The sequence below is a fragment of the Fodinicola feengrottensis genome, assembly GCF_010993775.1.
Lineage (GTDB): Bacteria > Actinomycetota > Actinomycetes > Mycobacteriales > HKI-0501 > Fodinicola > Fodinicola feengrottensis.
Genome location: NZ_WOTO01000071.1, coordinates 1 through 46,896 on the forward strand (window position 1 = coordinate 1; position 46,896 = coordinate 46,896).

At 66.1% G+C, this 46,896-nt stretch carries 46 protein-coding genes and 10 pseudogenes; 36 read left to right on the forward strand and 20 right to left on the reverse strand.

From position 1 onward, the window contains the following. Positions 1–34: 34 nt before the first annotated feature. The gene (locus GNX96_RS41965; RefSeq protein WP_279582931.1) at positions 35–499 is read right to left on the reverse strand and encodes a hypothetical protein; all 465 of its coding nucleotides are present in this window, start codon (positions 497–499) and stop codon (positions 35–37) included. Between the two features lie 32 nt (positions 500–531). After that, the gene (locus GNX96_RS41970; RefSeq protein ID WP_163573141.1) at positions 532–1,680 is read right to left on the reverse strand and encodes a citrate/2-methylcitrate synthase; all 1,149 of its coding nucleotides are present in this window, start codon (positions 1,678–1,680) and stop codon (positions 532–534) included. An 85-nt stretch (positions 1,681–1,765) separates the two neighbouring features. Here GNX96_RS41970 and GNX96_RS59325 point away from each other — a divergent pair, with 85 nt between their 5' ends. Both GNX96_RS59325 and GNX96_RS59330 read left to right on the forward strand, forming a co-directional pair. Next, positions 1,766–2,311, forward strand: coding sequence for a citrate synthase (locus GNX96_RS59325; protein WP_279582932.1), 546 nt, complete (start codon positions 1,766–1,768; stop codon positions 2,309–2,311). A 49-nt stretch (positions 2,312–2,360) separates the two neighbouring features. After that, positions 2,361–2,957 (forward strand): annotated as a pseudogene (locus GNX96_RS59330) (citrate/2-methylcitrate synthase); the annotation flags it as partial. Positions 2,958–2,962: 5 nt separating this feature from the next. On the opposite strand, the gene GNX96_RS41980 reads toward GNX96_RS59330, so the two are convergent. The 3 genes from GNX96_RS41980 to GNX96_RS41990 form a co-directional block, all read right to left on the reverse strand. Continuing rightward, positions 2,963–3,778: a hypothetical protein gene (locus tag GNX96_RS41980; RefSeq protein WP_163573142.1), complete on the reverse strand. Its 816-nt coding sequence runs from the start codon at positions 3,776–3,778 to the stop codon at positions 2,963–2,965. 480 nt (positions 3,779–4,258) lie between these two features. Then, the gene (locus GNX96_RS59335; protein ID WP_279582933.1) at positions 4,259–4,843 is read right to left on the reverse strand and encodes a hypothetical protein; all 585 of its coding nucleotides are present in this window, start codon (positions 4,841–4,843) and stop codon (positions 4,259–4,261) included. A gap of 129 nt (positions 4,844–4,972) precedes the next feature. Next, positions 4,973–5,821 carry an RraA family protein gene (locus GNX96_RS41990; RefSeq protein ID WP_163573144.1) on the reverse strand — a complete coding sequence of 283 codons (849 nt, stop codon included), beginning with the start codon at positions 5,819–5,821 and terminating at the stop codon, positions 4,973–4,975. 77 nt (positions 5,822–5,898) lie between these two features. On the opposite strand from GNX96_RS41990, the gene GNX96_RS41995 reads away from it, so the two are divergent. From GNX96_RS41995 to GNX96_RS42005, 3 genes are all read left to right on the forward strand, one after another. Then, positions 5,899–6,468, forward strand: a complete 570-nt coding sequence (locus tag GNX96_RS41995; protein ID WP_163573145.1) for an amino acid adenylation domain-containing protein — start codon at positions 5,899–5,901, stop codon at positions 6,466–6,468. Further along, entirely contained in the window at positions 6,408–7,367 is a 960-nt protein-coding gene (locus GNX96_RS42000) for an alpha/beta fold hydrolase (RefSeq protein ID WP_163573146.1), read from the forward strand. The genes GNX96_RS41995 and GNX96_RS42000 overlap by 61 nt, the downstream gene beginning before the upstream one ends. Positions 7,368–7,573: 206 nt before the next feature. Next, a complete protein-coding gene (locus tag GNX96_RS42005; RefSeq protein WP_279582934.1) occupies positions 7,574–9,874 on the forward strand; it encodes a hypothetical protein in 2,301 nt (766 codons plus the stop codon). Positions 9,875–9,913: 39 nt separating this feature from the next. On the opposite strand, the gene GNX96_RS42010 is transcribed toward GNX96_RS42005, so the two are convergent. Beyond that, a complete protein-coding gene (locus GNX96_RS42010) occupies positions 9,914–10,366 on the reverse strand; it encodes a siderophore-interacting protein (protein WP_279582935.1) in 453 nt (150 codons plus the stop codon). Between the two features lie 50 nt (positions 10,367–10,416). Next, positions 10,417–10,806 (reverse strand): annotated as a pseudogene (locus GNX96_RS66350) (siderophore-interacting protein); the annotation flags it as partial. A 260-nt stretch (positions 10,807–11,066) separates the two neighbouring features. Between GNX96_RS66350 and GNX96_RS42020 the strand changes: the two are divergent. The 7 genes and pseudogenes from GNX96_RS42020 to GNX96_RS42040 all read left to right on the forward strand — a co-directional run bounded on the left by GNX96_RS42020 (position 11,067) and on the right by GNX96_RS42040 (position 14,335). Next, positions 11,067–11,270 carry a cold-shock protein gene (locus GNX96_RS42020; protein WP_163573150.1) on the forward strand — a complete coding sequence of 68 codons (204 nt, stop codon included), beginning with the start codon at positions 11,067–11,069 and terminating at the stop codon, positions 11,268–11,270. 263 nt (positions 11,271–11,533) lie between these two features. Beyond that, positions 11,534–11,881, forward strand: a pseudogene (locus GNX96_RS59345) (AMP-binding protein); the annotation flags it as partial. A 64-nt stretch (positions 11,882–11,945) separates the two neighbouring features. Next, positions 11,946–12,592: pseudogene (locus tag GNX96_RS59350) on the forward strand (AMP-binding protein); the annotation flags it as partial. Between the two features lie 172 nt (positions 12,593–12,764). Then, the gene (locus GNX96_RS59355) at positions 12,765–13,070 is read left to right on the forward strand and encodes an AMP-binding enzyme (protein ID WP_279582937.1); all 306 of its coding nucleotides are present in this window, start codon (positions 12,765–12,767) and stop codon (positions 13,068–13,070) included. Between the two features lie 269 nt (positions 13,071–13,339). Beyond that, entirely contained in the window at positions 13,340–13,531 is a 192-nt protein-coding gene (locus tag GNX96_RS42030) for a hypothetical protein (RefSeq protein ID WP_163573151.1), read from the forward strand. A gap of 4 nt (positions 13,532–13,535) precedes the next feature. Further along, the gene (locus GNX96_RS42035) at positions 13,536–13,940 is read left to right on the forward strand and encodes a phospholipase D-like domain-containing protein (protein WP_390624292.1); all 405 of its coding nucleotides are present in this window, start codon (positions 13,536–13,538) and stop codon (positions 13,938–13,940) included. Further along, positions 13,898–14,335, forward strand: a complete 438-nt coding sequence (locus GNX96_RS42040; RefSeq protein ID WP_163573153.1) for a phospholipase D-like domain-containing protein — start codon at positions 13,898–13,900, stop codon at positions 14,333–14,335. The genes GNX96_RS42035 and GNX96_RS42040 overlap by 43 nt, the downstream gene beginning before the upstream one ends. Before the next feature lie 99 nt (positions 14,336–14,434). On the opposite strand, the pseudogene GNX96_RS66355 reads toward GNX96_RS42040, so the two are convergent. Next, positions 14,435–14,905, reverse strand: a pseudogene (locus GNX96_RS66355) (CGNR zinc finger domain-containing protein); the annotation flags it as partial. 65 nt (positions 14,906–14,970) lie between these two features. Between GNX96_RS66355 and GNX96_RS42055 the strand changes: the two are divergent. Both GNX96_RS42055 and GNX96_RS66360 read left to right on the forward strand, forming a co-directional pair. Continuing rightward, the gene (locus GNX96_RS42055; RefSeq protein ID WP_163573154.1) at positions 14,971–15,636 is read left to right on the forward strand and encodes a DMT family transporter; all 666 of its coding nucleotides are present in this window, start codon (positions 14,971–14,973) and stop codon (positions 15,634–15,636) included. Further along, entirely contained in the window at positions 15,546–15,899 is a 354-nt protein-coding gene (locus GNX96_RS66360) for an EamA family transporter (protein WP_390624293.1), read from the forward strand. The genes GNX96_RS42055 and GNX96_RS66360 overlap by 91 nt, the downstream gene beginning before the upstream one ends. Before the next feature lie 98 nt (positions 15,900–15,997). Here GNX96_RS66360 and GNX96_RS42065 read toward each other — a convergent pair. The 3 genes and pseudogenes from GNX96_RS42065 to GNX96_RS59370 all read right to left on the reverse strand — a co-directional run. Continuing rightward, positions 15,998–16,984 (reverse strand): annotated as a pseudogene (locus GNX96_RS42065) (acyl-CoA dehydrogenase family protein); the annotation flags it as partial. Next, positions 16,969–17,484 (reverse strand): acyl-CoA dehydrogenase family protein, encoded by a 516-nt coding sequence (locus GNX96_RS59365; RefSeq protein WP_279582940.1) that lies wholly within the window; start codon positions 17,482–17,484, stop codon positions 16,969–16,971. The pseudogene GNX96_RS42065 and the gene GNX96_RS59365, both read right to left, overlap by 16 nt. A 74-nt stretch (positions 17,485–17,558) precedes the next feature. Continuing rightward, the gene (locus GNX96_RS59370) at positions 17,559–18,212 is read right to left on the reverse strand and encodes an acyl-CoA dehydrogenase family protein (RefSeq protein ID WP_279582941.1); all 654 of its coding nucleotides are present in this window, start codon (positions 18,210–18,212) and stop codon (positions 17,559–17,561) included. A 290-nt stretch (positions 18,213–18,502) separates the two neighbouring features. On the opposite strand from GNX96_RS59370, the pseudogene GNX96_RS42075 reads away from it, so the two are divergent. The 4 genes and pseudogenes from GNX96_RS42075 to GNX96_RS42095 all read left to right on the forward strand — a co-directional run bounded on the left by GNX96_RS42075 (position 18,503) and on the right by GNX96_RS42095 (position 22,257). Beyond that, positions 18,503–20,498: pseudogene (locus tag GNX96_RS42075) on the forward strand (MDR family MFS transporter). Between the two features lie 528 nt (positions 20,499–21,026). Continuing rightward, positions 21,027–21,800, forward strand: a complete 774-nt coding sequence (locus GNX96_RS42085; protein WP_163573157.1) for an SDR family oxidoreductase — start codon at positions 21,027–21,029, stop codon at positions 21,798–21,800. Further along, positions 21,797–22,030, forward strand: a complete 234-nt coding sequence (locus GNX96_RS42090; protein ID WP_163573158.1) for a hypothetical protein — start codon at positions 21,797–21,799, stop codon at positions 22,028–22,030. The genes GNX96_RS42085 and GNX96_RS42090 overlap by 4 nt, the downstream gene beginning before the upstream one ends. Beyond that, on the forward strand, positions 22,030–22,257 hold the full coding sequence (locus GNX96_RS42095) for a hypothetical protein (RefSeq protein WP_163573159.1): 228 nt from the start codon (positions 22,030–22,032) through the stop codon (positions 22,255–22,257). Before GNX96_RS42090 ends, GNX96_RS42095 begins: the two co-directional genes overlap by 1 nt. Here the strand turns inward: GNX96_RS42095 and GNX96_RS42100 are convergent. Next, positions 22,193–23,153: pseudogene (locus tag GNX96_RS42100) on the reverse strand (GlxA family transcriptional regulator). The gene GNX96_RS42095 and the pseudogene GNX96_RS42100 sit on opposite strands and share 65 nt — an antisense overlap. A gap of 84 nt (positions 23,154–23,237) precedes the next feature. Between GNX96_RS42100 and GNX96_RS42105 the strand changes: the two are divergent. From GNX96_RS42105 to GNX96_RS42120, 4 genes are all read left to right on the forward strand, one after another. Further along, positions 23,238–23,393, forward strand: a complete 156-nt coding sequence (locus tag GNX96_RS42105) for a hypothetical protein (RefSeq protein ID WP_163573160.1) — start codon at positions 23,238–23,240, stop codon at positions 23,391–23,393. 82 nt (positions 23,394–23,475) lie between these two features. Continuing rightward, positions 23,476–24,087 carry an RNA polymerase sigma factor gene (locus tag GNX96_RS42110; protein ID WP_163573161.1) on the forward strand — a complete coding sequence of 204 codons (612 nt, stop codon included), beginning with the start codon at positions 23,476–23,478 and terminating at the stop codon, positions 24,085–24,087. Beyond that, positions 24,084–24,617 (forward strand): hypothetical protein, encoded by a 534-nt coding sequence (locus tag GNX96_RS42115; protein WP_163573162.1) that lies wholly within the window; start codon positions 24,084–24,086, stop codon positions 24,615–24,617. Before GNX96_RS42110 ends, GNX96_RS42115 begins: the two co-directional genes overlap by 4 nt. After that, positions 24,560–25,156: a CU044_5270 family protein gene (locus GNX96_RS42120; protein WP_163573163.1), complete on the forward strand. Its 597-nt coding sequence runs from the start codon at positions 24,560–24,562 to the stop codon at positions 25,154–25,156. Before GNX96_RS42115 ends, GNX96_RS42120 begins: the two co-directional genes overlap by 58 nt. A 130-nt stretch (positions 25,157–25,286) precedes the next feature. On the opposite strand, the gene GNX96_RS42125 is transcribed toward GNX96_RS42120, so the two are convergent. After that, complete coding sequence (locus tag GNX96_RS42125; RefSeq protein WP_163573164.1) at positions 25,287–27,038, reverse strand: NHL domain-containing thioredoxin family protein; 1,752 nt, start codon at positions 27,036–27,038, stop codon at positions 25,287–25,289. Positions 27,039–27,726: 688 nt separating this feature from the next. Between GNX96_RS42125 and GNX96_RS59375 the strand changes: the two genes are divergently transcribed. The 12 genes and pseudogenes from GNX96_RS59375 (at position 27,727) to GNX96_RS42165 (ending at position 36,364) form a co-directional block, all read left to right on the forward strand. Continuing rightward, positions 27,727–27,930: an AMP-binding protein gene (locus GNX96_RS59375; RefSeq protein ID WP_279582942.1), complete on the forward strand. Its 204-nt coding sequence runs from the start codon at positions 27,727–27,729 to the stop codon at positions 27,928–27,930. Next, a pseudogene (locus tag GNX96_RS59380) lies at positions 27,839–28,858 on the forward strand (amino acid adenylation domain-containing protein); the annotation flags it as partial. The gene GNX96_RS59375 and the pseudogene GNX96_RS59380, both read left to right, overlap by 92 nt. 341 nt (positions 28,859–29,199) lie before the next feature. Further along, positions 29,200–29,352 (forward strand): annotated as a pseudogene (locus GNX96_RS59385) (acyl carrier protein); the annotation flags it as partial. Between the two features lie 84 nt (positions 29,353–29,436). Beyond that, on the forward strand, positions 29,437–30,069 hold the full coding sequence (locus GNX96_RS59390) for a hypothetical protein (protein ID WP_279582952.1): 633 nt from the start codon (positions 29,437–29,439) through the stop codon (positions 30,067–30,069). A 147-nt stretch (positions 30,070–30,216) separates the two neighbouring features. Further along, a complete protein-coding gene (locus GNX96_RS59395) occupies positions 30,217–31,116 on the forward strand; it encodes a hypothetical protein (RefSeq protein WP_279582943.1) in 900 nt (299 codons plus the stop codon). Next, the gene (locus tag GNX96_RS59400) at positions 31,041–31,673 is read left to right on the forward strand and encodes a hypothetical protein (protein ID WP_279582944.1); all 633 of its coding nucleotides are present in this window, start codon (positions 31,041–31,043) and stop codon (positions 31,671–31,673) included. The genes GNX96_RS59395 and GNX96_RS59400 overlap by 76 nt, the downstream gene beginning before the upstream one ends. Continuing rightward, positions 31,673–32,473 carry a dimethylarginine dimethylaminohydrolase family protein gene (locus GNX96_RS42135; RefSeq protein ID WP_163573165.1) on the forward strand — a complete coding sequence of 267 codons (801 nt, stop codon included), beginning with the start codon at positions 31,673–31,675 and terminating at the stop codon, positions 32,471–32,473. Before GNX96_RS59400 ends, GNX96_RS42135 begins: the two co-directional genes overlap by 1 nt. 9 nt (positions 32,474–32,482) lie before the next feature. Continuing rightward, positions 32,483–33,703, forward strand: coding sequence for a BPL-N domain-containing protein (locus tag GNX96_RS59405; protein ID WP_279582945.1), 1,221 nt, complete (start codon positions 32,483–32,485; stop codon positions 33,701–33,703). Further along, entirely contained in the window at positions 33,672–34,112 is a 441-nt protein-coding gene (locus GNX96_RS42150) for a hypothetical protein (RefSeq protein ID WP_163573167.1), read from the forward strand. The genes GNX96_RS59405 and GNX96_RS42150 overlap by 32 nt, the downstream gene beginning before the upstream one ends. After that, a complete protein-coding gene (locus GNX96_RS59410) occupies positions 34,070–35,563 on the forward strand; it encodes a BPL-N domain-containing protein (protein ID WP_279582946.1) in 1,494 nt (497 codons plus the stop codon). Before GNX96_RS42150 ends, GNX96_RS59410 begins: the two co-directional genes overlap by 43 nt. A 10-nt stretch (positions 35,564–35,573) precedes the next feature. After that, on the forward strand, positions 35,574–35,930 hold the full coding sequence (locus tag GNX96_RS42160; protein ID WP_163573168.1) for a hypothetical protein: 357 nt from the start codon (positions 35,574–35,576) through the stop codon (positions 35,928–35,930). Next, positions 35,927–36,364 carry a type II toxin-antitoxin system VapC family toxin gene (locus GNX96_RS42165; protein ID WP_163573169.1) on the forward strand — a complete coding sequence of 146 codons (438 nt, stop codon included), beginning with the start codon at positions 35,927–35,929 and terminating at the stop codon, positions 36,362–36,364. Before GNX96_RS42160 ends, GNX96_RS42165 begins: the two co-directional genes overlap by 4 nt. Here the strand turns inward: GNX96_RS42165 and GNX96_RS42170 are convergent. From GNX96_RS42170 to lepB, 7 genes are all read right to left on the reverse strand, one after another. Next, entirely contained in the window at positions 36,352–39,810 is a 3,459-nt protein-coding gene (locus tag GNX96_RS42170) for an alpha-amylase family glycosyl hydrolase (protein WP_163573170.1), read from the reverse strand. The two genes, GNX96_RS42165 and GNX96_RS42170, sit on opposite strands and share 13 nt — an antisense overlap. Before the next feature lie 283 nt (positions 39,811–40,093). After that, positions 40,094–40,765, reverse strand: coding sequence for an alpha/beta hydrolase family protein (locus GNX96_RS42175; protein WP_279582947.1), 672 nt, complete (start codon positions 40,763–40,765; stop codon positions 40,094–40,096). Between the two features lie 160 nt (positions 40,766–40,925). After that, positions 40,926–41,465 (reverse strand): ABC transporter ATP-binding protein, encoded by a 540-nt coding sequence (locus tag GNX96_RS59415; protein ID WP_279582948.1) that lies wholly within the window; start codon positions 41,463–41,465, stop codon positions 40,926–40,928. Next, the gene (locus GNX96_RS59420) at positions 41,398–42,351 is read right to left on the reverse strand and encodes an ABC transporter ATP-binding protein (protein ID WP_279582949.1); all 954 of its coding nucleotides are present in this window, start codon (positions 42,349–42,351) and stop codon (positions 41,398–41,400) included. Before GNX96_RS59420 ends, GNX96_RS59415 begins: the two co-directional genes overlap by 68 nt. Positions 42,352–42,365: 14 nt before the next feature. Beyond that, positions 42,366–42,764 carry a 6TM ABC transporter family protein gene (locus tag GNX96_RS59425; protein WP_279582950.1) on the reverse strand — a complete coding sequence of 133 codons (399 nt, stop codon included), beginning with the start codon at positions 42,762–42,764 and terminating at the stop codon, positions 42,366–42,368. Further along, the gene (locus GNX96_RS42185; RefSeq protein WP_163573171.1) at positions 42,761–43,261 is read right to left on the reverse strand and encodes a thioredoxin domain-containing protein; all 501 of its coding nucleotides are present in this window, start codon (positions 43,259–43,261) and stop codon (positions 42,761–42,763) included. Before GNX96_RS42185 ends, GNX96_RS59425 begins: the two co-directional genes overlap by 4 nt. A 448-nt stretch (positions 43,262–43,709) precedes the next feature. Further along, positions 43,710–44,162 (reverse strand): signal peptidase I, encoded by a 453-nt coding sequence (gene lepB, locus GNX96_RS42190; RefSeq protein ID WP_163573172.1) that lies wholly within the window; start codon positions 44,160–44,162, stop codon positions 43,710–43,712. A gap of 384 nt (positions 44,163–44,546) precedes the next feature. Between lepB and GNX96_RS42195 the strand changes: the two genes are divergently transcribed. Both GNX96_RS42195 and GNX96_RS42200 read left to right on the forward strand, forming a co-directional pair. After that, complete coding sequence (locus GNX96_RS42195) at positions 44,547–45,503, forward strand: hypothetical protein (protein ID WP_163573173.1); 957 nt, start codon at positions 44,547–44,549, stop codon at positions 45,501–45,503. Continuing rightward, a partial coding sequence (locus GNX96_RS42200) for a phage tail protein (RefSeq protein ID WP_452124505.1) occupies positions 45,500–46,896 on the forward strand: 1,397 nt, incomplete at its 3' end. The genes GNX96_RS42195 and GNX96_RS42200, both read left to right, overlap by 4 nt.

The following is a 46,896-nucleotide window of genomic DNA, read 5'->3' on the forward strand; positions in this document are numbered from 1 at the left end:
CCGACGCGTCCACTCGCCAGTGCTCCACCCGTGGTCAGGTGATTACCCTGCGAGTCGAGGTGGTCGGCAGCGCGTAGTCGCCGAGCCGAACCTGGGCCCCAGCAGCATCCCCACCAGGAATCCGCGCGACCCACTCGACCAGGGTGAAGCCCGCGGCCGTACGCCGGATCGCCTGCCAGCACTTACGCGGCAGGTCGCGGGCCTCCCCGAACCGGTCACGCAGCCGGTAGGCCAGGTAGCCGCCGAGCGCGAGCGCGGCGACCGCCCAGGCCACCACCATGGCCGTCCGGGTGAGCAGGTGTGGCACCGAGAACAGCGCGACGAAGGTGAAGATCAGGGCGGTGCCGAGCACGGCAACCCGGACCACCGCCTTCGCTCCGCACCATTTGTGCAGGCGCGCGACAAAAGCCGCCTCGACGGCCACTACGACGACGAGCAGCAGTGCAATCACATATATCCAGACGCGCGGACGGGCAGGTGAGGTCACCCGCAGGGCCAAAAATGCACCCTAGCCGATGAGGCGGCACGCGCTCAGAGGGGCTGCGGTGCCGGTGGTCCCACGTACCGTGCGATGGGTCGGATGATTTTGCTGTCAGCGGCCTGTTCCAGGATGTTCGCGCACCAACCAATCACCCGGCTGCTCGCGAAAGTGGGCGTGAACATTGACCGAGGCAGGCCACTTAGCTCCATCACCACGCCGGCGTAGAACTCCACGTTGACCGGCAGTTCGCGGCCCGGCTTGAGCTCCTTCAGCAGCGCCAGCACGCGGCGTTCGACAGCCACCGCGAAGTCGACCAGATCGCCGCCGAGGCGCTGGCCGATCTCCCGCAGCAGCATCCGCGCCCGCGGGTCCTCGGTGCGGTAGACCGCGTGCCCGAAGCCCATGATCCGGCGGCCGGCCAGCATCTCGGCCCGTACCCACTCGTCGATCCGGTCCGGCGTACCGATCGCGTCCAACGCTTCCAACGCGCGGTCCGGCGCGCCGCCGTGCAGTGGCCCGGAGAAGGCGCCGATCGCGGCCGCCACCGCCGAGGCCACGTCCGCGCCGGTCGAGGCCACCACGCGCGCGGTGAAAGTGGACGCGTTGAAGCCGTGGTCCACGGTCGACACCAGATACGACTCGATGGCCGCCACCTTGGCGGCTTCGGGCACCGCCCCGGTCACCATGTAGAGCCAGTTCGCCGCCGCGGACAGGTCAGCTCGCGGCTCGACCGGTTCCAGGCCCTCGCGGATCCGGTGCAGCGCCGCCAGTACGGTCGGCGTGACGGCACTTATGAGCAGCGCGTCCACGCGTCGCTGGGCTGGATTCTGGTCGTACACCGGCCGCAGCCCGCGGGCCGCGCCGATCAGCGACAACGCCGTACGCAGGCCGGCCAGCGGGTGGAAGGTGGCGCCGGCGAGCGCGATCGAGCGCAACACCGGGCGCACTTCGGCCGGCAGTGGGCGCAGTGGCGCCACCTCGGCCCGGAAGGCGGCCAGCTGTTCGGCGGTCGGGAGCCGCCCGTACGCGAACAGATACCAGACTTCTTCGAGGGTGCGTTTCTCGGCGAGCTCGATCGCCGAATACTGCCGGTAGTGGTAGAAACCGGCACTGCCCTGGACATCGCCGAGCTCGGTGTCGGTCACCACCACGTTCTTCAGTCCGCGCGGGACCTGGATCGGGTCTGTTGCCACTGACATGGATTCTCCTTGTGGGGTCGCCCTCTACTCTCGATACGTCCATCAAGTATTGTCAATATTGATTTAATCAATGTTCGGAGGCGAGATGGACGGTTACCTCAGCACTGAGCAGGTGGCCCGCCGGCTCGGAGTGAAGGCCGAAACGGTGTATGCGTACGTCAGCCGCGGCCTGCTGACCAGCCTGCGGACCAGCGGGCAGCGCGGCAGCCGGTTCGCCGCTGATGAAGTCGAACGGCTGGCCGAGCACGGTCGCGACGACGCACGCGCGGTCGGCGTGGTCGAGCGCATCCGTACGAGCCTGACGCTGCTTGACCGCGACACGCTCTACTACCGTGGCCTCCAGGTGACCGAGCTGGCCCGGGAGCACCCGGTGGAAGCCGTCGCGTCGTGGCTCTGGACGGCGGATTTCGCTGCTGCGGAACCGTTTCCAGTGGTCCCGGAGCAGGTGGCCGCGGCCGTACGAGCGACTGCGGGGTTACCGGCTGACGCCCGGTCCGTCGACCGGATCCGGCTGATCGTGGCGACTCTCGGCGCGCTCGACCCGCTGCGTTTCGACCTGTCCGCGACCGCGTCCGTACGCACCGCCCGCTCGCTGCTCGGGTCGGTCGTGGCCGCACTGCCCGCCCGCTGAGCCGCGGCCGGCGCACGACTTCGCGGCCGCGGTCTGGTCGCGGCTCACGCGGCACCCCGCGCATCCCGCGTGCGTGGCGATCCTGCGGGCCGCGCTCATCCTGCTCGCCGACCACGACCTCGCGGTGTCGACGCTGGCCGTCCGGGTGGCCGCGAGCGGCCGGGCGAACCTCTACGCGGCGCTGTCCGCCGGGTTGGGCGCGTTTGACGGGCAGCTCCATGGGACGGCGAGCACGCTCGCGTACAAGTTCCTGGCCGACGCGCTGACCGACCCGATGACCGCGCTTTCGGACCGCCTACGGCTCGGCGGTCCACTTCCGGGTTTCGGTCACCGCGTTTATGCGCACCGCGATCCGCGCGCGGAAATGCTGCTGGATATGCTGGCCGGCCTCCGACACCCGTCCGCCGTCGCGGTTTCCAGCGCGGTCAACGAAATCCGGACCGCTCAACCGGAGACCTTCGCGAATGTGGATCTCGCGCTTGCCGCGGTCATGCACGCCTTCGACATGTCCGCGGACGCCGGCGAGGCTATTTTCGCGCTGTCGCGGCTGATCGGGTGGACCGCGCACGCCATGGAGGAATACGCGGAGGAACCACTGCGCTTTCGCCCCTCCGGCATTTACGTCGGGCCGATGCCGCCAGCGTGAACGGGCTATTCGGAGGCGAGCGAAACCCCGGCGGACCACACCTTGAATCCACCGGTGACCGCGAAATAGCGGGTGCCGGCGGGCACGGTCGCCGCGTCCGGCAGCTTGGCGATCTTGCTGAGCTGTTTGCCCACCAGGTGCTCGCCCCATTCGAGCATGCGCGATTTTCCTCGCCACCCCACAGCTGTCCGGCGCCGTAGGCCGAGTGTGGCGGCAGATGCGGCAGAATCAACCCGGCCAGCTTGTTGATGTCTCCGCGTCCGTCCGAACCGGTGCCCTCGGTGATCATCCTGTTCCAGGTGATCCCACCAGCCGCGTGCTTGAGGTGGACAGCGAAACGCATGACGTCCACATTCCATGGAGCTGTGATCGTGACACTGCGCGGTGGCCCCGGCTTGGGCACCGCCTTGCTCGGCTTCTGAGCCGGTTCCACATAAGTGCCCCCCGTCGAAGACCTCCTGCGGGATCTTCGCGGCGTTGTCGCGCATCACGCCGAACTGGGCGTCGCTCATCTTGTCAATGTGCGCAGGTGACTCGGCGGTGTTGGCCAATTGGCTGTAAATCGCCTTGTTCAGCGTGATGTATTTCAGGGCAGCGTCGCCCCGCAGCACGACCTGGTGTTCGGTGTCGACCACCACCGCGGTGGTGCCTTCGACAGTGAATCCGACGTGGAGCAGCGCACTTTTCGCGGAGGCATCAGCCGAGAAGAAGGCATTCAGCACAGCCGCGCCTTGCCCGCCCTGGACACCGAAACCCCGCCCCACCGTCATGAGCTGCGAGTCGTACGAGTTGCCCGAACCCGCGCTCCCCTCGGTCAGCAACTCGTCCCACGCGGCGTTGTTCGCGGCCGTACGACTGTCGGAGCCCTCCGTTAATGACGCCGGTCGAGGCTCCGCGCCCGCTCGAAGCAGCTCTTTGCTCCGGGTGTACGAAATGCCCTGGTGGTAGGGCGCGACGGGCTTCGAGAAAGCCAGGCCAACCCCGGGGCGATTCGGAATATTCGCTCGGTTGGCAGCGATTTGTTGGCAGATCTGCGCCTTCGTGATGGGTGCTGCCAGGTGTCTCGGCCGGCGCCACCCTTGCCGTCTTGGACAACAAATTCGCCCAGTCCAGCACGGTTTCCTCTGGCACCCGGTCGGCGCCATCCAGGCTCGCCGTGACTTTGCTGTAGTCGCCGGAACCCGCCGCGGCCAATCCGCCGGGCAATCGGGGGCCTTCGGGGCGTACGCCCGTCAAGATCCTGTTCTTGAGATCGGCCAGGCCCTCCAGAACGGCGGGCAGATGGGACGCGGCATCGGCCGTCACATTGGTCGCGAGTCCCTCGAACTGCAGCGCGCGAGCCAGCATCTCGACATCGGACGGGACATTGTCCAGCCCGGGGCCGACCGGTGCGCCGATCTGGACGCCGAGCTGCCACTGCGCCACGCCTGGGTTGATGCTGCCCTCTGCGTTGCGTACGAGCGCGGCGACCAGCGGCGCCAGCGACGCGACATCGACCGGCTTCTTCCTGGCCGCGGCCTGCTCGGCTTTGGGCAGCGCGGCGACCTCCGCGCGTCGTGCTGGCGCAACACCTCGGCAATCGCGTCGTAGCCAGGCATGGTGATGCTGTTGAGATGCATGAGCCGCTCGATCGCCAACCGCACATCGGCGGCGTCGTTCACCTGCGGCCCGGGGATGTCCCCGACCATCCCGCTTTTCGACACGACCGCGTTGGCGCGCTGCACCGGAACTCGGCGTGTCGCGAGCGTGGTGACCGCCTTGTTGCCCGCTGTACGCTGCAGATCCAGCAGTGCTCGCGCGACCGGCGCCATGCCGTGGCCCTCGTTCCGAGCTGGCGCGGTGGTGACCGGGTGTCGTCGAGCACCTGCTGGGGAACGATCGGACACCGCTCCGGTAGGCGTCAATTCCACGCGTCCTCCCACAGACCAAGGCACAGTTCTTCGGTGATCCATATCGTACGAAGTCCCGCGCCTCGCGTCGTCTTCCCCCTGCTCAAAGGCTTGCGCGATCAGCCCTCATCGTCTCCCCTTGTGGCGATACCTCTTATGCATGGCGGCCAGCCAAGTCTGGAAGTCGGCCTCAATCGCCGGCTCCCAGTCGGCCACATCGATCTGGGCGCTGGTGTACGTCCGGTCGGCCAGCCGGAGTTTGCCGAAAACGTCCCGCACCCGAATGTCATCGGCGGCCTCGGCGACCGTGTCGGCCAACTGCGCTGGGATCGTCATGATGCCGCTGGGCGTACCAAGAATCACGTCGCCGGGCAGCACGGTGGCCTCGCCGAGCCGGACCGGCACGTTGATGCCGGCCAGTGTCACGTCCGCGATCGCGGTCGGATCGTTGTCCCGAAAGAAGAAGTTCACTCCGTCCAATGAGGACAGTCCGGTCATGTCCCGGATCCCGCCATCGATGACCGCGCCCACGCCGGTCCGGGACGCGATCGCCGAACCGAGGTTGTCGCCGATCACCGTACCGTTGCGAACCTTGCCGAAAATGTCGCACACCATCACGTCACCGGTTTGCAGTGTCTCGATAATCCACGAATTCTGCCGGTCGTCGCCGGCCAGCCGACCCTCGCGCGCGCCGGCGGCCACCACGGCGGCGTCATAATCGGGGCGGTGCGGCAGAAACTGGGCCGTCACCGCACGGCCGACCAGGATGGCGCCCGGGTGCGTCTGGCGCCAACCGCCAGCGAACTGGCGGTGATATCCGTGCAGTCGCAGCACATCCCAGGCCTGCTCGGTGGTGGCACCGGCCAGCTTCTGCAAGGTCGCGTCGCACACCCGCGGCCGGCCGTCGGCGGACCTCTCACCCGTCCAGGCCGCGGTCAGCTCGGTCAGGTCGTCAACGCTCGGGGCAATCCGCATGTCTCATCCCTATCACACGTCTCACCAGCACATACGAGCCCCGCCGATGGCGAATTAGGGACCTGCTCGACAACAGAATGCGGTACGAGTTAGGGTCACCTAAGTTCGTCGCCGACCCGTTCGCCCGCGAGCCAGGTGCCCGCCTCTATGCGAGCGGCGACATCGTCCGCTACCGGGTCGACGGCGCGATCGAGTTCCTCGGCCGGGCCGACAACCAGGTCAAAATCCGCGGCATGCGGGTGGAACTGGAAGAGATCGAGGCGGTGCTGGCTCAACACCCGGCCATCCGCCAGGCCGTTGTTCTCGCGAAGAAGTCCCGGCTCTATGCGTACACGGTGGCCGAAAGTGACACGCGGGACGTGAGCACTGAACAACTCCGGCAGTGGTCGACCACCCACCTCCCCGACCGCATGGTCCCGGCCGAATATGTGTTGTTGCCGACTTTCCCCTTGCTGTCCTCGGGAAAAGTCGATCGCAAGGCGCTGCTGGCACGTTCGGCGCCAACCCGACCCGACGGCTCGTACGTGCCGCCAGCCACCGACGCGGAAAAAAGCTGGTCGCGCAGGTCTGGGAGGAGGTCTTTGGAGTGGACCGGATCGGCGCCACGGATCATTTCTTCGATCTCGGCGGACATTCCTTGCTGCTAGCCAAAGTGCAGGCCATCCTGCGCCGACGGATGTCGGGGGACATCATCCCGGTGATGGATCTGTTCACGCACCCGACCGTCCGGGAGATGGCTGGCCTGCTGGAATCGGAGCGTACGGCCACCGAGACCGCCGCGTTGGGCGTCCTCCTACCGATTCGTACGGAAGGATCCCAGCTACCGCTTTTCTGCGTCCATGGCGCCACCGGGCTGAGTTGGCAGTATGCCGGCCTGCGCAAATACCTCAGCGCCGACATTCCGCTGTATGCCCTGCAGGCCCGCGGGTTCGACCGCCGCCGCGACCTCGCCGGCAGCCTCGCCGAGATGACCGGCGAATACCTCGACCACATCCGGACGATCCAGCCGCACGGCCCGTGCCGACTGATCGGGCTGTCGTTTGGCGGGGTGCTCGTCCAGCAAATGGCCGTCCGGCTGCGAAACCTGGGCGAGCCGGTCACCTTGTTGTCCATTTTGGACGCCTACCCGAAATATCTATGGGAGTCATTCTCGGTGGACTACGAACAAAAGGCGCTCCGCTCGCTGCTCTACATGGCTGGCTATGACCTCAGCGCGCTCGACGACGAGCCGCCGCGGCACGAGCGGGTCACCCGGATCATCCGCGAGCAGGACGGGATTCTCGCCAAGCTGGAAGACTTTCACGCTCTCCGCGGTTGTCGACAACTTCATCAACGCGGCCGTTCTGCAGCAAAGTGCGACCTTCGAGAAATTCGACGGAGACCTGTTGTTCTTCCGGTCGATGGTGGACCGGATCTCGGACACACTGGTGCCAGCGAAGTGGACGCCCTACATCGGCGGCAGCATCGAGAGCCACGACGTACATGCCCGCCACGACGACCTCCTGTCGGCCGCAGCGCTGACCGAAATCGGCCCAGTCCTGGCTAACGCCTTACAGAGGATCCAGAGAACATCCAGAGCCATCCCGGAAGCTGTCCGCCGAGACCGACGTTTTCGGTCAGTGACGCGGGAGGATCTATGGCACAGCAGCGAGAAGATGAAGAACGTTCCCGGTCCGGCGCGGTGAGCCGGCGGGCCGCGCGCTGGGATGGGCTGGTGCGGTCGCGGTCGCCGCGACCGTCGGAGTGCCCAGGATGGCCTTCGCCGATCCGCCGCCGACACTGGTGATTCCGACGCTGGTGGGGCCGGTGTCAGAACTGTGCACCACAGTACGGGTGCAGGGCGCGCTGAAGGGCGCCCATGTCACCGTGGAGTCCATTGGCGCGAAGCCACGGGTGGTCGCCCAGCAAATCGCGAAGTTCGGCGGGGACGAGCGGCTGACCACTCTCTCGCCGCTACGATCCGACGATTTACTGGTCGCGTACCAGGAAGTGGGCGCGGACAAGAGCTCGATGACGCCCACCGACATGGCGATGGGAGTACAGCCGGCACCGGTGAGCCTCGACGAGATTGGCTATCTGGGCGCGCTGACCCACCTTTTCCAATGTGGACGGTACGTCTGGATCACTGGCGCGATTCCCGGCGCCACCATCGAAGTTTCGTTCAGTGGTGTCGTACAAGCGCAAGGAACCGCGTACGAGGGCGAGGCTCGGCTGACGCTGGCCGCCCCGATTTCGGCTGGCTCGCCGGTGAGTCTGCGGCAGATCACCCCGATCGGTCCGGGTCCCACGGTCCCGATCATGCCTGATCAGCTGCCAGCGACGCTGTCCGCGCCCACCGTCCAAGCACCGCTGGTGAGCTGCCAAACGGCCGTCCTGGTGACAGATGTGCTCGACGGCGCCCAAGTGACCCTCACCCACAAATCCGGCGTCACCCAGACCGCCGGATTCGACCGCTCGGCATTGTGGATGGGTGTGCAACCGCTGGTCGAGGGCGACACCATCGCCGCTACTCAAGTGTTTCCCCAACCTTGCAACAAAACGAGCCCGACCAACCCGTCGGTGCGGGTGGTGGCGCCGGACAAGGTCGACCCACCGTCGATCATCGGCCCGTTGTGTGCGGGCTCCAACAAGGTACGGGTCGCCAATTACGCCCCCGGGGCGACCATCAGCCTGCAAATCGATTCGACGGTCTTCGCGGCATGCCGCCGGCCGCTGGTTCGTACGACTTCCAGGTCGACCCACTGCCGGCCGGCGCGAATGTCCAGGTCCGTCAGGAGATCTGCGGTGTCATCGGGAAATTGTCGGAGCCACCGCTGGGGGTGGACAGCCACCAGGATGTCACCAAGGCCGCGACGATCCATCCCAAACTGCATGCCTGCGGCCGTGGTATCTGGATCGCCGATTTCCACCCAGAACTCGCTGGTGCAGGCCTGGGCCCAGCACGGGACGTCGTTCGCGCCCATTTCCGAAGTCATCGTGGCGCGAGAGCCCGCCCAGCAGTTCATTCCCGTCACGCCCTACCTTCGACAGGGCGACCAGGTGGTGGTCCGAGAATGGGCTTGTTCCACCCAGAAACTGGACTCCGCCGCGCTCACAGTACTCGGACCGGACAGTCCTGGGCCGCCGCAGATCCCGCCGACGCCGACGGCCGAAAGCACCGTGGTCACAGTCATCAACGTCGTGTCCGGTGCGCTTGTTGTTGAGGTATTTCTCCAGGAAAGCGCGAATGCCCCATGGCAGTTCATCGGATCCGCGGTGGGGATGGACGAGGACGCCAACTGGTTGCTGGGCGTACCAGTCAACGTACGGCTTCCCTTGGACGGTCTGGTCAAGGCCAGGCAAGCCGTCTGCGGAATGCAGACCGAGTTCGGAGCAGCCGTCAAGATCATCCGCGGGAAGCCTGGTATTCCGGTGCTGGACACACCGGTCAATATCGGCAACCAGCCACTGCGTCCCAGTTTTCGTTGGCATGACCCGTACGCCGGCGACTCGCGGCGAGCTAGCAGCTTCATCATCACGGCTGCGGTGAACGGTGGGGCAGCCGCTTTCAGCAAGGAGGTTACCAGCACCTCGTACAGTCCGGACACGGACCTCCTGGAAAAGACCACCTACTGGTGGACCGTAAAAGGGAAAAAAAAAAACTCCAGCGGCGACGGTGTCACGTCCCAACAGGCCCTGTTCGACACCGGGCCAAAACCCACGCCACCGCCCCCGCCGCCGCCGGTGCTCACGGGGTACGACGTGAACACCCTGACACTGAAGGGCACCGGATTCAAACCGAGCGGCACCGTCTACGTCTTCGTGGCGATTGCCGGCTGGATCCCTGGCAACAGTCTTTACGATCTGCGATACAGCAGTCCTTTGGTGCAATGCACAGCGGATGCGACGGGGAACCTCAGCGCCCGCGTCGACCCGAAAACGGCCGTCCCGCCGATTTATGTCGAAAGCTATGGCACCTATCTCTACGGTGCCTGGCCCGGCGAAAAAGTCAGCTTCACCGCCCATGACGCGAATGCGAACGTAGAGAGCAACACGTTCACTGTCACGGCATAGCGTCCACAGTGGGCACTAACCGCGGCGGCCCGGTGGCGCTCAATCCTCGTTCTCGCTCTTGCCCCGGCGCCAGTAGCCGGAGAAGTAGACGTCCTCCCGGTCGAACCGCCGGTCCTGGACCAGGTGCGCCCGTACGGCCCGGGCCATCGACTGCTCGCCGGCGATCCAGGCGTAGCACCGGGGGGCGTCGGCCGGAATGTCCACACTGGACACCGCCGCGAGCACCGCGTCTTCGGAGCCGTCTCGATGCAGCCAGGTCACCCGCACGTCCCCGGCCGTCGCCCACCGCTGCTCGTCAGCCGCGTCGGAGACCTCGACAATGACCTCCGCTCGTACGCCCGCCGGCAACGCCTCGACGATCGCCCCGATCGCCGGCAGCGCGGTCTCATCGCCCACCAGCAGCTGCCAGCGGCACCCCGGCGCCGGCTGGTAGGCGCTGACCGGTCCCCAGAGCGCCAGCGCGTCCCCCATCGCCGCGGTGGCCGCCCCCACCGCGATGCCGGCCCGCCGTCCTCGTGCAGCACGAAGTCGATGTCGACCTGCCGCTCAGCCGGCCGGTGCCGGCGTACGGTGTAAGTCCGCATCACCGGCCGTACGTCCTCCGGCAGGCCGAGGATGCCTCGCGGGGTCATGTCGTCGTCCACCGCTGGCTCTGCCTGTCCGGGCTGCGGCAGCAGCACCTTTACTCTCTGGTCCGGCCCCTCGCTGACGAAGTGCCGCAGGTCGTCACCGGCCAGGCTGATCGTCACCAGGTGCGGGCTGAGGGCGGCTCGGCCGGCGACCCTGACGCGGTACAACCGCATGGCCCGCCCGGAGCGGGAGGTCAGGCCTCGGACGGCGGTCACCTCAGACATACGCGCTCCTCTCACGGCTAGGTAAGCCTTACCTACTCGCCAAGGTGCTGGCGAGGCATCGTGAGAATTCACCGCCATCGGCGCGATCGTACGGCCGAACCAGGGGCCGTAATGGGGCAATCCGGTGGGGCCCCGACGCTAGCGCTGGACGCTGGACTGTGGTTCACTCTTGGACGGTCGCGAGGTTTTGTGTTCGTGTTGTTCACGCACGCAATACGATGTTGCGGGCGTTGGTTTTTCCCCCAGGTTGCGGTCGGAAAAGTCCCCGTCTGACGACTGATAGACCCGGCCGCCGCAAACCGCGGTGGCCGTCAGCTCCTGGGAAGGAAAGCAAGGAAATGGCTGAAGGCACTGTCAAGTGGTTCAACGCTGACAAGGGCTTCGGGTTCATCACGCCGGACGGCGGCGGCTCGGACGTGTTTGTGCACTTCTCGGAGATTCAGGCCAGCGGTTTCCGCAGCCTGGAGGAGAACCAGCGGGTCAGCTTCGAGATCGGCCAGGGCGCCAAGGGCCCGCAGGCCACTGGCGTTAACGTTCTCTAAGAACTACTAGTGTGACGCGCATCACATTTTTGTGATGACAGAAGGCCCGGGATTGCCCACGCGGCGAACCCGGGCCTTCGCGCTTTCATTGAATACCGTATAAACGCCAGCCTTGACACGCGATCGCTGATGACAAATGATCGATCGATCGGTTGTCTGTGCCGTTCCTGGCTGGAGTGGCGCTGAGCAGCGCAAACACCGGGCTTCCAGGAGTGCTGCAGATGACGTCTCCCGACCTCAGCGCGGTGAACGCCGGCCGCCGGATGTCCTTCGCCGCCCAACTGTCCAGGGCCGCGCGACTGTACGGGGATCGGGTGGCGTTCAGCTTCGCCGGCCGGGACCTGACCTTCGGCGCACTCGACGAGCGAGTCACCCAACTGGCCTCGGCGTTGGCCGAGCAAGGCGTTGGCCGCGGCGACCGGGTAGCGATCCTGATGCGCAACAGACTGGAATTCCCGGAGACCCTGCTGGCTCCGCTGAGGCTCGGCGCGATCGCCGTTCCGGTCAACTTCCGCTTGGTAGCTGGGGAAATCTCGTACATCCTGGCCGACTCAGGGGCCTGCGCACTGGTGGTCGACGGCGGCCTCGCCAGCACCGCGGCGGCCGCGTCGTCCACAGTGGACAGCCTGAAGGTCGTGCTGGTGACCGACGGCGGGGAAGCCGACTTCGGGCCGGATGCACTGGCGTACGAACAAACCGTGGTCACCGGTTCCACCGACCCGCTGGACATCGACGTCGGAGTCCGAAGCGGCGTTCATCATCTACACGTCCGGCACCACCGGCCGACCCAAAGGCGCGGTGCTGACGCATTTCAACCTGCTGATGGCGCATCTCATCCAGGGCCTGGCCACCGGCGGGGTGGCCCGCGAGCCAGCCACCAGCCTGCTGGCGGTGCCGATGTTCCACATCGCCGGCCTTTCGCTGTCGTTGAGCTCGATGATCACCGGCAGCCGGGTGGTGCTCTATTCGTCACCGACCTTCGTTCCGGCCCAGATCGTCGACCTCTTCGAAACCGAGCGGGTCACCAGCTGCTTTTTCGTGCCCAGCCAGTGGGCGATGATCTGTGCCGTACCGGGGATCAAAGACCGAGACCTGACGCTCGACAAGATCTCGTGGGGCGCAGCGGTGGCGGCACCGTCCGTACTGGCCGCGATGGCCGAGGTGTTTCCCCAAGCGCCGGCGTATTGCGCCTTCGGTCAGACCGAAATGAGCCCAACCACCTGCGTTTTGCGCGCGAGGACGCGGTCACGAAAATGGGCTCGGTTGGTACGCCGCTGCCGGGCATCGAGGTCCGGATCGTCGATGAGTTCATGAAAGACGTGGCGCCCGGCGACGTCGGCGAAATCGTGTATCGCGGGCCAACCACCATGCGCGAATACTGGAACAAGCCGGAGGCGACCGCGGAAGCGTTCGCCGGCGGCTGGTTCCATTCCGGCGATCTCGTACGAATGGACGAAGACGGCTTCATCTGGGTGGTGGACCGAAAAAAAGGACATGATCATCTCCGGCGGAGAGAATATATACTGCGCCGAGGTAGAGGCCGCGATCGACAGCCACCCAGGCGTCGCCGACGTTTCGGTGGTCGGTCGCGCCGACTCGCACTGGGGTCAGGTGCCAGTCGCCTTCGTGGTGGCCGCCGACCCGGCTTCCCCACCCACGTTGGAAAACGTGCTCGAACACCTGCGTGAGCGACTCGCGTCGTACAAGCGGCCGAAAGAGGTCGTCGTCGTCGAGGCGCTCCCCCGCAACGCCTCCGGCAAAGTCCAGAAGTTCGTGCTGCGCGAGCAGGCTAACGCCTGATTGGCCCTTCCTTTGCTCACCTCCGGGCTGGAAACGGTGAATCGCTGGGGAAAGTGCCGGATTTGCCGGTAATGCACGGACGCTCGGTCATGAATTCCGCCGTAATGGTTAAAATTTCCACTTTATGGCAGGAAAATACAACCTTGCCAATTGTTCCGGTTGTATGTTTTGGTGTCTTCGTCCGTTAGTACGCAAGACCTTTCACCGAAACGCACGCGTGATGTGCTGACCGCGCCCTGCCCGCCGCTGTCCCGTCTCGGGAGTTCGTCATGCCATTTTTCGCCCCACGCCGTGGATTCCGCACCGGCCTGGCGGTCACCGCCGTGCTCGCCAGTGCCCTGGTCGCGAGCCCCGCCACCGCCGCGACCACGTACACGCTGGTGACCCAGCCCGCCGGCGGCCACACCGCGCTCTTCACCCTGATCACCAGCGCGAAGACCAGCATCGACCTCACCATGTGACGAGCTGACCGACACCACCGCCGAGCAGGACCTGGCCGCCGCCGCGGCGCGCGGGGTCACCGTGCGGGTGATCCTGGACGGCCGGCAAAGCTCGACCAACGCCAGCGCCTACAGCTATCTTGGCGGCCACGGCGTCGGTGTCGTCTACTCGAATTCGAAATATTACTACACACACGAAAAATCGATGGTGGTGGACGGTACGACCGCGGCGATCATGACGGAAAACTGGACGCCCGCCTACTACTCCGCCGACCGCAACTTCGATCTGATCGAGAACGACACCGCCGACGCCAGCGCGTACGAAAAAAAGTTTTCGCCGCCGACTACAAAAAAAAAGCGGTCACCCCCACCGACGGCGACGACCTGGTGTGGAGCCCGACGGACTCGCAGTCCCGACTCCTCACGCTGATCAACGGCGCCACCACCAGTCTCACCCTCTATTCGCTGGAAATGGGTTCCAGCCAAATCGTCGACGCCTTGGTCAGTGCCAGAAGCCGCGGCGTGACGGTAAACATCGTCGCCGAATACAGCTCTTCGTACGCTTCCAACTACGACAAGCTCGCCAGCGCCGGCGCGACCGTGGTCAGCTACGCCGCCAGCGACAGCCTTTACATCCACGCCAAGGCAATCGTCGCGGACGTGAACACCAGCAAAGCCAAGGTGTTCCTCGGCTCGGAGAATTTCACCCCCACCTCGTTGAATTCCAACCGCGAGCTCGGCCTCATCATCACCAACCCGGCCGTCATCTCGCAGGTGAACTCGACGCTGAAGCTGGACCTGGCCGACGGAACACCCTGGAGCTAGTCGACCGACAGCCCAGACCTCACGGCGAGACGTGGCGTTCGCGGTAGGCGCGCGCACGCGGTGCCGGACGCCGCAGGCTTGGGCGAGGCACCACTTCCGCCGGCCAGTGGGGTCCAGGAAAAGCATTCCGCAGTCGGGATCGCCGCATTGGCCCAGGTCAGCGGCCATCGGGCCGCCGAGGTGCTCGGCGGCCTGCCGGGCTATCCGGGCCAGCGCTTCTCGGGCGGTGGCGGGCGCTCGTACCGCCGCGCCTTCCAGGACGAGCGGGTGATCGTCGGCGAGTGCCCGGTTGAGCAGGGCGAGGTCGGCGGCCGGCCAGGACTGTGAGTGGAAGGTGGCCAGGGCCAGGCTACGCAGGGCTTCTCGCAGGTCGCGGGCCCATCTCAGGTCCGCTTCGGTCGGATCGGCGACGGGCGACAGACCCTCGCGGGCGAACCACTTTCCGAGTAGCTCGGCGGTCCCGAGCCGGTCGTGCGGCGTGGGCCCGTACGCCCGCCGGACCGTGATCAGCAGGTCCAGCCACAGGCCGCCGCTCTCGCACTCCAGCCAGTGCCCGCCCTCCAGCTCCACAACCCCACGATACGCCTTGAGGTGTTACGGTGCTTGTAACGGGCCAGGCTGTTACAGGAGGAATCGTGACTCAGGTGGAGTCCGCGCCATTGGTACGGAACGGCAGCCAGGGGTGGCTCGCGGCCGTCGGCCTGTCGGTGTTGTTCGTGCTCATCTGGAGCGGCGGCTACCTGGTCGGCACGATCGGCGCGCACAGCGGCCCACCGCTGGCCCTCGCGGCGTGGCGATTCCTTGCTGCCTTCGTGGTCATCGGGGTGGTCGCCCTGGTGACGCGGGCACCGTGGCCGACGGATCCGCGGGTGTACGCACACCTGCTGCTCACCGGCGCGTTGCTGCAGACCGGGCAGCTCGGCGGCATTTACGTCGGTCTGGGGAACGGCGTTCCGGCCGGACTGTCCTCGCTCGTGCTCAGCGCCTCACCGCTCGTCGTCGCCGCTGCCGCTGTTCCCATCTTCGGCGAAAAACTGGCTGGCCAGCAGTGGCTAGGTCTCGGCATCGGACTGCTCGGAGTCGGCATCTCGCTGGCTGGAAAACTCAGCAACAGCGGGAACGTCATCGGATACGTGTCGACCGGCCTCGCGGTCCTCGCGCTTTCGCCGCCGGCACGCTCTATCAGAAGAAGTTCGGCCAGACCGTCGACCTGCGGACCGGGACGACGATCCAACTGCTCGGCGCCACGGTCACCTGCTTTCCCCTGGCGGCCGCGTACGGCGGACTCCACCTGCCGTTGACGCTGCCGGCTCTGGGATCGCTGGCCTGGCTGGCGATCGTGAACTCGATCGGTGCGCTAATGCTGTTGTTCGTCCTGTTGCGCCGAAGTTCGGGCGGAGCGGCGACCAGCCTGCTCTATCTCGTCCCGCCGGTGACGGCCCTGCTCGCGGTCCCGTTGCTCGGGCAGCCCGTGACGACGAGCATTTTCCTGGGCATGGCGGTTTCCGCGGTCGGCGTGACTCTGGTTCTGGTGAAGAGAAAGGTCAGACGCCCAGCGCGCTGACAAGTGCGGATCGGTGCGAGGCCGTGCCGCCCAGCAGATGTTGCGATGATTTCGCTCGCTTGTAGTAGAAATGCAGGTCGTGCTCCCAGGAAGCCAATGCCGCCGTGAATTTCAATGGAGGTCTCGGCGACTCGGAAATACGCCGGGCCAACCAGCGACGCGGTGAAAGCGGCCGCCGCCGGCAGCTCAGCCGGGCTCTCGTCGGCCACCCAACTGGCATGGCGTACGGCCGCGTTCGCCAGCTCCCAGTCGACATAACAGTCCACACAGAGATGTTTCACCGCTTGGTACGAGCCAATCACCCGACCGAACTGAACCCGCAGTTTCGCGTAGTCAACGGCCATCCGCATCGCCTGCCGCAGCCCGCCGAGCTGCTCGGCGGCCAGCGCGGTCACCACCCGATCGGCGATCGCGGCCAGCTTTTCGGTGACGTCGGCGCCAATGCGGACGGCCGGACAGTCGGTAAACGACAACCGCGCCATCCGCCGGGTCGGGTCGAAGGTCCGCAGCGCCACTCGTTCGAGCCCAGCGGCACTGGCGTCGACCTCGAAGAATCCGGGCCCGTCCGAAGTCTGTGCGTACACCAGGAAAAAGTCGGCGGCCATCCCATCGACGACGAGAGTTTTCCCGCCAGTGAGCGCCCATCCGCCGTCCCGCTCAATGGCCGAGGTCTGTACGGGTGTGCCCCAACCGCCGTCCGACTCGCTGATCGCCACCGTCGCGATCCGTTCGCCAGCGGCGATACCCGGCAGCAACCGGCCGCACGCCGCTTCGTCCCCGACACCCAGCAAAACCTCCGCGGCCAGCACAGCCGAGGCGAAAAACGGTGACGGTACGAGCGTGGCGCCGGCTTCTTCGAGGACGACCGACCGCTCGACCACGCCATAGCCGGCGCCACCGTACTGCTCCGGGATCGCCAAACCCGCGAGCCCCAACTCGCCGGTCATTCGCTTCCACAGCGCCGGATCGAAGCCCAGGTCACCGTCGATCACCTCACGGATCCGCCGCATTGGCGAGTTTTCCGCGAAGAAGCGGGAAACCGTGGCGCGCAGCTCATCCTGCTCGCCGGTCAACGACAGCCGCATGTCCAGACGCTCCCCTGCGTGCCGATTTTGAGCTGGTTGAAGGGAATATTCCGATCAACCTGGGTTTCCTTGGGCAGCCCCAGCACTCGCTCGCCAATGATGTTCCGCTGGATCTGGCTGGTGCCACCGGCGATCGCGCTGGCCGGCGCGGAATTCACGTAGCGGGCCAACTCGGTGGCCTCGGTGTCGTCTCCCTCCCAGGCGATCGCGGAAGGACCGGCGATCTCGGCGGCCACATCGGCGGCGAAAGCGGCCGCCTGCGCACCGACCAGCTTGCTGATCGAGCCGCGGGCGCCCGGCGGGTGCCCACTGTCGGCCTGTTCGCGCATCAGCGCGTTCAACAGCCGAAGGGACTGCTGGCGCAGGTAAACCTCGGCCAACGCATCCCGTACGGCCGGATCGTCGGCTCGGTCCTCTCTCGCGCGCGACCCGCGCCAGCGAGTCGAAATCCAGCGGGCTGGAACGCGGCCCCACCCGGCCGCCGATGAAAACCCGCTCATGGCCGAGCATCGTCACCGCGGCCGCCCACCCCGCGTCCACCTCGCCGATCACCGCATCCGCTGAAATCCTTACGTCATCGAAGAAAAACCTCGTTGAAACGGGCGCCGCCGCTCATGTCGACCAACGGGCGTACGGTGACACCGGGATCATGCATGTCCACCACGAACATGGTGATCCCGCCGTGTTTTGGCTTGGTCGGGTCGGTTCTGGCCAGCAGGGCTCCGAAGTTCGCGGACGCGGCCACCGAGGTCCAGACTTTCTGGCCGTTCACCACCCATTCGCCGCCGTCGAGCACGGCCCTGGTCTGCAGGCTGGCCACATCGGAGCCGGCGCCCGGCTCGGAGAAGAGCTGGCACCAGATTTCCTCGCCGCGCAACAGCGGCTTCAGATACCGCTGTTTCAGTTCGTCCGAGCCAAGATCGGCAACGGTCGGGCCGCACATCCCGATACCGATGATGAACGCGCCGGTCGGGGTGTCGAAATCCTTCACCACGTCGTTCCACGCCTGCTGGTATTGCTCCGGCAACCCCTGCCCGCCGACCTCGACCGGCCAGGTGATGCCGACGAAACCCGCGTCGTAAAGCGCCGCCTGGAACCGCTTCTGCTCCGCCAGGTCGACGCCGGCCGGATCCTGCCCCGCGGCTGTCGAACCGCCGCTGACCTGGACCTGCTCGGCCAGCCAGGACCGTGCCCGGGCCGCGAACTGCTCGACCGTCTCGTTAGGCAATGCACCCTCCCCAGAGCTCAAAAGAACGATCGTTCAGCGCCCAGCGACTGTCAAGCGGGCCGGGTGTGGTTGAGCAGGGTCCATAAGACGCTGCTGGTAGCTGCGTTGCCAGCCGAAAAGTTGCCGCAAAGAGATCATCTCTGATCAAATCTGCACGATCAGCGCTCACGGTGAGAGGGCATACGCTCGGCTTACCCATCCATCCCGGAAGGTTGGGCCATGGCCACTACCGAAGCACCCGCCTCGGCGGCCCCCAGCGCCGCGCCGGCGCCCTTGACCCCCGGCGGCGCATCAACCTCGTTTTCGGGGCCGTGTTGCTGGGCATCCTGCTCTCCGCGCTGGATCAGACCATCGTGTCGACGGCACTGCCCACCATCGTCGGGGACCTCGGCGGCGGCAACCACCTGTCCTGGGTGGTCACCGCGTATCTGCTGGCCGAGACGATCTCGACGGCACTGGTCGGCAAGTTCGGCGACATGTTCGGCCGTAAGCAGATGTTCCTGATCAGCGTCATCGTCTTCCTGATCGGCTCGCTCGTTCTTCTGCGGCTTCGCGAACAGCATGACCTGGCTGATCGTCTCGCGGGCCTTTCAGGGCCTGGGCGCCGGCGGGCTGCTGGTCACCGCGACCGCGCTGATCGCGGACGTGATCCCGCTCCGCGACCGGGGCCGCTACCAGGGCCTGCTGGGTTCGGTTTTCGGCGTGGTCACGGTCGTCGGCCCGCTGCTGGGCGGCCTGTTCGTGGACCACCTGACCTGGCGATGGGCCTTCTACGTCAAATCCCCCGGTCGGCATCGTCGTGTTGTTGGTAGCGGTCCCGGCCATTCCGGCGATCAAGGCGGCCGCCCGGCCGCTGATCGACTACCTGGGCATCCTGCTGATCGCGCTGGCCGCCTCCGGCCTGACGCTGGTCACCAGCTGGGGCGGCACGACGTACGCGTGGAACTCCCCGACGATCATCTGGATGGCGATCGGATCGGTGGTCGCGCTCGGCCTCTTCGTCTTCGTCGAGCTGCGCGCGCGGCCGAGCCAGTGCTGCCGATGCGACTGTTCCGCAACCCGGTTTTCGCCGTCTCAGCGCCGATGAGCTTCATCGTCGGCTTCGCGATGCTCGGCGGAATCACCTTCCTGCCGACCTTTCAGCAGTACGTCAACGGTGTTTCGGCCACCGCGTCCGGAATCCGGCTGTTGCCGATGGTGGCCGGCCTACTTTTCGCTTCCATTCTGAGCGGAAACGTGGTCAGCAAAACCGGCAAGTACAAGATCTTCCCGATCGTGGGCTCCATTGGGATGGCCCTCGGGCTCTTTTTGTTGTCTCTGATGGACGAAAACACCAACTACTGGCTGTCCGCCGTCTACATGCTCGTATTGGGACTCGGCGTCGGCAGCTGCATGCAGGTGCTGACCATCGCCGTCCAGAACACCGCCGCCTACGCCGACCTCGGCGTGGCCACTTCCGGAGTGACTTTCCTTCGTACGATGGGAAGCTCCTTCGGGGTGGCCGTCTTCGGCACGGTCTATTCCAACCGACTGACCGAAAACCTCATGACCACCGCCAAAACCACGCCGCTGCCGGCCGGCGTGAACCCGAAAGTCCTGCAAAGCGTGACCGGGCTGCACAGTTTGCCAGCGGCGATCGCCAGACCGTTCGAGCACGCGTACGCGCAGTCGCTACAGGTGGTTTTCCTGTCCGCCATCCCGATCGCGATCGTGGCCTTCGTCCTCGCCCTGTTCCTCAAGCAGGTGCCGCTGCGGGACACCGTACGAGCGACCGCCACCGACATGGGCGACGGCTTCGCGATGCCGGATCACCGCGGCAAGGACAGCGGGGTCGAAAGCGCCATCGCCGGCATCCTGCGGGCCGGACCGCGGCGGATGAGCATCGAGGTACTGGCCCGTTCCCAGTCCACCCTCGGCATCGCCGACGCCTGGTGCGTCACCCGCGTCGCGCTCACCCGTCTACGGCACGGCACCGCCTCGCTCGCCCAGGTCACCACCGGCATCAACGCACCCGACGAGGTCCTCCAGCCGGCCTTCGAGCGCGCGATCGGCGCCGGTTTGCTGGCGACCTCGACCACCGGCTACGACCTCACCGCCCTCGGCGAGACCGAGTTCGAGAAGATCGCCACCGCCTGGCGCGGCTGGGTCACGGACCAGCTGTCCGACTGGGATCCGGACAACAAGGACGAACTCCAGGCGGCGCTGCGCCGAGTCGCCGAGCGGCTGTTGGGTGAGGAGCACGACCTCTACCACGCCCGCCATTCCCTCGTCGCCGCCGGCGTCTGAGCGAAGGTAACGACAGGGCTCGGTTTGCCCACCCTGGCGCTCCCCAACCGGAGTCGATGCCGTCGACCAAGCCCTCGTCAAAGTCCCAGCAGCACCAGATCCAGGTCTGCCTCGTACGACCCGTATCAGCGACCCCACCGGCCCCAAGCCTGACAAAGTGGCCACCTGTGGATAACTTCCGCGCGGTTGGTGCGACTCCCAGTAGCGTGGTCAGCAACGTTTTGACCAACGCGTCTGGGGGGGACGGCAATAAATGAGTGACCCGGTGATCAAGGACTTACGCCGACAGCTGGCACAACAGCAGACGGACATCAAGAGTCGGCTCGCGTTGGCCCGGACCAGGGGCGATCAGCGGGCCGTCGACTTCTTCTCGGGGCAGTTGCACGCGTTTCGCGCGTCATCCTGGACACTCTCGACCTCGCCGAGACCGAGGAACCACCGCGTCGGTGACATCACCCTAGAAAGCCGTCACATCCGCCAGCGGTGTCCCGTCCGAGGTGATGTGGACAGCACTTCTGGGGAGGACACGTGAGCAACCCGATTCTGGTGACCGGCGGCACCGGCGCACTCGGCCGGCAGGTGGTCAGCCAGCTGGTCGCGGCGGCCGGCCGGCCGGTACGAATCGCCAGCCGGCGGGAGCGCCCGGCCGGCGACACTGTGCCGTACGAATGGGCCACCGTTGACTACAAGACCGGCGCCGGGCTGGCGGCCGCGGTGAGCGGTGTATCGGCGATCGTGCACTGCGCCGGCAGCTACTTCGACACGTCCGTCGAGGATGCGCTGGTGCCGGTGGCGATCGCGGCCGACCGGCCGCACCTGATCTACATCTCCATCGTGGGGATCGACCGGATTCCCTTCGGCTACTACAAAGCCAAGCTCGCCGCCGAGCAGGTGGTGATCGGATCCGGGTTGCCGTGGACGATCCTGCGGACCACCCAGTTCCACGACCTGGTCTTTCGTGCCGGAGACGCGCTTTCCCGCTCGCCGATCGTGCCGCTGCCGGCCGGCGTACCAGTGCAGCCAATCGACAGCGCCGAGGTGGCTGACCGGCTGGTCGAGCTGGCGGCCGGCCCGCCCGCGGGCGCAGTGCCAGACATGGGCGGTCCACAGGTCCGCGACGCGACCGAGCTCGTACGCATCTACCTGCGGTCAAAAGGAAAACGCCGGCTGCTGCTACCGATCCGGTTACCTGGAAAGGCTTTCCGGGCCTTCAAGAACGGATATCACCTCAGCGAGGACCACGCGGTCGGCCGGATCACCTTCGAGCAGGCGTTGAGCACCCCCGTGGGAGGCAAGCGATGAAATGGTTGCGAATTGGCCTTTGGTTCCTGACCGTCACCCAGGTGCTGGTCGGTGGAGTGCAGCTGCTGCTGCCAAAGGTCTTCTACGAAGACTTCCCGTGGCCGAGCGATCCGTGGGTGTCGATGCTCCCGCCGTACAACGAACATCTGATGCGGGACGTGGGCGCGCTCAACCTGTCGTTGGCGATTTTTTCGTCGGCGCGGCGGCCATTTATCTGGAGCGCAGACTGATGATCGGGAGCCTGCTGGGCTATCTGGCTTTCGCGTTGCCACACGCGATTTTCCACGCCACCCACCTGGAACACTTCCAGACCGGTGACGCGATCGCCCAGACCATCCTGCTTTTCGGCGCGGTGCTGATCCCGCTCCTGCTGTTGATCCCAGCCCTACGGATCAGGCCGACCGCTGGGAAACCCGGAAAGTCTCCCGATACGCCTGCGGGGTCGTCCCCACTCTGATCCCGAAATGGTGGCGCAGCGCGGCGGCGTTGCCGAAACCGGCTCGTACCGAGATGGCGTCGACCGTCAGGTCACTGCCCTCCAGCAGCTGCCGGGCCAGCAACACCCGCTGCGCGGTCATCCAGTCGTGCGGGGTGGTGCCGGTCTCGGCCTGGAAGCGGCGTGCGAACGTACGCGCCGACATGTGCGCGCGCTCGGCGAGCAACGGCACGGTCATCTGCTGGTCGGGTGCCACCATCCAGGTCAGCAGCGGCTCCAGGGGGGGGCTGCCGCGCAGCGGAATGGGCGTCTCGATGTACTGCTTCTGCCCGCCGGAACGCTGCGGCGGCATCACCATCCGGCGGGCGATCGCGCGGGCCACCGCGGTGCCCTGCCGCTCCCGTACGAGGTGCAGGCACAGGTCGATGCCGGCGGCCGTACCGGCGCTGGTCCAGACCGGTCCGTCGCAGACATAGAGGACGTCGGGGTCGACGCGGGTCTTCGGATAAGCGCGCTGCAGATCGTCTGCATACATCCAGTGGGTCGTGCACGCACGTCCGTCCAGCAGCCCGGCCGCGCCGAGCGCGAACGCCCCCGAACACATGCTGATGACCAGCGCGCGCCACGCTCCCTCCCGCGCGCATCGCCACCAGCAGCTCCTCCGGATACTCGTGCCGAACCGTGCCCGCGGACATCGCGATGACGTCGGCGTCGTCCATCGCGTCGAAGCCGTATTTCGGTACGAGGTCAAAACCGGTCTTGGTCGGCAGTGGCTCGCCGGGCCGCATCCCGCAGACCCGGAAGTCGTACGTGGGCAGGCCCTGCTCGGATCGGTCGATCCCGAACACGTCACAGAGGACGCCGAGCTCGAACGGAGACACGCCTGGCAACACCGGCACCGCGATGGAGCGAATCATGGCACCAGCATACGGCAGGATATCGAGGGAAGGTGGCAATTCTGCCACTGTTGGGTTGGCCGATCCGCGAGGATCCTTTTACTCATGGGAATCCTCATCTTGCTCGCGATTTTCATCGGCACTGGCATCGCCGCTCTGCTCGGCTGGACTCCGGACAGCCGTACCGGCCGGGACTGGCAGCCGCGCGGCGGCTGGCAGCGCACCGAAGAACCCACCATCCGCCTCCGCCACCTGAGCTGACCTGCGGTCATGCCCCTGGCGACGCGGCCGGGGGCAGTCCGGGAACTGGCCATGTCGGCCCGGACAGTACAACCTTGTGGAGATGACTACGCGTGCCCGCGTACGAGACGGGGATCCAGACGCCTTCGGGGAGCTCTTCGATGAGTGCGCCCGGGCCGTCTACAACCATGCCTTCCGGCTGACCGGGAACTGGTCCACCGCCGAGGAAGCGGTCGCGCTGACCTTCCTGGAAGCCTGGCGGTTGCGCGGCAAGGTGGATCTGGAGGGCGGCCCGCTGCGGCCGTGGCTGCTGGGCATCGCGACCAACATGGTCCGGAATTTCACTCGCGCCTCCCGCCGTTATTCGGCCGCAGTGTCGCGCATTCCGCCGCCGGAGGCGATCCCGGATTTCGCCGACGAACTCGCCGGCCGCCTCGACGACACCGAGCAAGTGCGTTTCGCGCTTTCCTTGGTGAACAAACTTCGCCGCAACGAGCGGGAAATCTTCGCGTTGTGCGTGTGGTCCGGATTGGACAACATCGAAGCGGCCGAAGCATTGGGCATTCCGGTGGGTACGGTCAAATCCCGGCTTTCTCGAGCGAGGGCCAAGCTTCGAAAACTCGTCGAGGAATCCGGGGAACCGGATGTCGCCCGCGGACAGTCCATTGATAACCGCGAAAGCGCGGCCCGGCCCGACGGAGTGAGACAGTCATGAATTCCGATCTCGATCGCCTGCTCGCGGCGCCACCCGAGCGGGATCTCCCGAACGGTCGCCACCGGTTGTTCAGGGAGCAGTTAATGCGCGAAATCCGTACCGAGAAAAGGTCTGTTCGTACCCGCGTCGCGATCAGCGCGGCCATCGCCGGCACCACCGCGGTGCTGGTCGGCGGCGCTTTCGTTGCCACCCAGACGATCGGGGCGGCCCCCAGCAAGTCGTCAACAGCCGTCGACGCGCAGTTCCGCGCCGGCTCGGCGTCCAGTCTGCTGTTGCAGATGGCCGCCTACAGCGAAAAACTGCCGTCCACGCAGTCGGCTCACAACGGCCAGTGGGTGTACGTGAAATCCGAATCCCGCGACGCCACCCAGCCGCCGGCCCCAGGCAGCGTGTCTCGAACAGCGACCCTGGGCAGAAGACCCCGACAAAGGTCGATGGGACCCAGACCAGCCCGGTCGGGCCGCTCAGCGACATGCAGCAGCGGGAAGTCTGGTTGCCAGTCGACCCGCATTCGGCGATCCGTCCACTGATCCATGACCGAAATGGCTACACCGAGATCGACGGCAGCTCGAGCAACCCGATCACCCTGGCCGAACAAGGTAACTACCAGGCCATCGCGGCGCTGCCGACCGATCCGGACGCGCTGCTGAAGCTGATCACCGCCGAGCGCAAATCCGACAAGGGCAACCAGTCGCCCCAGGTGGTCTCCGAGATGGTGTTCCACGCGATCGAAAGCATCCTGGCGGAGTCGATCGTGCCGCCCAAGGTCGCGGCGGGCCTCTACCGCGCTGCTGCCAAGCTGCCCGGCATGACGGTGGTCCCGGATGTCACCGACGCGGCCGGCCGGCACGGCGTGGGTGTCGCGGTAGTCAGCGACGGCGTCGTCTACACCGGCTCGATCCGCGACACGATGATCTTCGACAAGAAGACCTTCAGCTACCTCGGCTCGACCTCGGTCATCGCCAAGACCGGCCCGAGCGGCACCGCCGGTACGTTCATCGGGATGACCGCCGTGCTCAGCCGGTCCATCGTCGACCAGCGCCCGACGGTGACGCTGACCACGAAGTAACTGTCTGCGAAGGACCCTTGCGTGCGCTCACACGCAAGGGTCCTTCGCGTTCGTACGACCCGATGTGACACTTCCAGCCCCCCTGGCGTTTTTTTCCAAACTCCAGGTGATTTTCGTCGAGTGCGGGACACTAGCCACGCAGGATCAGCGGGAGGTGGGTGGCCGAGCCGTGGGTCACCCGTATCGGCACTCCCCAGTCCTGCCGGATCAGGTGGCAGGCCGGGTGTTCCACGCCTTCGTCGCAAGCCGCGGCCTGCGCGGTGACGTGCAGGACGCCGTCTTTTATGTTGTCCGCCAACACAATCTCGCGATTGACAGTCAGTGTGTCGCCAGCGCCTTCGATCAGCAGCTCCGGTGGGGTCGAGCTCACTTGCAGACGAGTGGACGGGCCGTAACGCTCGTCAAGTTTCTGGCCCGGCGGCGGGCTGAAGACCACGTCGAGCGTGATCGCACCGGGCGCCAGATCGGTGACCGGCCGCTCGGTCCGCATCGCCGGTCCGTTGATTTTCCGCATCTTTCCGGGCGAAACCGGCCGGCTGAGCCGATGCGTGGCCGACTCGACCACCACCAGCTGGCCGTCCATCTCAACGGCGTCGGATGGCTCGGCGACGCCGGTGGCGAGCGTACTGACCTCGCGGGTCGTCGGGTCGTACCGCCGGACAGCGTTGTTGTACGTGTCCAGGACCGCCACCGAATGGTCGGCCAGCACCGCGACACCCAGCGGATGCTGGAAACGCGCCTTCGCGGCCGGCCCGTCGACATGCCCGAAGTCGAAAAGCCCCTCGCCAACAGCGGTGTGCAGCTCGCCATTTTCGGCGTACCGCAAGGCAGACGTCTCCGAGTCGGCGATCCACAGCCGGTCGCCGTCGGCGGCCAGCCCGGACGGCTGCGCCATCCAGGTGTCGGCCAGCGGCCCGTCTTTGAGGCCCTCGACCGTGGTTCCGGCCCACGGCAGGAACGAACCGTCGGTCGGATCGAAACGCCAGAGCTGGTGAATGCCCGCGGCGGCAACGATGACAGCGTTGTCATACCAGGCGAGGTCCCACGGCGAGAGCGGCACGCCGTCGGGAGCTTTCGCGACCGTACGTACGCGACCGTCGACCAGGTCGACCGTACGCAGGGCGTGATTGACGGTGTCGGCGACGAGTAGCTCTCCGGTTGGCAACACCAACACCCCTTGCGGCTCGGCGAACCGCGCGGTTTCCGCGCTGCCATCGGTGAATCCTCGTTCGCCGCTGCCGATCCGCCGCAGTACGGTCTCGCCGTCGGCGGCCAGCTCGACCAGCGAATGCTGCTGGGAGTCCGACACCAGGAACGTTTTGTCAGCGGTGACAGCGATCTTGCCGGGAAACCGCAGCACGGTCGGCGGTGCCGGCGGCGGCACGTACGGGCCGTCGCCGCGGTGCAGGGTGCCGCGCGCCTCGTGCTCGGCGACCACCTCACCGATCACCCGGTCCAGCCCCGCGACATGGCCCTCCCCCGCGGCCTGCGCCACCACATAACCCTCCGGGTCGACCAGCGCCAGCGTCGGCCAGGCTCGCACGGCGTACTGCTGCCAGGTCACCATCCGCGGATCGTCGAGCACCGGATGGTGTACGCCGTACCGCTCGACCGCGGCCAGCACGGCCAGGTGATCGCGCTCGTGCTCGAACTTGGGCGAGTGCACGCCAATCGTCACGAGCACGTCGCCGTACTTCGCTTCCAGCGGCCGCAACTCGTCGATCACATGCAGGCAGTTGACACAGCAGAAGGTCCAGAAATCCAGCAGCACGATCTTGCCGCGCAGATCCGCAAGAGTCAGCTCCCGGCCACCGGTGTTGATCCACCCGCCGGCGCCAACCAGCTCCGGTGCACGTACTCGCGCCACTCTCTCAGTCGCCACATCGGTATCCAACCAAGTCGACGGCCCGACTGTTCCATGGCCACCAATGGCTCACCGTGACGGGCCGGTCACCTGCGGCTTTTCCGTAGGACGGAACGGATTTTTAAGACTTCAGCCCCGCCGACACGGTACGCACACGCCTGTGTACTGTTGGCGCTCGAGAAGCTCGACCCTCGACTCGCCGTCGACGCGACCAGCACAACGGGTGACCACACTCACACCGCTATGGTTCGTTGAACGGATTTTGCCGCCGACTTTGTCCACGATGGACATTCACGGCGGGTTTTTGGCCGCACCTGGTGATATTTCCGCAGGTGCCACTTCTGGCGATGAACACAGTCGCCCCACAGCTCTTCGTAACCGACTGTTGAACGGTTCACCAACAAGAGCTTTCCGTTCTGTCTCAAACCGGTTTTCCTATCGGCACTCAGACAATCGGGGGATATTGCCGTGGGCGCGAACGTGATTACGTAACAACGCCGAAATATTTCACGTGGGCCACTGGACGGTCCGGGGGAGACTTATGCCAGTCAACATGGCCGGGGAAACAACGAGTTTTGCGGTCGATTCCTCAGCCAATTCACAGGATTGGGTCTCCGCTTCTCGGGTTAGACGCCTTCATCACGTTTTTGAGGCGAGCGCCGATCGCACCCCGCAGGCGATTGCCGTCGTTGTAGACAACCGGACCGTGACATACGCCGAGTTGGACGCATTGGCCAATCAGCTCGCGCACTACCTGCGGTCACAGGGTGCCGGCGGCTCGCGGGTGGCGATCCTGCTCCAGCGGTCCCTGCAGACGTATGTCTCCCTTTTGGCGGTGGGAAAAGCCGCGCGCGATCTTCGTTCCGATCGACCCAGGTTCACCGCCCGATCGGGTCGCGTACATCGTTGAAGATGCCAACGTCGACGTGATTCTGACCTCTACGGATCTGGCCGCGGCGGCCGTCGGACTGGAATGCAAGGTCGTCGAACTGGACGCGGCGGCCAGCCACCTGCGGACGCTGCCGGCTACCCGGCCGGATCTGCGCAGCGAAGACGCGTATAACAGCGACCCGGACGCGTACATCATCTATACCTCCGGGTCCAGTGGCCGCCCCAAAGGCGTGCTGGTCGCCCAATCGAGCATCTGCAACTTCCTCGACGTGGTCCCGACCGTGTACGACGTGCGGCCGAGCGACCGGGTCTATCAGGGCATGACGATCTCTTTCGACTTCTCCATCGAAGAGATCTGGCCCACCTTCGCGGTGGGCGCGACGCTGGTGGTCGGCCCGACCGACTCGCGCCGGCTCGGTGCCGAACTGGCCGACTTCCTGGATTCCGCTGGCGTCACGGTGATGTACTGCGTGCCGACGCTGCTCGCCACCATCCCGCGTGAATTGCCGGAGATTCGCAGCCTGTTGGTCGGCGGCGAGGCGTGCCCGGGGCAACTGGTCGAGCGGTGGAGCCGGCCGGGGCGGCGGATCCTGAACACGTACGGGCCGACCGAGGCGACCGTGACGGCGATTTGGTGCGAACTGCTGCCGGGCCGTCCGGTGGTGATCGGCAAGCCTTTGCCGACGTACACAGCGGTTCTGCTCGATGACGACCGCCACACCGTGCCGGACGGCGAGGTCGGCGAGATCTGTCTCGGTGGCGCTGGAGTGGCCCGCGGGTACGTCGGCCGGCCCGACCTGACCGCCGACAAGTTCATCGACCACGCCTTCGCGCCGGCCGGCAGCAAGCTTTATCGCACCGGCGATCTCGGGCGGCTCACCCAAGACGGCGACATCGAGTATTTGGGCCGCGCCGACGCCGAGGTGAAGATCCGCGGCCACCGGGTCGACCTGGGCGAGATCGAAAGCGTCCTGATGGAGGACGACGGCGTCGCCGAGGCGGTCGCCGCGATGATGGCCGCGGGGCAGGATCCGGACGCGGCAACGGAACTTTCCGCGTACGTGGTGCTGTTGCCCGGCACCAACGAAGACGAAGCGACGGTTGTCCGGCGGCTGCACGAAAAAAAATCCGCGACCGGGTGCCGTCGTACATGGTGCCGTCCTTTATGGACATCGTGCTGGCACTGCCGACGATGCCCAGCGGCAAGGTCGACCGCAAGCTGTTGCCGGCGCCGAGCGGTCGGCGGCTGGCGCTCAGCTCCGGTCCGGTCATCGCGGCCGGCACCGAGATGGAAACCCGACTGCGGGGCGCGTGGGCCCAGGCTTTTGGCTTGGACGCAGGGGAACTCTCGGTCGAGGCGAACTTCTTCACCGACCTCGGCGGCCATTCGCTGCTCGCCGCCACCGTCGTTTCGTTGCTCCGGGCCGAGAAGATCGGCACCAGCCCAGCCGTACGGGATCTTTACGCGAACCCGACGGTCCGTTCGATGGCCGGGTATCTGGATGCCGAGGAACAACGCGGCGCGATGCCGGCCGCACCGCGGGCGCCGGGCCTGCGGCACCGCCGCGGCCGGATCGCCCGAGCCGGTTTCGCCCAGGCAGTGGTGATCTACCTTCTGTTGCTGGTCATCACCCTGCCGGTTTCGTACGTCTACACGATCAACAACGGTGACGTTTCGGTGCAGGTGCTGCTCCAACTGCTCTGCGCCATCCTGGTCAGCTATCTCGGCGTACGCTGGGCCGTCCCGCTGGTGGTGGCGAGGCCACTGGCATGGGGAATCAAACCCGGCCGATATCCGTTATGGGGCATCACTTATCTGCGGCTGTGGGCGCTGGACATGGTGCTCGCGATCGGGCCGCTCCCGGTGGTCAGCGGATCGCCGCTGATGGCGATGTATCTGCGGGTCCTGGGTGCGCATATCGGCCGTCGTACGACTATTGAGACCAGCACGGTCTCGCTGCCCGGGATGGTCTACGTCGGACGGGACGCCTCGATTGGCTATGGCGCCACGATCCGGCCGTGGAAGGTCGAAGACGGTCTGGTGACGGTCGCGCCCATCATCACCATCGGGCCGGGCGCCTTCGTTGGCGCGCGAACACCGTTCTGGAGCCGGGCAGCACCATCGACGCGGGTGCCTGCCTGGCCCAGCAGTCAGTGATCGGCGAAGGCGAGCGGGTGCCGATCGGACAGCGCTGGTCCGGTTCACCAGCCAAGCCGGCGGCCGAACTCGACCTCGTGGTGGAAATGATGATGCGCGGCCAGACCCGAAACCCGTGGCTGGCGGCTTCATCACCTGATCGCCGCGGTGTTCGGGCTGGCTGGCCTGGAAGTCGGCGCGATCGCCACCATCGTGCCCGGCGTCGCACTGGTGTGGTGGGCGCTGCTCACCATGGGCGTGCTCGCCGGCGTGATCGCGACCATCCTGGCCGGCCCGGTTTTCGTCCTCACCGTGTGCGGTGTGGTCGCGGTCGGCAAGCGAATGGTGCTGCCAAACACCCCGGTCGGCATCTATCACTCCCGGTCCGGTTTGGGCGTACGCAAGTGGATCGCTGACAAACTGCTGGAATTCAGCCTGACCTTCACCAACTCGCTTTATGCGACGCTTTACACCGTGCCATGGCTGCGGATGCTCGGCGCCCAGGTCGGCCGGCGCGCCGAGGTCTCCACCGCCGCCCACCTGGACCCCGACCTGCTGGTGCTGGGCACCGAGAGCTTCGTGGCCGACATGGCCAGCGTGGGCGCCGCCACCTTCGCCAACGGCCGAGTGGCCTTCCTGCCCACGTCGGTGGGAAGCCGGGCATTTGTCGGCAACGCCGCCTTCGTACCGGCCGGCAGCACCCTTGGCAGCGGCTCGCTGGTCGGTGTCGGAACCGTGCCACCGGACGAAAACGTGCCGGAAGGCACCTCCTGGCTCGGCTCCCCGGCAATGCACCTGCCGCTGCGGCAGGACAGTGGCTCCTTCTCCGAGCAGCAGACCTTCCGGCCCAACCGCCGGCTGGTGTTGCAGCGCCTGGGTATCGAGTTCTTCCGGGCCACCCTGCCGGCTTCGGTGCTGGGCCTGAGAGTTTCTACGTCTTCCTGCTGGCACTTTCCACCTTCGCCCGTGGAAACGACCTCCCGCTGCCGGCCATGGTCTCGCCGCTGCTGGCGATCCTGGCCAGCCTCGCGGTCATCCTCTACTGCGTCGGGATCAAGCGAAACGTGATCGGCGCGTACGAGCCGCGGGTGGAACCGCTGTGGAGCCCGTGGGTGCGCCGCAGCGAGTTCGTCACCGGGCTGTTCGAGGCCGCCGCCGTGCCAGCCGGGCTGGCCGTGCTGGTCGGCACTCCGTTCCTGCCCCCGGTGTTGCGTTGGTTTGGCGCGAAAATCGGCCGCCGGACCTGGATCGGCACCACTTACCTGACCGAATTCGACCTGGTCGACATCGGCGACGATGCCACCATCGGCACCGATGTTTCGCTGCAGACGCACCTTTTCGAGGACCGGGTCATGAAAATGTCCACGGTCACCATCAAGAGCGGGGCGAGCGTCGGCACCCGGACGATCGTGCTCTACGACGCTGTCGTGGACAACGACGTGACGCTGGGATCGCTGTCGTTGCTGATGAAGGGCGAGCATCTCACGCCCGGCACCCGCTGGCACGGCATCCCGGCACAGGGCGCCACCGAGGCCTCCGCGCTGGACTTCGACGCCATCGCCGCGCAGCGGCGCGGCCGGCATCACCGCGACACCCCTGAAACCGCAACGAAAGCACTCCACTGATGAACAAGACTCTGCTGGTCAGCGATCCGCACTACTTCCGCATCGCGTACGAGATCAATCCCTACATGCACACGGGTGCGCAGCCGGACAAGTCGGCCGCCGTCGCCGAGCACCAGGCGATCGTGTCCGCGCATTTGGCCGCCGGCCGCAAAATCGAGTATGTGGCGTCCGAGCCGGACTGCCCGGACATGGTCTATACGGCCAATGCCGCCGTGGTCCGCGGCGACCAGGCTGTGCTGGCGAAGCTGCCGCCCCAGCGGCAGGGCGAAACGCCGTACCACCGGGCCTGGCTGAAAAGCCGTGGATTTCAGGTCCTCGACGCGCCTTACGATTTCAGTGGCCAGGGCGACGCATTGGCGTGCGGCGACTTTCTGTTGACCGGCTACGGGCAACGAACGGACCGGCGAATGCTGGCGGTGCTCGCCGATCACCTGGGATATCAGGTCATTGGGTTGCGTACGGTCAGCGCCCAGTGGTACGACCTCGACCTTGCCTTGGCTGTCATCGAAAGTCCACACACCCTCGCGTACTGCCCCGAAGCATTTGACGAGCTCAGCAGGCAAACCCTGGAGGGACTCGGGCTGGACCTGATCGAGGTTTCACTGGACGAGGCACGCGGTTTCGCGTTGAATCTGATCAGTGACGGCAGCACGGTGACGATGACCGCCGGCGCGCCGCGGCTGGCCGGTGAGCTACGCGACCGTGGCCTCACCGTGGTCGAGTTGGACACGACCGAGCTGAGAAAAGGTGGTGGCGGGATCCGCTGCACCGCGCTGACTCTCGATAATCCCCAGTTGTAGGTTGTGATGATGTCCGCGCAGCCGTTCGACGCCGCCCGTCGAGCTCTCAGCAACCTTTTCGGCTCTTCCTCCGACGAGTCGAGGGAACAGCCGGTCGCGCTCGTCTACCGGGGCCCGGCCAGCCTGCCGGGCTGCCCGGAAGCAGTTCATTCACTGCTGGCATCCTGCCCGTACCAGTTCCGGATCCGTTATGTCGGGCCGAAGGACCACGAGTTGACCGCGGATGCCCTGTCCGGTGCGCGGCTGTACGCCCAGCCCGGCGGCGGCACGTTGAAACGCGCGTACAAACATCTGCGCGAACATCGTTCGCACATCCGCGACTTCGTCCGCGGCGGTGGCGGCTACCTCGGGTTCTGCCTCGGTGGTTATCTCGCCGGCGCGACCCCTGGCTTCGACCTGCTGCCCGGCGACACCGACCAGTACATCGAGACCGACGACGCCACGATCGACTTCGACGGCAACACGGTCGTCGATGTTTTGTGGCGCAACGAGAAAAGCGCTGTTCTTTCAGGACGGCCCGCATTTCGACATCAAGCGACGGTCGGCGACTGTCCTTGCCACGTACCAGAACGGCACGGTCGCCGCGTCCGTGACGCCGTTCGGCGCCGGTCGCGTCGGAGTTGTCGGACCACATCCGGAGGCCACTCGCGACTGGTTCACCGACGCGGGCCTGCGGGTCCCCCGGCCACTCGGCCTGGACCTCGGGCAGGACCTGGTTTCCACGGTGATGAGCCAATGACCGCTTCGGTACGCACCAAAAGCCGGCTGCTCGGGGTGGACGCTGCCCGAGGTATCGCGCTGCTGGGCATGATGGCCGTCCATTCGCTCTACGAGTCCAATGCCGACGGTTCGCCCACCGCGTCCTTCGCGATCTTCGGTGGCCGGGCGGCCGCGACTTTCGCCGTACTGGCCGGCGTCGGCATCGCTTTCATGACCGGCCGCAGGCGAGTCCAATTCCGCTCTGGGCTGCCGGTTATCACCGGCCTTGCCGTACGAGCCTTGGCCATCGGCGCGATCGGGCTCTTCATGGGATACGCCGACGCGAAACTCGCGGCGGTCATCCTTCCGTACTATGCTGTGCTTTTTTCTCCTCGCGATCCCACTGGTTTTCCTGCCCGGCTGGCTGATCGCCGCGATAGGTGTGGCGGTCGCCGCCGGCGTCCCCATCCTCACGCATCTATGGCTGCCGCATCTTCCGGTGCCTACCCTGGACAACCCCGAATTCATTGACATCATCCAGAACCCCATCGGGGTCCTCGGCGAGCTGACGATCACCGGTGAGTATCCGGCGCTGTCGTGGTTGGCGTACGCTTGCGCCGGCATCGCTATCGGGCGGCTCACCCTCAGCCGGCTGCGGGTGGCGATTTCGTTGCTGGGAACCGGAATCGTGCTAGCCGGTGGGGCCGCGTACGCGTCGTGGCTGCTGCTCAACCACTACGGCGGGCTCGCGCAGATCTGGATCGCACAGCCCAGCAGCATCCTGACCGCGCCAGAAACCTCGGAACTGCTCACCCTCGGCGGCGACGGGACCGTACCAACTTCCACCTGGTGGTGGCTCGCTGTCGACGCCCCACACACACCGGCACCACCCCGGACATGGTCGGAACCACCGGTTCGGCCATCGCCCTGCTGGGCCTGATGTTGTTGTTAGGCCACATAAGTTGGCGCTATCTGCGGCCAGTGATCACCACCTTGCAGGCACCGCTGGCCGCTGCCGGTGGGATGACACTGACGCTCTACTGCGCGCACATCTGGTTCCTGAACTCCGACTACGACATCTATTCGGCCGAGGTCGGCTACACCCTGCAGGTCATCGCGGTGCTGCTGATTGGTCTCGCTTGGAAGGCCACGGCTGGAAAAGGCCCGCTGGAGACCCTCGTCGCCGGAGTCTCCGGTCGATCCCGGTCCTGGGTGGCGACCAAGACCCGGCACAAACCCAAACCGCTGCCCGTCGCCCCGGTCAGCCCGGCCATCCCACGCCCCGCCGAGCCGGTGGACACAACGCGGACCCCATTGCGGTCAGTCCGGCCAGGCCGGCACCGCAGATCGTCCGCCGAGTTCCGGCCCAAGTGGCCGCGACGGACGATCCGACGATGGAGTTTTCGCTCCCGTACTCGGTTCCCCCGGCGGAAACCACCATGGAGCTGCCGGCGTTGCGGTTCACCACCGCGATCACGACGGCCGAGGAAACAACCATGGAATTCCCGGCTATCACCTCAGACTGGCTGCTCGACATCTTCACCCAAGAAGACGAGAATGCGAAATAGGGCGGCTTGTTTTCGCCTGTTTGCGGCCACCCTGCTCGTTTTCGCACTGGCCGCTTGTTCCACTCCGCCACCGCCGCCACCGCGCCCGCTGGCCCTGGTCTATCGCGGGCCGGCCGCTTGCTCGGGTTGCGCGGAGTCGGTGGCGACCCTGTTGCAGAACTCCCCCAGCCATTTCCGGACCAAGTTCGTCGGTCCGGACGGTGACGAAACACTTTCGGCCGCGACCTTGGCCACCGCGGTGGTCTACGCTCAACCCGGCGGCGGCAGCCTCGACCCGGCCTGGCGAAAAATGCGGAAATACGCCGCCATCATCCAGGACTGGGTGCGCGGCGGTGGCACGTACCTGGGCTTCTGCCTCGGCGGCTACCTCGCCGGCGCCACTCCTGGTTTTGCCTTGATTCCCGGCGACACCAACTCGTATACCGACACTGCCCAGGCCACCGTCAAAACCACCGACGACACGATTGTCACGGTCCGCTGGCGCGGCCAGAGCAGGCACATGTATTTCCAGGACGGCCCGGTCTTTCAACTGAGAACCGGCGCCTCGGCTACAGTTTTGGCCACCTACCCCAACAACACCACAGCCGCCCTCGCCACCACGTACGGCCGTGGCCGGGTGGGCGTGGTCGGCCCGCACCCCGAAGCCGACCAGTCCTGGTATTCCGACGCCGACATCACCAACCCCGACGGCATCCGCCCGGACCTCGGCTACGACCTCATCGAAACCACCCTTATCTCCCCGTCTCCGCCCCGAGCCCCACCCCCAGTCGGACAAGATAGGCACCTGCCCGACATCTTCGGTAAGTGTCGGGCGCCGTGCTAAAGTGTGGGGCATGACCGTTCCAGCCCACTCCGCGGACCCGACCCAGGGCGCCAGCCAACACCGGCGGATGCCCGCCGAGGAGCACCGCGAGATCGCCGCACTCACGATGCGTGAGCTGGGAAAACTCACGGCTGACCAGGTGGAGCGCCTCGAGCACCCGGTGCCGGTCACCAGCAACGGACTGCCGGTCGCCTGGCTGGTGCCACTGACGCCCAGTGAACGTCGCCGGGCCGAGATGATCGCCGCCGGCAAGCTTCGTCCCGGCCAGCCTCGGGGGCTCGGCCGGTGGTCACCGCTGCCGGCGACCGGCAGCGGGCCGACACTGTCCGAGCTGCTGTTGGACCTGCGCGAGCAGGAGCGGACGTGATCTATGTCGACTCCTGCGCGCTGGTGAAACTCGTGATCACGGAGGAGAAGGAGACGGCGGCACTTCAGGCTTACCTGGCAGATCGGCAGGACGAGGTGGTCACGTCGGATCTCGCGGTGACCGAGGTGATCCGGGTCGTCCGGCGATCCTGCTACGACACCCAGCGCAACCTCCGGGTCGATCCGGAGGTTCTGGACGAGCGGCTGGCCGCCGCGGCTGACCTTCTCGACCATATCGACCGAGTCACCGTCGACACGGACACCTTTATCAGCGCCGGGATGTATGCGGACGATCCATATGTCGGCTCGCTCGACGCGATTCACCTTGTCTGCGCCCAAGAAATCGGACCAGCGCTGACTTCCTTCGTCACGTATGACAGAACATTGGCGCAAGCGGCACGCCGGAGCGGATTTCCGGTGGATCAGCCGGGCTGATCGGCCCAGCTGGTGACGCTGCCGCCGGCGCCAGCGTCGGACGGCGGGCCGGTGTTGTCGATCAGGAGCGACTGGCCGCCTGGGGAAGCGGTGACAGTGGCCGTACGGTTGTTGGCGCGGACCTCGACGGTGTTCCAGTTCCCGCGGGTGTATTTCCACTGAATGCCAGCGTGATCGGGGATCTGTACGGTCAGCTCCCAGATTCCGGGTGAACTCTCGTGCATCCGGGTGGTGGCGTTTCCACCGCACCAGAGGCAAAGTGGGTCCGAAGCACCAGCCGGCAAGCTAGTGGTGGCACCGGCGAGGTAGACAGTCGAGCCGGACGGCACCTTGACTCGAAAGGTGGTCGTCACGATTTTTGGCTCCACACGGTGACTAACCCGCGCCGACAACGCGGAGCCATGGAGGTGGCTGTCAAACGCCCGCACCTGGTACGAATAAGTCTTGCCGGGCGACACGAGCGGATCCACATAAGACGACGCCGAACCCGGCAAGGTGGCGACCGGATCGGGACGATCGCTGCGATAGACCCGATATTCGGCGGCATCCGGGTCGCTCGGCCACTGCAGGCTCAGCGTCGAGGCGGACCAGTCCATCGTGACGGCCGGCGCCGCCGGTGGTGTCGTGCCGGTGCTCGGTTTCGCCACCAGTGTGCCGCGAGCCGTGTACGTCCAATGATGGCCGCCATCGCTGGAAAAACGGGCCTGGAAGTCGTACGAGCCGGCACTCTCAGGGCGGAGGCCACCACTGAAGTGCAGCCCAGCCGCCCCGCTCATCGGCCTCCAGTCGTACGATCCGCCAGCCGTCGCCAGGCCGACCTCGGCTCTGATCGCGGTTGGATCACCAATCGACGGTGCTGTCACGTCGGCGGTGACCGTCGTGGGGTCGACACCGACCTCGCGGTCGACCTGGGTCGCCGAGGTCAAGGTCGCCGCGGTGATCGGCCTCGACGGTGTGACGGCTGTTTCCGCAGACTGGGCCCCGATATTGCCCGCTGCGTCGACCGCGCGAACAACGTAATGGGCCCGGGAATCCGGAGTGTCCACAAAGGACGGACCGGCAACGACTCCGACCCGTTCGTAGCCGCCACCAGAAAGCGGACTGCGCCACACCTCGTACCGGCTCGCACCTGTTACGGTCGACCACCGCAGCGAAACCCGGCCGGCCGCGGCCGGGCTGCCACTCACCCGCTGCGGCGCTGGCGGAGGCGTCAGGTCCTGACCTGGCGTGGCGACCAGAACTTGCGCGGTCATCGGTGGCACGGACGCGGTCACCACGCCAGCGGCGCTGGTCACCGCCTGCGCACCGGCGCCGAAGGCGGGCGCTAGGGCGATACCGTCACGCGCCACAGATCCCAGTGGTACGCGCAAAGTCCGCATACTGGAGCTGCGGTTGACCAGCACCAATGCGAGATCGTCTGGGCTACGCATGGCATAGCCGAGGGTCTGCGCGGTGTCGTCGGTCAACAGGAAATGCGCGTCGCCGTCACGAAGGACCGGATGGGTTTTCCGCAACGAGGCGAGATGCGTATAGAACGACAGGAGATCGCGGTCGCCGCCGGCACAGTACGAGGTGGCCGCCGAGCAGTTGCTCGTACCAGTCCAGGGAAAGGTTCGTCGGTTGTCGGGGTCGTCGGAGCCGGTCACGCCGACCTCGTCACCGTAGTAGACGCTCGGCATCCCGGGCACCGTGAACTGGATCGTGGCGGCCACCTTTTCGGCGGCGAGGCCGGCCGCGACATGGGCCGGATTCGCCTCGCGATCGGCGCTGTTGTACTTGCCGGGAGTCAGCATCCAGCGGATCCGCGCGGTGTCATGCGAGTCGAGAAGGTTCATGAAAGTCCGGTAGGTGGCGTCCGGATAGTCCTGCCGAATGGACTGCATGGCGGCGGCGAACTGCGACACCGGTACGGTTGGATTGTCGTCGCCTGGGAATGACTTGTCGTCGCCGACCGCGCCCATCAGCGACAACACCGCGGCCCGGAACCGATAGCCCATCGGGGTGTCAGCCTGGTCGCCGTTGGTGAGTTTCATGTTGTCCGCGAAGTGCCAGCCCTCAGCGACCAGCGGCGCACCCGGCTTGGCGTCTTTCACCACCGTACGGAACTGTTGCCAATACGCGGTGGGGAAAGACTCATCCTGCATCGAGTCCAGCCGGAAACCGTCCGCGCCGAAGTCCAGCCAGCGCCGCGCGATGGACTGCGGGCCGTTGTAGAAGTAGTCAGCGACCGGTGCGAAAACGGCGGCCGGGTTGCCAGGATCGTGCTTGCGGAACAGCGGCAACGCCTCGGCTACATTGCCCCATTCCTCGTACGAGGCGAAAAGGCCCGGCTTGCTGCCGGCACAAGGTCCGGTCTCGCCGACCGGCAGGTCGGTGAAAGTAAACCACGACCGGTACGGCGAAGTGACGCTCTCGCAAGCGCCGTCGTTGGGATAGTGGTGGTAGCGGTCGAAATACGGACTGTCCGATGAGGACGGATCGAACGGCACGTCCAGGATCACCTTGATGCCGCTCCGATGCGCCCGCTGCAGCAGCTGCCGCAGCCCCGCCGCACCCCCGAACGCCGGGTCGATGCGGGTGAAATCCTCGACGTCGTAAGCGTGATTGGATTTGCTCGCGAAGATCGGCGTCAGGTAGAGGATACTGGCGCCCAACCCGTGCAGGTACGGAATTTTCGCGGCGATGCCTTGCAGATCGCCACCGAAGTAGTCCCGGCCGAGGGCCTGCTCGGTGCACGGCTCGTCGACGTGATCGCGGCAGCCGCCCGCGGGCAGCTGGTTCCACGTCCGGTGGGTGGTCTGGGCCGCCTGGGCCAAGGCGATCTGCGAGGGAGTCGCGTTCGGCGGAGCCGGATAGTCGTATCGCGACCGTGTCAGCGAAACATCGTTGCTGGGGTCGCCATTGTCGAACCGGTCCGGCATGATCTGATACATCACGCCGTCTTTCATGGCCCCCCCCACCACCGGAAAGTCCGGCCGCACCACGTGAATTCGGTAATCCTGCGCGACATCGCCGTCCGTGCTGGCGCCCATCGCGCCAAACTGGGCGGGCTGGTCAGCGTAATACGCGGTCTGCTGCCCACGCTGTACGACGAACCGGTAACCGTACGCGCCGAGATCGGTTGGTTTGACCACGGTTTCCCAGAAATCACAGCGCTGACCCACGAGTGTGCTGTCATAGCAGGAAACCGCGCGCGCCGCGCGCCGCATCGGAACCAGCTGCTGCGATTGAGTGGACTGCTCGGTCAGCCGCAGGGTGACGGCGTCGACATTGTCAGCGGCCGTACGAAACCTGACCGTCGCCGCGCTGCCCGGCGCGACCGTACCGGCCGGCACTCGGTAGACATCGCTCTGTCCGTCGTGCCCGAGCGCGGCCCGGTCAATCCCGGTCGCGGCGGGCGACGCCGTCGCCCGCGCCGCGCCCATCCCGGGTGCCCCCGGCAGCATGGTAAACACCATTGCCATCCCCACGGCGACAGCAACCATGCGGCTGCGCTTGAGCATGCCGGACCACCTCCGAGCTGACGGTACCCACATCAGCGTTTTTTTTCTTCTCCCCCTGGTCAGCGGAATTTCAGCGATTGGTCGCACATATCAGACGATCGCCGTCCGGCGTGCGGTAGTAGAGCACGGACCGGCCGGCGCGGCGCCGGCGTACGAGTTGCGCATTCCAGGAGCACTTGAGGTGGTTGCCGACGGCTCCGAACGCGAACCCGGTCGCCGATGTTCCTCACCCGCGTCGACCTTGTCGCAGGCGAGGAACATCCTTCCTCGTGCGGCCTGCTAGTAAGACCTCGAGGGCGGTCAACACCGCTGGCCAGACGGTCGAGAGAGGGTCGACGACGCCGAAGTGGCCGGCGCCGGGCAGCTCTGTCAGCCGGCAGCCGGTGGCGCGCGCGTACGCACGGGACATCTCGATCGGCACCCGGTCGTCCTCGTCGCCGTGGATCACCCACACCGGCGCCTCGGGCGCGGCGAGGTTGGCGGTGTCAGCAACCGCGTACCGATCCGGCACCTCGTCGGGACCGCCGCCGAGCAGGGCATCCACCGCGCCGCCGTCCAGGTCCTGTTCGTACGCGCCGGCCAGGTCGATGACCGGCGCGAGCGCCAGCACGCCTGTGGGCCGGGACCGCAGTGCCGCCCACACGGCGAGGTGGCCGCCAGCCGAATGGCCGGCGTAGACGATCCGGTTCAGGTCGGCGCGGCCGGGCGCGGCGGCCGCGATGAGGGCCGGCACCGCCTCGATCGAGGCCGCGACATCGTCGAAAGTCGCCGGCCAACCGCCGTCCGCGCCGGTCCGCCGGTATTCCAGGCTCGCGACCGCATAGCCGCGGCTCGCGAGGTCCGCCGCCATCGGGCCGGTGTACGAGCGGTCGTACGCGGACCGCCAGAAACCAACCACCGTGCCACAGCAACACCAGCGGCCCAGCCTCACCGGCCGGCAGCCGCACGTCCGCCACGTGATCCGGATGCGGCCCGTACGACACGGTCAGATCCGGCGGCGGCGCCGGCCGGCTCAACACTTCCCGACTGTCCACCGCCCGACCTTAACCGGCCGAGCGTCACCTGAGGGACGACTGGTAGCCGCGGGCCTGAACGGCGAAAAGCTCTGCATACTGGCCATTGCTGGCAATCAGCTCGTCGTGGGTGCCCGATTCCGCGATCTTTCCGTCGGACAGCACGACAATCTCGTCGGCTTCCCGCACCGCGCCAAGGCGGTGCGACACCAGCACGCTGGTACGACCGGAGCGGTGTTGGCGCAGCCGGTGGTGGATTTCGTGCTCCGCCCTGGCATCCAGGCCGGAACTGGGTTCGTCCAGGATGAGCAGGTCGCGGCCGTCTCGGAGCAACGTTCGGGCCAGCGCGAGCCGTTGCCACTGGCCGCCGGAAAACATCACGCCGGGGCCGTCGTGGCCGGCGAACGTACGGCTCAGCATGGTGTCGTAACCGGCCGGCAACGCCCTGACCGGCCCCGCTACCCCGGCTTTCTCAGCAGCGACGCGGATCCGATCGCGATCGGCCAGCGCCGGCAGGTCACCGATCCCAATGTTCTCCGCCGCGGTCAAGTCGTACGACATGTAGTCCTGGAAAAGGACACCCATCCGTTTCCCGCAGCCGCGCCGGTGGCACTTCGCGGATGTCCACCCCGTCCCAGCGAATCGAGCCGTGGGTCGGATCGTAGAAACGGCACAGAAGTTTCACCAGCGTGCTCTTGCCGGCGCCATTGAGGCCGACGATCGCCACCGCCGTCCCGTACGGAATCGTCAGGTTGACGCCCCGCAACACCCAGGGAAGGCTTTCGTCGTACCGAAACCAGACGTCTCTGAGTTCGATGCCCTGGCGCAGCACCGGCAACTCCCCGCTCGTGGTGACCGGCAGGTCGTCGGGAAGCGAGACGATATCCGCGTGATACTCGAAAAACAGAAGTGCTTCGTGCCCAATCGCCAGGCTGTCGACCAGCCCGGCCATCGCGCCCTGAGTGCCGGCGACCGCGGCCACGAAAGCCGTGACGTCACCAAGGCTGAGACCACCGGTCGCCGCCGAATGGACAGCCCAGACGAGCCCAGCGCCGGCGACTATCGCACCCAGCCCCGAAAGCCCTGACTGTATCAGCGCTCCTCGTCGATCCAGTCCACGCTCGGCCGTCTGGGTTGCCCGCAACTCTCCAAAAAGTCGTCCCTTGAGGAAGTCGCCCAGGCCCAGCAGACGCACCTCCTTGGCGGCTCGTACGTCCGTGATCAACGAGCTGTAGAGCGACTGGCGCCGTGCGGTGGCAGCAAAATCCGCGACCATCCGGCTCCGCCGCCGGGACAGCGCCAGCCGCGCCAGCAGCGCCGGAACTCCCGCGGCGGTCACCACAAGGGCCATCACCGGGCTGAGAATCCAGAGCGTCACCAGCATGCTGGCGACGGTGACCGCACTGCGGCCGGCAGTGAACATGCCGGTCAGTGCCGGCATCATGGCCGTACCGTTGACATGCGCTGCCATCTGCAGCTTGTCCGCTACCGCCGGACTCTCGAACCGGGCCAGCCCGTGAAATCGGTTGACCGCACTGAAAAGTCGGTCCTGCATGGTCCGTCGTCCGTCGATCCGGCGGCGCAACTCACACTTTGCAGGTAAGTGACCAATTGCGGCAGCACTCCGGTGGCAATCCCGACGGTGGCCAACCCGCCCGCGACGCCCAGCAGCGCGACCTGGGGCCGACCGGAGACAATCCCATCGACGACGAGCTTGGTCAGCCACGCGGTGGCGGTAGGCAACAGTCCGCTGATCAGGTTCGTCGCCAGGGCGCCCACCAGCAGTGGCCAGCCGGCCGCCCAGCACAGCCTGGCCATCGCGGCGGCCTGCCGGCCTTTGCCACCTTTCGGCCGTACTTGTTTGTCAGGTAAGGCAAACGTCACGCGGAGATCCGCTCCGACAGTCCGGCCGCCTCAGTCTGCGCGCGTACGATCACACCATCGGTGTCCACCCGCAAGAAGGTGGGGTATGCCCGGATACCCAGACCGCGGGCCACCTCCGCGCCGTCCGGGCCGGTGAGCACCGCGGCGTCGCCCAACTGCCGCAGCAGTGGATCCCGCTCCGCACCCGTACCAGTGACGATGGCGACGCAGTGCTGGCCGCTGGCCTGTTCGGCGAACTTCGGTGCCTGCTCATGGCAGGAGTCACAGCCGACGGAGAAAAATCCGACCAGGGCCGGCGTCCGGCCGCCGATTTCCGGAATCTTGCGGCCAACCAACTCGGTCACGTCGTAGTCAGTGATCCCCATGCCCAGGACTTTGCGCAGGTTTTCCAGCTCCGCCCCTTGTTCGCGCAGCCGGCGCAGGATGGCGAAAATCAACAGCAGACCGACCAGGCAGAGCACACCGAGCAGGACGACCGCGGCGATCAGTACGGGCATCAGGACTCTCTCTTTCGTACGAAAAAAAAAATGGCCGAGGCAGGCCGATCCGCGACCGAGCCGGCCCACCTCGGACGCGGACTACTAGACGAGACAGTTCACATTCGAGTGGTACACGCAGGACGTACACCCGTTACCGTCGCAGTACTTGTAAACCCAGGTGTTCACGAAATCCTCGCAGTAGCAGGCATAATATGCGCCAGCTTTGGCTTCTGTCTCTTGGGAACAAACCGCTGCAGCAGCCGGTCACCGATCCTGTTCATGACTTTCACCATCGAATTTCTCCTTCCGCCGCGGCACCGACGATCGGGCCACGAGAGTCGGACGCTAACTACTTTCCTTTCAAAAGTCCATAGATGGACGCACATAGCGCTACAATTGCTATTATTGCCGAGATCACAGGTGACAATTGGAAGGCTTATGGCATGACAAAAGAATAAACGGCAGGTCAGCGGGCTGACATCTGGCGGATCATCACGCCGAGCAGGCGATCACCGGCATAGAAACCCCATTGCCGCGAATCGCTGCTGATCGCCCCGTCGCCGATCACGACCAATTTCCCGGCCGGCACCACAGCAGGGTTGCCGGCCGGCACGGTCCCGACTGGCACGTCGTCACCAGGCAGCGCGACTACTCGCTTGATATTCCAGACCGAGGTGGAATCCAGCACGTTCACCAATTCGGCCGGCGACTGCAACACAACGATGTCACCGACTCGTACGTCATCCAGTTGGCGACGGCGAACCAACACCCGATCCCCTGATTCCAGGGTCGGCGACATACTGGCGCCGTCGACAGAGACAACCACCAGTCGCCGCCGTGTTCGTACGATCGCCGCCGTCGCGACCGCTGCCAGCACGACCACCGCTCCAGCGATCCAGCCCCCGTAAAAACCAACCATCCTCCCGTGAGTCCGTTCTGGCACGAGCTTAGGCGACCAGGCTTTCAGCCCGCTGACATTTTGCTGTCAGCGTCCTCCGCACCTGACATACACCCGACCTGCCCGATGGGGCAAGGTGGATGCCCCGTTGCCCGCCCCGGGGCTTGCCGAAACATGACACGATCGGACCGAAGCGATAACTCCTTGGCGTGGGGGTGTGCGGTGCGAGCACCGGCGGACGACCGGGAAAAAAACACAGACAGCCGGTTCCACGTGGCGCCGCAACGAAAACGACCGAAGAGGCAGAATCCGCCCAATCGCCCGGATCTCCCCCCCGCCCCCTCAGCCCGGCCGCGTTGCAACGGCTGCAGCAGGGGCAGCGCCGGCAACCGGGCCGTCTCCCGAATGCTGGCTACCCGTCGGCCGGCTTCTTCGACTCGTACGACAGCAGCGGCGGCGGCAGCCAGGAAACCCGCCGCGGCCACTCCCGCACCAGCTGTCTCCGCCCCGACAGCCGCCGTGCCCTCGTCCATCGTCGCGGGCTCCGCGGCTGTCTCGGTGCCGGTCGAGGGGCCTTCCGTGCAGCGTCTGGCGCCCGGGGACCACGGCGGCGCCGGCCCATCGCGCGGGACCGCAGGCCGACCCGAAGTTTTTCGCGCGCTGAAAGCGGACATCAAGGGCAAGCAGCAGAACATGGCGAAGCACTCGCCGCCCCAATCGGAGGCGGCGGCTTCGCAAGCCGCGGCGAAGCCGCCGCAGGACGACAAGGAAGCGCAAGGCAAAACCGCCAACGCGGAGAAGATGAACGCCGCCAAACCCGGCGATTTCGACAAAGCCGCGTTCATCAAGGCGGTCAACGACGCGATCGCCGCGCAGGCACCGAAGAATCTCGAGGAAGCCGACGAATTCGGCAGCTCCGGCAAGGCTGACGCGGTCAAAGGGCAGGTTCAGGGCAAGGTCAGCGACGGCAAGAAGGCGTCCGCCGGCCAGATCGAGACCACCACGAAAGCCGCGCCGGACACCTCGAAAGCCGTCGAGAAACCGGTCACACCGCTAAAACCGGACCAGCCTCCCCCCACCCCGGGCGTACCGAACCCAGCCAACGCCGTGCCGGACAAGGCACCCGCCTTGGCCACCGACTTCTCTGCCGGCCCGGCCCAGGTCAACGACGAAATGGCCCAGGCCGGCGTCACCGAAGAACAGCTCGGCAAGTCCAACGAACCCGAGTTCAAAGGCGCGTTGGACGCGAAGAAAGAAGGCGAACAGCACTCCGAGACGGCACCTGGAGTCGTACGGGCAGCCGAGGACAAGACGCTGGCCGGTGCCAAAGCCGAGGCGGCCAGAGCGGCGCGACCGCGATGACCGCCCTCGCGAACGACCGCAAGGTGGCCGGCGCCCAGGTCGCCACCGCGAAAGAGGGCGCCAAGAGCAAGGATGAGTTGCAGCGGGCCCAGGTTACCGCGAAACTACAGAAAGTCTTCGACACCACGAAAACCGAGGTCGAAGGCATTCTGTCCAATCTGGACAAACAGGTCGACGAGAAGTTCACCCGCGACGAGAAGGCCGCCCGGGACGCGTTCACCGCTGAGCACAAGCGGAAGATGGACGAATACAAGGACAAGCGCTATTCCGGTTGGCGCGGCAAACTTCGGTGGGTAAAAGACAAGTTCTCCGGCCTGCCGGACGAGGCCAACCAAATCTTCGTGCAGGCCCGACAAGGTTATGTGGCCAGCATGCAGCGGGTCATCTCCGGCGTCGCCGACCTGATCGGCAGCGAGCTGAACCGGGCGAAAGCGCGGATCGCCACCGGCCGTACCGATCTGCAGGCCGAAGTCACCAAACTCCCGAAGGACCTGCAGGCGATCGGCAAGGAGGCGGCCGGCGGCTTCTCGTCCAAGTTCGACGAGCTGACCGAGTCGGTCGACGCCAAGGGCAGCGAGTTGGTCAACACCCTGGCCAGCAAGTACAACGAAGCCCTGAAGTCCGTCGACGAGGAGATTTCCTCCGAAAAGGAGAAGAACAAGGGCCTGATCGACAAGGCCATCGGCGCTGTCAAGGGCGTCATTGACACCATTCTGAAGCTCAAAGACCTTCTTCTGGGCGTACTGGCCAAAGCCGCGAGCGCGGTGATGGCGATCATCAAGGACCCAATCGGCTTCCTCGGAAACCTGGTGTCCGCGGTCGGTGCCGGCCTGAAGAACTTCATGTCGAACATCGGTGACCACCTGAAAAAGGGGCTCGTCAGTTGGTTGCTGGGCTCGATGGCCGAGGCCGGCATCGAGTTGCCGGACAAGTTCGACCTGCGCGGCATCGTCAAGATGATCGCCTCGATGCTTGGCCTGACCTGGGATGCCATCAAAGCCCGGATCATCACCCGGGGCGTCCCCGCGAAGGCGATGGATGCCGTCGAGAAGTCCGTACCGGTAGCACAGAAACTGCAGTCCGAGGGCATTGGCGGCATCTGGGAGGAGATCAAGGAAAAGGTCGGCGACCTCAAGGAGAATCTGTTCTCCAAGATCAGCGAATACCTGATCCCGACCGTCCTGATGGCCGGCATCACCTGGATCATCTCGCTGCTCAACCCGGCGTCAGCCTTTGTCAAGGCGTGCAAGATGATCATCGACATCGTCACGTTCATCGTCGAACGCGGCGCCCAGATCATCGAGTTCGTCGGCTCTGTCCGCCAAGTCATCGCCATCGCCGGCGGGCGGTGCAGGCGGAGTACCAGCTCTCATCGAGTTCCGCCCTCGCCAAG

Coding starts and splice junctions, on each gene's coding strand:
- GNX96_RS41970 (WP_163573141.1), bottom strand. CDS start 1,680: ATGTCAGTGGCAACAGACCCGATCCAGGTCCCGCGCGGACTGAAGAAC.
- GNX96_RS59325 (WP_279582932.1), top strand. CDS start 1,766: ATGGACGGTTACCTCAGCACTGAGCAGGTGGCCCGCCGGCTCGGAGTG.
- GNX96_RS41990 (WP_163573144.1), bottom strand. CDS start 5,821: ATGCGGATTGCCCCGAGCGTTGACGACCTGACCGAGCTGACCGCGGCC.
- GNX96_RS41995 (WP_163573145.1), top strand. CDS start 5,899: ATGCGGTACGAGTTAGGGTCACCTAAGTTCGTCGCCGACCCGTTCGCC.
- GNX96_RS42005 (WP_279582934.1), top strand. CDS start 7,574: ATGGCCTTCGCCGATCCGCCGCCGACACTGGTGATTCCGACGCTGGTG.
- GNX96_RS42020 (WP_163573150.1), top strand. CDS start 11,067: ATGGCTGAAGGCACTGTCAAGTGGTTCAACGCTGACAAGGGCTTCGGG.
- GNX96_RS59355 (WP_279582937.1), top strand. CDS start 12,765: ATGATCATCTCCGGCGGAGAGAATATATACTGCGCCGAGGTAGAGGCC.
- GNX96_RS42030 (WP_163573151.1), top strand. CDS start 13,340: ATGCCATTTTTCGCCCCACGCCGTGGATTCCGCACCGGCCTGGCGGTC.
- GNX96_RS59365 (WP_279582940.1), bottom strand. CDS start 17,484: ATGAGCGGGTTTTCATCGGCGGCCGGGTGGGGCCGCGTTCCAGCCCGC.
- GNX96_RS42090 (WP_163573158.1), top strand. CDS start 21,797: ATGAAATGGTTGCGAATTGGCCTTTGGTTCCTGACCGTCACCCAGGTG.
- GNX96_RS42095 (WP_163573159.1), top strand. CDS start 22,030: ATGATCGGGAGCCTGCTGGGCTATCTGGCTTTCGCGTTGCCACACGCG.
- GNX96_RS42105 (WP_163573160.1), top strand. CDS start 23,238: ATGGGAATCCTCATCTTGCTCGCGATTTTCATCGGCACTGGCATCGCC.
- GNX96_RS42110 (WP_163573161.1), top strand. CDS start 23,476: ATGACTACGCGTGCCCGCGTACGAGACGGGGATCCAGACGCCTTCGGG.
- GNX96_RS42115 (WP_163573162.1), top strand. CDS start 24,084: ATGAATTCCGATCTCGATCGCCTGCTCGCGGCGCCACCCGAGCGGGAT.
- GNX96_RS42120 (WP_163573163.1), top strand. CDS start 24,560: ATGCAGCAGCGGGAAGTCTGGTTGCCAGTCGACCCGCATTCGGCGATC.
- GNX96_RS59390 (WP_279582952.1), top strand. CDS start 29,437: ATGCCGGCCGCACCGCGGGCGCCGGGCCTGCGGCACCGCCGCGGCCGG.
- GNX96_RS59400 (WP_279582944.1), top strand. CDS start 31,041: ATGGTCTCGCCGCTGCTGGCGATCCTGGCCAGCCTCGCGGTCATCCTC.
- GNX96_RS42135 (WP_163573165.1), top strand. CDS start 31,673: ATGAACAAGACTCTGCTGGTCAGCGATCCGCACTACTTCCGCATCGCG.
- GNX96_RS59405 (WP_279582945.1), top strand. CDS start 32,483: ATGTCCGCGCAGCCGTTCGACGCCGCCCGTCGAGCTCTCAGCAACCTT.
- GNX96_RS59410 (WP_279582946.1), top strand. CDS start 34,070: ATGGTCGGAACCACCGGTTCGGCCATCGCCCTGCTGGGCCTGATGTTG.
- GNX96_RS42160 (WP_163573168.1), top strand. CDS start 35,574: ATGACCGTTCCAGCCCACTCCGCGGACCCGACCCAGGGCGCCAGCCAA.
- GNX96_RS42170 (WP_163573170.1), bottom strand. CDS start 39,810: ATGCTGCCGGGGGCACCCGGGATGGGCGCGGCGCGGGCGACGGCGTCG.
- GNX96_RS59415 (WP_279582948.1), bottom strand. CDS start 41,465: ATGGGTGTCCTTTTCCAGGACTACATGTCGTACGACTTGACCGCGGCG.
- GNX96_RS59420 (WP_279582949.1), bottom strand. CDS start 42,351: ATGGCAGCGCATGTCAACGGTACGGCCATGATGCCGGCACTGACCGGC.
- GNX96_RS42185 (WP_163573171.1), bottom strand. CDS start 43,261: ATGCCCGTACTGATCGCCGCGGTCGTCCTGCTCGGTGTGCTCTGCCTG.
- lepB (WP_163573172.1), bottom strand. CDS start 44,162: ATGGTTGGTTTTTACGGGGGCTGGATCGCTGGAGCGGTGGTCGTGCTG.
- GNX96_RS42195 (WP_163573173.1), top strand. CDS start 44,547: ATGCTGGCTACCCGTCGGCCGGCTTCTTCGACTCGTACGACAGCAGCG.